The sequence below is a fragment of the Sphingobacterium sp. UBA6317 genome (assembly GCF_002440385.1).
Classification (GTDB): Bacteria; Bacteroidota; Bacteroidia; order Sphingobacteriales; family Sphingobacteriaceae; genus Sphingobacterium; species Sphingobacterium multivorum.
In genome coordinates this window covers 1-57,671 of the sequence record NZ_DJTD01000002.1, presented here as the reverse complement: position 1 = coordinate 57,671, position 57,671 = coordinate 1, and the positions used below count along the sequence as shown (strand labels likewise).

General features: G+C 39.0%; 52 protein-coding genes and 1 pseudogene (1 of these 53 running past the window's edge). 49 read left to right on the top strand and 4 right to left on the bottom strand.

Annotation, left to right across the window (positions count from 1 at the left end):
• Positions 1-710, bottom strand: the 5' portion of a protein-coding gene (locus B3E92_RS00305; RefSeq protein WP_286754139.1) for a universal stress protein. 121 nt of this gene lie to the left of the window's left edge; the window shows 710 of its 831 coding nt (coding positions 1-710); it begins with the start codon at positions 708-710; the stop codon falls past the left edge of the window.
• 236 nt (positions 711-946) lie between these two features.
• On the opposite strand from B3E92_RS00305, the gene B3E92_RS00300 reads away from it, so the two are divergent.
• Positions 947-1,354 carry a DoxX family protein gene (locus B3E92_RS00300; protein WP_286894816.1) on the top strand — a complete coding sequence of 136 codons (408 nt, stop codon included), beginning with the start codon at positions 947-949 and terminating at the stop codon, positions 1,352-1,354.
• A gap of 88 nt (positions 1,355-1,442) precedes the next feature.
• On the opposite strand, the gene B3E92_RS00295 is transcribed toward B3E92_RS00300, so the two are convergent.
• The 3 genes from B3E92_RS00295 to B3E92_RS00285 all read right to left on the bottom strand — a co-directional run bounded on the left by B3E92_RS00295 (position 1,443) and on the right by B3E92_RS00285 (position 5,902).
• Complete coding sequence (locus B3E92_RS00295) at positions 1,443-2,273, bottom strand: universal stress protein (protein ID WP_286894815.1); 831 nt, start codon at positions 2,271-2,273, stop codon at positions 1,443-1,445.
• Positions 2,274-2,536: 263 nt separating this feature from the next.
• Entirely contained in the window at positions 2,537-4,663 is a 2,127-nt protein-coding gene (locus tag B3E92_RS00290; protein WP_286894813.1) for a carboxy terminal-processing peptidase, read from the bottom strand.
• Positions 4,664-4,870: 207 nt separating this feature from the next.
• On the bottom strand, positions 4,871-5,902 hold the full coding sequence (locus B3E92_RS00285) for a tetratricopeptide repeat protein (protein WP_159332628.1): 1,032 nt from the start codon (positions 5,900-5,902) through the stop codon (positions 4,871-4,873).
• A 388-nt stretch (positions 5,903-6,290) separates the two neighbouring features.
• Here B3E92_RS00285 and B3E92_RS00280 point away from each other — a divergent pair, with 388 nt between their 5' ends.
• The 48 genes and pseudogenes from B3E92_RS00280 to B3E92_RS00050 form a co-directional block, all read left to right on the top strand.
• A complete protein-coding gene (locus tag B3E92_RS00280) occupies positions 6,291-7,571 on the top strand; it encodes a replication-associated recombination protein A (RefSeq protein ID WP_286894810.1) in 1,281 nt (426 codons plus the stop codon).
• A gap of 191 nt (positions 7,572-7,762) precedes the next feature.
• The gene (locus B3E92_RS00275; protein ID WP_286894808.1) at positions 7,763-9,262 is read left to right on the top strand and encodes a S41 family peptidase; all 1,500 of its coding nucleotides are present in this window, start codon (positions 7,763-7,765) and stop codon (positions 9,260-9,262) included.
• 385 nt (positions 9,263-9,647) lie between these two features.
• Complete coding sequence (locus B3E92_RS00270; protein WP_286767955.1) at positions 9,648-11,030, top strand: nucleotide sugar dehydrogenase; 1,383 nt, start codon at positions 9,648-9,650, stop codon at positions 11,028-11,030.
• 79 nt (positions 11,031-11,109) lie between these two features.
• Positions 11,110-11,628, top strand: a complete 519-nt coding sequence (locus tag B3E92_RS00265) for a 3'-5' exonuclease (protein ID WP_115045928.1) — start codon at positions 11,110-11,112, stop codon at positions 11,626-11,628.
• A gap of 43 nt (positions 11,629-11,671) precedes the next feature.
• A complete protein-coding gene (locus tag B3E92_RS00260; protein WP_286894805.1) occupies positions 11,672-12,142 on the top strand; it encodes an adenylyltransferase/cytidyltransferase family protein in 471 nt (156 codons plus the stop codon).
• Between the two features lie 81 nt (positions 12,143-12,223).
• Positions 12,224-12,646: an adenylyltransferase/cytidyltransferase family protein gene (locus tag B3E92_RS00255; RefSeq protein ID WP_115045925.1), complete on the top strand. Its 423-nt coding sequence runs from the start codon at positions 12,224-12,226 to the stop codon at positions 12,644-12,646.
• Between the two features lies 1 nt (position 12,647).
• On the top strand, positions 12,648-13,646 hold the full coding sequence (locus B3E92_RS00250) for a mannose-1-phosphate guanylyltransferase (RefSeq protein WP_115049344.1): 999 nt from the start codon (positions 12,648-12,650) through the stop codon (positions 13,644-13,646).
• Between the two features lie 193 nt (positions 13,647-13,839).
• On the top strand, positions 13,840-14,367 hold the full coding sequence (locus B3E92_RS00245; protein WP_286894803.1) for a winged helix-turn-helix domain-containing protein: 528 nt from the start codon (positions 13,840-13,842) through the stop codon (positions 14,365-14,367).
• Between the two features lie 5 nt (positions 14,368-14,372).
• Complete coding sequence (gene rfbB, locus B3E92_RS00240; protein WP_115045921.1) at positions 14,373-15,422, top strand: dTDP-glucose 4,6-dehydratase; 1,050 nt, start codon at positions 14,373-14,375, stop codon at positions 15,420-15,422.
• A gap of 8 nt (positions 15,423-15,430) precedes the next feature.
• Positions 15,431-15,979: a dTDP-4-dehydrorhamnose 3,5-epimerase gene (gene rfbC / locus B3E92_RS00235; RefSeq protein ID WP_286894800.1), complete on the top strand. Its 549-nt coding sequence runs from the start codon at positions 15,431-15,433 to the stop codon at positions 15,977-15,979.
• Entirely contained in the window at positions 15,976-16,824 is an 849-nt protein-coding gene (gene rfbD / locus B3E92_RS00230) for a dTDP-4-dehydrorhamnose reductase (protein ID WP_286894799.1), read from the top strand. Before rfbC ends, rfbD begins: the two co-directional genes overlap by 4 nt.
• A 13-nt stretch (positions 16,825-16,837) precedes the next feature.
• Positions 16,838-17,698 carry a glucose-1-phosphate thymidylyltransferase RfbA gene (gene rfbA / locus B3E92_RS00225; protein WP_286894798.1) on the top strand — a complete coding sequence of 287 codons (861 nt, stop codon included), beginning with the start codon at positions 16,838-16,840 and terminating at the stop codon, positions 17,696-17,698.
• 4 nt (positions 17,699-17,702) lie between these two features.
• Complete coding sequence (gene wecB / locus B3E92_RS00220) at positions 17,703-18,830, top strand: non-hydrolyzing UDP-N-acetylglucosamine 2-epimerase (protein WP_286894797.1); 1,128 nt, start codon at positions 17,703-17,705, stop codon at positions 18,828-18,830.
• Complete coding sequence (locus B3E92_RS00215) at positions 18,791-20,131, top strand: oligosaccharide flippase family protein (protein ID WP_286894796.1); 1,341 nt, start codon at positions 18,791-18,793, stop codon at positions 20,129-20,131. The genes wecB and B3E92_RS00215 overlap by 40 nt, the downstream gene beginning before the upstream one ends.
• A 3-nt stretch (positions 20,132-20,134) precedes the next feature.
• Entirely contained in the window at positions 20,135-21,169 is a 1,035-nt protein-coding gene (locus B3E92_RS00210) for a hypothetical protein (RefSeq protein WP_286894794.1), read from the top strand.
• Positions 21,170-21,184: 15 nt separating this feature from the next.
• Positions 21,185-22,252: an EpsG family protein gene (locus B3E92_RS24295; RefSeq protein WP_376781293.1), complete on the top strand. Its 1,068-nt coding sequence runs from the start codon at positions 21,185-21,187 to the stop codon at positions 22,250-22,252.
• 1 nt (position 22,253) lies between these two features.
• Positions 22,254-23,150 (top strand): glycosyltransferase family 2 protein, encoded by an 897-nt coding sequence (locus tag B3E92_RS00205; RefSeq protein WP_286894792.1) that lies wholly within the window; start codon positions 22,254-22,256, stop codon positions 23,148-23,150.
• A gap of 3 nt (positions 23,151-23,153) precedes the next feature.
• On the top strand, positions 23,154-24,053 hold the full coding sequence (locus B3E92_RS00200; protein WP_286894790.1) for a glycosyltransferase family 2 protein: 900 nt from the start codon (positions 23,154-23,156) through the stop codon (positions 24,051-24,053).
• Positions 24,050-25,309: a right-handed parallel beta-helix repeat-containing protein gene (locus B3E92_RS00195; protein ID WP_286894788.1), complete on the top strand. Its 1,260-nt coding sequence runs from the start codon at positions 24,050-24,052 to the stop codon at positions 25,307-25,309. The genes B3E92_RS00200 and B3E92_RS00195 overlap by 4 nt, the downstream gene beginning before the upstream one ends.
• Positions 25,306-26,382: a glycosyltransferase gene (locus B3E92_RS00190; RefSeq protein WP_286894787.1), complete on the top strand. Its 1,077-nt coding sequence runs from the start codon at positions 25,306-25,308 to the stop codon at positions 26,380-26,382. Before B3E92_RS00195 ends, B3E92_RS00190 begins: the two co-directional genes overlap by 4 nt.
• A 156-nt stretch (positions 26,383-26,538) precedes the next feature.
• Positions 26,539-27,675, top strand: a complete 1,137-nt coding sequence (locus B3E92_RS00185; protein WP_286894786.1) for a glycosyltransferase family 4 protein — start codon at positions 26,539-26,541, stop codon at positions 27,673-27,675.
• Positions 27,676-27,681: 6 nt separating this feature from the next.
• Positions 27,682-28,287 carry a sugar transferase gene (locus B3E92_RS00180; protein WP_286894784.1) on the top strand — a complete coding sequence of 202 codons (606 nt, stop codon included), beginning with the start codon at positions 27,682-27,684 and terminating at the stop codon, positions 28,285-28,287.
• A gap of 1 nt (position 28,288) precedes the next feature.
• The gene (locus tag B3E92_RS00175; protein WP_286894782.1) at positions 28,289-29,260 is read left to right on the top strand and encodes an ATP-grasp domain-containing protein; all 972 of its coding nucleotides are present in this window, start codon (positions 28,289-28,291) and stop codon (positions 29,258-29,260) included.
• On the top strand, positions 29,250-29,894 hold the full coding sequence (locus B3E92_RS00170) for an HAD family hydrolase (protein WP_286894781.1): 645 nt from the start codon (positions 29,250-29,252) through the stop codon (positions 29,892-29,894). Before B3E92_RS00175 ends, B3E92_RS00170 begins: the two co-directional genes overlap by 11 nt.
• Before the next feature lie 22 nt (positions 29,895-29,916).
• Entirely contained in the window at positions 29,917-31,050 is a 1,134-nt protein-coding gene (locus B3E92_RS00165; RefSeq protein WP_286894780.1) for a DegT/DnrJ/EryC1/StrS family aminotransferase, read from the top strand.
• 200 nt (positions 31,051-31,250) lie between these two features.
• Positions 31,251-33,170, top strand: coding sequence for a polysaccharide biosynthesis protein (locus B3E92_RS00160; protein ID WP_286894779.1), 1,920 nt, complete (start codon positions 31,251-31,253; stop codon positions 33,168-33,170).
• Positions 33,171-33,848: 678 nt separating this feature from the next.
• Positions 33,849-35,264: an exopolysaccharide biosynthesis polyprenyl glycosylphosphotransferase gene (locus B3E92_RS00155; protein WP_286894778.1), complete on the top strand. Its 1,416-nt coding sequence runs from the start codon at positions 33,849-33,851 to the stop codon at positions 35,262-35,264.
• Between the two features lie 168 nt (positions 35,265-35,432).
• Positions 35,433-36,023 carry a hypothetical protein gene (locus tag B3E92_RS00150; RefSeq protein WP_286767968.1) on the top strand — a complete coding sequence of 197 codons (591 nt, stop codon included), beginning with the start codon at positions 35,433-35,435 and terminating at the stop codon, positions 36,021-36,023.
• A gap of 24 nt (positions 36,024-36,047) precedes the next feature.
• Positions 36,048-37,673, top strand: coding sequence for a hypothetical protein (locus B3E92_RS00145; protein ID WP_286894774.1), 1,626 nt, complete (start codon positions 36,048-36,050; stop codon positions 37,671-37,673).
• A 120-nt stretch (positions 37,674-37,793) separates the two neighbouring features.
• A complete protein-coding gene (locus tag B3E92_RS00140; RefSeq protein WP_286778610.1) occupies positions 37,794-38,546 on the top strand; it encodes a tyrosine-protein phosphatase in 753 nt (250 codons plus the stop codon).
• Positions 38,531-39,403, top strand: a complete 873-nt coding sequence (locus B3E92_RS00135; RefSeq protein WP_286894772.1) for a polysaccharide biosynthesis/export family protein — start codon at positions 38,531-38,533, stop codon at positions 39,401-39,403. The genes B3E92_RS00140 and B3E92_RS00135 overlap by 16 nt, the downstream gene beginning before the upstream one ends.
• A 96-nt stretch (positions 39,404-39,499) precedes the next feature.
• Positions 39,500-41,887 carry a GumC family protein gene (locus tag B3E92_RS00130; protein ID WP_286894769.1) on the top strand — a complete coding sequence of 796 codons (2,388 nt, stop codon included), beginning with the start codon at positions 39,500-39,502 and terminating at the stop codon, positions 41,885-41,887.
• A gap of 50 nt (positions 41,888-41,937) precedes the next feature.
• Positions 41,938-43,482: an aldolase catalytic domain-containing protein gene (locus tag B3E92_RS00125; protein WP_286767973.1), complete on the top strand. Its 1,545-nt coding sequence runs from the start codon at positions 41,938-41,940 to the stop codon at positions 43,480-43,482.
• Positions 43,472-44,161, top strand: coding sequence for a cytidylyltransferase domain-containing protein (locus tag B3E92_RS00120; RefSeq protein ID WP_286767974.1), 690 nt, complete (start codon positions 43,472-43,474; stop codon positions 44,159-44,161). The genes B3E92_RS00125 and B3E92_RS00120 overlap by 11 nt, the downstream gene beginning before the upstream one ends.
• Positions 44,145-44,768 carry an HAD family hydrolase gene (locus B3E92_RS00115; RefSeq protein WP_286767975.1) on the top strand — a complete coding sequence of 208 codons (624 nt, stop codon included), beginning with the start codon at positions 44,145-44,147 and terminating at the stop codon, positions 44,766-44,768. Before B3E92_RS00120 ends, B3E92_RS00115 begins: the two co-directional genes overlap by 17 nt.
• Before the next feature lie 14 nt (positions 44,769-44,782).
• The gene (locus tag B3E92_RS00110) at positions 44,783-46,315 is read left to right on the top strand and encodes an MATE family efflux transporter (RefSeq protein WP_286767976.1); all 1,533 of its coding nucleotides are present in this window, start codon (positions 44,783-44,785) and stop codon (positions 46,313-46,315) included.
• A 226-nt stretch (positions 46,316-46,541) separates the two neighbouring features.
• Positions 46,542-47,573: a hypothetical protein gene (locus tag B3E92_RS00105; RefSeq protein ID WP_286767977.1), complete on the top strand. Its 1,032-nt coding sequence runs from the start codon at positions 46,542-46,544 to the stop codon at positions 47,571-47,573.
• The gene (locus B3E92_RS00100) at positions 47,506-48,342 is read left to right on the top strand and encodes a 6-hydroxymethylpterin diphosphokinase MptE-like protein (protein WP_286767978.1); all 837 of its coding nucleotides are present in this window, start codon (positions 47,506-47,508) and stop codon (positions 48,340-48,342) included. The genes B3E92_RS00105 and B3E92_RS00100 overlap by 68 nt, the downstream gene beginning before the upstream one ends.
• A gap of 44 nt (positions 48,343-48,386) precedes the next feature.
• Positions 48,387-49,649: a glycosyltransferase gene (locus B3E92_RS00095; protein WP_286767979.1), complete on the top strand. Its 1,263-nt coding sequence runs from the start codon at positions 48,387-48,389 to the stop codon at positions 49,647-49,649.
• Complete coding sequence (locus B3E92_RS00090; protein ID WP_286767980.1) at positions 49,612-50,721, top strand: DUF1972 domain-containing protein; 1,110 nt, start codon at positions 49,612-49,614, stop codon at positions 50,719-50,721. The genes B3E92_RS00095 and B3E92_RS00090 overlap by 38 nt, the downstream gene beginning before the upstream one ends.
• 122 nt (positions 50,722-50,843) lie before the next feature.
• A complete protein-coding gene (locus B3E92_RS00085) occupies positions 50,844-52,310 on the top strand; it encodes a capsule assembly Wzi family protein (protein WP_286894765.1) in 1,467 nt (488 codons plus the stop codon).
• A 111-nt stretch (positions 52,311-52,421) separates the two neighbouring features.
• Positions 52,422-53,621, top strand: coding sequence for a DUF1800 domain-containing protein (locus tag B3E92_RS00080; protein ID WP_286894762.1), 1,200 nt, complete (start codon positions 52,422-52,424; stop codon positions 53,619-53,621).
• On the top strand, positions 53,622-53,795 hold the full coding sequence (locus B3E92_RS00075) for a hypothetical protein (RefSeq protein ID WP_172462357.1): 174 nt from the start codon (positions 53,622-53,624) through the stop codon (positions 53,793-53,795).
• A gap of 19 nt (positions 53,796-53,814) precedes the next feature.
• Positions 53,815-55,002 (top strand): DUF1501 domain-containing protein, encoded by a 1,188-nt coding sequence (locus B3E92_RS00070; protein ID WP_286767983.1) that lies wholly within the window; start codon positions 53,815-53,817, stop codon positions 55,000-55,002.
• Between the two features lie 526 nt (positions 55,003-55,528).
• Complete coding sequence (locus B3E92_RS00065; protein ID WP_286768009.1) at positions 55,529-56,467, top strand: hypothetical protein; 939 nt, start codon at positions 55,529-55,531, stop codon at positions 56,465-56,467.
• A complete protein-coding gene (locus B3E92_RS00060; RefSeq protein ID WP_286768010.1) occupies positions 56,464-56,988 on the top strand; it encodes a hypothetical protein in 525 nt (174 codons plus the stop codon). The genes B3E92_RS00065 and B3E92_RS00060 overlap by 4 nt, the downstream gene beginning before the upstream one ends.
• Positions 56,989-57,037: 49 nt before the next feature.
• Positions 57,038-57,277 carry a hypothetical protein gene (locus B3E92_RS00055; protein ID WP_286768011.1) on the top strand — a complete coding sequence of 80 codons (240 nt, stop codon included), beginning with the start codon at positions 57,038-57,040 and terminating at the stop codon, positions 57,275-57,277.
• A 47-nt stretch (positions 57,278-57,324) separates the two neighbouring features.
• Positions 57,325-57,671, top strand: a pseudogene (locus B3E92_RS00050) (SIR2 family protein); the annotation flags it as partial.

Here is a 57,671-nt window from a genome sequence, read left to right as displayed (position 1 = left end):
ATGTCGATATGGTTTTCATTGATGTATTGGTTGATCCCTGAAGCAATGTCCGCATGGAGGATATAGCTATAGATGGGATGATAAGGAGCCAATAAGTCCTGCATGATCGTTATTTCGGCATTTACCGCTTTATTTGCAGGATCTTCTTTAGTCACATGTACGACATAGACCTCACTTTTACGTAATACTTCCGACGCATTCACCAGGAGACGGTTTAATTTTAGTTTGACTTCTTTGAGATTGGTGGCGATCAACATCTTTTTGGGTACCCTAAACTCTGCCCGTGCGGGGACCACCAGTAATGGTGTGTGACAATTTTCGATCAGCTTGAGGGTATTACTTCCAAGAAGCAGTTTCTTTAAGCCACTTTTACCTGCAGTTCCGACGATGACAAGGTCAATGTCCTCCTCAGCACAGGTACGGTTTACACCATAGCTAAGTTCATATTCTTCAAGAACGGACTTCCAGGCAATACCCTCAGGGAAAAGCAACATTAGTTCCTGCTGCCAGGTATTGAGGTCCTTTTGTTTTTCTTCCAGGATTTCCGAATTGCTTATGACAACAGGTTCAGTACCTACGGTAGGGATTACTTCGTATGTGTGGTATAGGACAACCTTTTCAATGCCCCAAAGTGGAGCTAATTGTGCGGCATATCGAGCAGCAGCATAGGCATTGTCCGAAAAGTCTGTTAACAAGAGTAGGTTTTTCATCCTTTAGTTATTTGTTTATCCATAATCCGCGGCTAGGTATTGTACAAGCCTTAGACGGTATTGTTGATGCTTATTTCAGCGCTTTATAATCGGGTCTATAGCCTTAAATTACACATTAAGTATCATAAATCCAATAGTTTTATGAACATAACAGATGCTTTGAGGCGCTCAATCTAAATAATTTCATTAATTTAGGGAGATTGGTAATTTAAGTCTTAATAATTTAACCGTTTTTTATGGCAATTTGGAATTCATTGGGTAAATATAGGGATACAGGATTGTTGATCTTACGTATTGGACTGGGGGTGATGATGATCATGCACGGTCTTCCTAAGTTACAGGGCGGCCCTGAGCTCTGGGCAGGGGTTGGTAAATCAATGGGTAATATCGGTATTCATTTTATGCCTACTTTTTGGGGCTTTATGGCTGCTGCGACCGAAACTGTTGGTGGCCTATTTTTACTGCTGGGACTCTTTTTCAGACCAGCGGCATTATTGCTCGCATTTACGATGGTCATTGCTGGATTAATGCATCTTTCTAAAGGAGATGGTATCTCTGGTGCTTCACATGCGATTGAGCTTTGCTTTGTGTTTTTAGGACTTATCCTTATTGGACCGGGTAAACATTCGGTTGATAAGAAATAATAGAATCCCGGAGGAAAGACTTCCCGGGGGAAGAACTATACGGCAAAAGCCGCAATCTATCATAGATTGCGGCTTTGCTATTTTTCTCCTATGACCTCTCCATGGGGATAACAAGCAAGTTCGCGGCGCCATTCCAGGCTATTTTTTTCGATATGCTAGCCTTAAAGAGGCTGGCCAATAGTCCTTGCTTTTTATGGAATGAAAGGATGAGATCGATATGTTTCTCTTTGGCATATTCGGCTATACCTTCTGTAATATCATCATGGCTGATATAGTCGTAAATAGGATGGTATTTGTCTAAGCGCTCGTGCAGATGCTTTAGTTCCTGTGCCAGGTCTGCCGCTGAACCTTCTTTTTTAGCGACATTCAAAACATACAATTGTGCATTGAAGGTGTCCAGCACCCGATCCAGGTTGAATAAATCCAATTTTCGGTCCACCTCTTTCAGATCGGTTGTCGCCAATACATTTTTGGGAACGGCAGGATTTACCTTGTGAGAAACAATAAGCATGGGCTTATTGCAGATGTCCATCAGCGTAATGGCATTACTTCCGACCAGGATCTTAGCAAAACCCGTTTGTCCGGTGATACCCAATGCGACAAGGTCAATGTCGTGCGATTTGCACATGTCATTGACTCCCATGGGTAAATCAATATCTTCCATCTGATGGGATAATTCCACTTGTGGTGGGAACAACAATCTAATTTGGTCAAACCACTGTGTCAGTTCCTTCTCTTTGGCCTCTTTCACCTCATCATTGACAATGACAATCGGTTCGTTATTGACAAGGGTAACGCTATTGTAAGTATGGTAGACAATAACTTTTTCAGTTTTCCAGGCCTCTGTACACAGCGCAACTTGTTTTGCTGCCAGAAGAGCATTTTCTGAAAAGTCAGTTAACAGGAGGATACGTTTCATGATGTTCTTTTTTATACGTTTAACTTCTATAACCTGGTTGGTGCATTCTGTCCTGCCAAATCTTTAGCGTATGAGCTAAGGGAATCATTCGGACTTCAAGCAGTACCGGTATATTACTAAAACAATGAATGTAGCGATAAGTTACAAAGAAAACGTGAATTTAATGTTAAACTCTCCCTATTGTGATGAGTGTCATAAAAAAAGGCAACCGTGATTACGGTTGCCTTTCCTTAGCTCAATGATCGCTTCTGTTACTAGTGAAATTATAAAGGTTTTTTTGTTCCAAAGTTGATGATATAATCGGTCATCACTTTGGCGCTTTCATCTTTCACAAAATCCAGGTCAATTTTAGGTTGGGATTTTCCTTCCTCCCAAGCCGGTTTGCCCTGCAATTTCAATAAAGCGTTGATGCGGTCTCTATTTTTCTTGAGGTTGTCATCTTTCTCTTTCTTGAATTTGTTCAGCTCCAATGGAATTTTAACATCCTCATCTTTTTGAGCTTCTTCAATATCCTCTTTCAGATACTTATATTCCAATGAGTTTTTAATGCGTGCCTCGTGCATTGTTTCTAATTTCTTGTCAACGCCACTTAGGTCAGCTACTTTTTTGAAGTTGCTCGATTGGATTTGATCCCAAGGAAGTGCTGATTTTTCTGAGCTCTCTCCAAATTTCTCTGCAGAAAACTGAGAAGGGAATACGATATCCGGTGTAACCCCCTTATGTTGTGTACTACTACCGTTTACACGATAGAATTTGCCCAGCGTGATATTGATCTGCCCATATTGAGGAGCACCTTCTGGGGTGTCCGGATCTTTTTCACCTGAGGCTTTTAGGAGTAAGCGGCTAGTCGGGCTAATGACACGTGACATATCGATTGCCGATTGCACTGTTCCTTTACCATAACTTTGAGAGCCTAATATAATTCCTCTGCCATAATCCTGGATAGCTCCGGCAAAGATTTCAGAAGCCGAAGCTGAGAAACGGTTGATCATGATGCCCAATGGACCATCCCAGGACACACCGGCATTTTTATCTTCTTCGACATCGATATTATTTTTTGTATCCCTTACTTGTACAACTGGACCTTTATCAATAAATAAACCTGTCAAATCAATTGCCTCCGGTAATGATCCGCCGCCATTGAATCGCAAGTCGATAACCACAGCATCAACTTTTTCTTGCTTCAAGGTGTCTAGGATTAACCTGACGTCTCTCGTTGTGCTCTTATAGTTTGGATCGCGTCTTCTGTAAGCGTCAAAATCCATGTAGAATTTAGGAATGTTGATGATACCTATCTTATACATCTTTCCGTCTGCACCTTTCACGTTCATGATCTCTTTCTTTGCAGACTCTTCTTCAACGACGATTTTCTCACGTACTAAAGAAACAATGCGCGGATGAGAGTTCATTGGCTGACCTGCAGGTATAATTTTTAGGCGAACAATAGTTCCTTTTGGCCCTTTGATTTTTGCTACAGCAGCATCGAGTCTCCAGCCAATAATGTCTTCAAATTCACCATCTTTTCCTTGGGCAACTGCAATGATCTTGTCGTTGACATGAATGCTTTTGTCTTTGAATATTGGTCCACCCGGGATAATTTCGTTGATACTTATGGCTTCATTGTCTATCATGAGCCGAGCGCCAATTCCTTCAAACGTATTGGCCATTCCTTCATTGAATGCCTGTGCAAAGGATGGATTAAAATAAGAGGTATGCGGGTCAACAGCATCTGTCAATGCTTGCATGACCACCTGAAAGGCATCGTTTGCATTTGTTTTCTTAGCCTGCGAAATCAAATTAATGTAGCGTTTCTTTAGTGTTTCCACCTGTTTGGTCTTCGCACTGTCGGTAGACTTGCCACTCGCGGTTTCCAAGTTGAGCAGATCGTATTTTACGCGTTTGCGCCATTGGTCGTTGGCCTCGTTTGCGGTTTTGAACCAGCCTAGTTTTTCACGGTTAGGTTGATAATACTCATCCTTGGTAAAATCCTGTTTCTTATCGATTTCTGAAAGCGCATATTGCATTCTGTCCAGGTATCTCTTGGAATAGACATTAAAAATATGGAATGCCGCAGAAAGATCTCCATTTTTGATATCCTGTGCAAGATTGCTTCTGTACGCTTGAAATGCATCAATATCCGATTGAAGCAAGTAATTTTTTCCCTGATCCAGACTTTTGATTAGATTATCGTATATGATACCCGATATCGAATCATTCATTTTGACCTTTTTGTAGCTCGCATTTTCCAATAATCCAGAGACTTCCTTCGCGATGATCTGATGTTGTGTACTTGGCTTAAGTCCCCCATCTTCAGGCAACGCTACCCGTGGTTTTGAACCACAAGAAACAATGGATACAACAAAAAGTGCAAATATGAGTTTCCTAAACATATTTTCGACGGTTTTAATAATCATTCTTTTTAAAAAATATTCAGCTCTTATTGATAAGCGTGCTAAATTTAGTGAAATTCGTAGCACATTACCGCAGAATCTAAAAATTTATTTGATTTATCCTTTAATATTTACAAAAGGCTTAAAATCGCTTTGTAGACTGCTCTTTCAACAGACCAATGGAAGAGGCAGATTGTTTTAACTGTTTCAATTATACAGTTCATTTTTTAACTGCGTATAGGCCTTGTAGGTCTGATCAGCAGATGGATAGTCTTTTAACACAAGATACACCTCACCGAGTTTGTCCAATATCGCGAGTGAGAGCTGTTTGTTATTTTCATCCGAAGCCAGTTCAGCAGCTTGCACAAATTCTTTGATCGCTACCTTATAATTACCATCTTTTTGCTTGGATGAGGCCAGCAGGTATTCAATCTCAGCGAGCTCGCTACTTAGTTTTTTGGCATTGGCCAAATCGCGGGCCTGTAGCAGAAACCACTGTGCCTCGGTAAATTTATTTTGCTTAAAATAAATCTCGGCAAGCATTTCCCAGGCAAAAATTTTCCCTTCATAGGCTTTGGCCTTATTGAATAGGGGGATTGCACTACGGATAATATTATTTTCCGCCGCTTTATAATTTCCCTGACCGGCTCGAGCCATGGCAATTAACAGCCAGGCATTGGCTTGCTCCGCATAGCTTTTGCTCGTCATCGCATAGGTATGATAATTTTGTGCGCTCTCCTCGGCGCGTACAAAGTCGCCACGATACAGCTGGAAATTGCTGATGTTCATATTGATGGTGGCTATGTCATCCTTGTTATCGGTACGATTTGCCAAAGAAAGTGCCTGATATAAAAACTTTGACGCATTGCTGCTATCGTTATTTTTAATTGAAAATAAGGCGGCTTCATTCGATAAGGCATAGCTTGAGATCCAATTTTGAGCGTTCTTTTGTGCCTCAATCGCGTCATTCCAGGTATTCGCTGTAGCTGGCATCGGATTCATTAAATATTGAAAATGCCCCAGGTTATTGGTGCTCCGCAGTTGCAATAACAGTCGCTGTAGCAGGAGTTGCCTTGCAATTTCTTTGCTGAACGATTTCTTGTCCGCATAATTCTCTGCCAGTATTTCATTGGCGGATTTTGGTGGCGGTAAAAAATAAACCTCGGGACCAATCCCCTTAAATGAAGCATCGTATTTTTTTATTGCGCCGGTATAATCCTTGTCTGCGCTTTGCGCCATAACCTGACTAGGTATATTTATGTACATTGCCAGGATGGTAAATATAGAAATCCAGTATTTTGTCATTCTCATAAAATATTACGTTATCATTAACGTCTACATAAATTTAGCTAAAGGGCATATTTGAGCAATCTACTCCTTGATTCGATAAACCTGTACGTTCGGTTATGCTCTGCCAAAAGCAATTTACATATATAATAGAGCAAATATGACTAAAAATTGTGTGAAAAAATGTTAAAGTACTATCGGGCGGCGAATGCTGACCTTTAAAATTATGCTTGTGAAAGCCTGAAGCTTATCGCTTTACTGTACTCTTCGTCGAAAGAGCCTGGATGAATAAAGCTAAAATATTTAGCCGTTGTGCTGTTTTAATGTTTAACTTTGTGTTATGGCAACACGAATTCCATTAGCAGAACGACTTAGACCGCGGCAATTGAGCGATTATGTGGGACAACAGCATATTGTTGGGCCAGATGCAGTACTCTATCATGCCATCCAGCAAAAGAATATTCCTTCCATGATACTATGGGGGCCTCCAGGGGTCGGAAAAACAAGTTTGGCCTTGCTGATCGCAAGAGAACTCGACAGGCCGTTCTTTTCATTAAGTGCAATTCAGGCCGGGGTGAAAGATATTCGTGAAGTGATTGAAAAAGCTGAACGGCTGATGAATTTCAATCAAGATCAACCCATTTTGTTTATTGATGAGATTCACCGTTTTTCCAAGTCGCAGCAAGATTCACTTTTAGGGGCTGTTGAACGTGGGCTGGTGACACTTATTGGTGCAACAACAGAAAACCCCTCGTTTGAAGTTATCTCCGCATTGCTCTCGCGTTGCCAAGTCTATGTATTGGAACATCTTTCGGAAGTAGATCTTATTGGATTGATCCAAAAAGCATTACATGAAGACGAATATTTACAGCAACAGGCAATTGTTGTCGAAGAATATGAGGCCTTGTTGCGGCTGTCTGGTGGCGACGCACGTAAATTGTTAAATGTGCTCGAGCTGGTTGTCAATGCGGCAGTATTGCACAAAGAGCCAATTACAAACGCCTTTGTCCTGAAACAGGTACAGCAAAATATGGCTATTTATGACAAGGCGGGGGAGCAACATTACGATATTATATCCGCTTTTATCAAATCCATCCGTGGGTCAGATCCGAATGCTGCGGTATATTGGCTTGCACGGATGATTGAAGGCGGAGAGGATCCGTCCTTTATTGCACGGCGGCTGCTGATTTTGGCTTCTGAAGACATTGGCAATGCAAATCCCAATGCCTTACTGTTGGCCAACAACTGTTTTCAGGCAGTGAATGTGATTGGATGGCCCGAATCACGTATTATTCTCTCGCAGACAGTGATCTATCTGGCTACCTCGGTCAAAAGTAATGCATCCTACGAGGCCATCAATAAGGCACAGGCCTTGGTGAAGCAAACAGGAGATCTGTCTGTACCGCTGCATATCCGTAATGCACCGACCAAATTGATGAAAGACCTAAATTTTGGCGCCGAATACAAGTACGCACATGCCTATCCGGGGAATTTTGTCGTTCAGGAATTTCTGCCCAAAGAAATTAGTGGTGTCAAATTGTATGAGCCCGGGCAAAATCCGCAGGAGGAAAAACTAAGACAAAGTTTACGGGACAAATGGAAGGAAAAATATAAGTATTAAATCAATATGTTATGAAAAAGGAGGCTTGGCGGGTATTTTTTAATTTTTTTTAAAACTATCTCGTACCTTTGCTTGTTATCATAACGTTTTTCAATAGGTAGTAAACACGCTGGCACTCCCCATGGTCAGCGTGTTTTTTTTATTGCGGATCAACTTAAATTATTTATGTTTGTTTTACAAATGTTTCAACTATGAACTTAGCGCCTTTAAAACAAACAGGACGTTTGACTATTCTAGCACTAACTGGACTTTTAGTCTTCTCCTGTCAAAAGGATACTCCTCAACCAGAGCCCGAACCCGAACCGGTCGAGCGTACCGAAGCGCAGCTGATCAAGGATGATATCTATAAGTATTATAAGCTATATTCACTTTGGGACAAATCCATCCCTGATTATACGAAAGATCCTTCCCAATTTACGGATAAATATGGTTCGGCAGATTTGGTGCTCGATGCGCTGAAGAAAATGACACCGGCACATGCGGCTTATCCAAACGGGGTCTTTGACCGATTTTCCTATATGGAGGGTCTCGACGGCTATAACACCGGAGCTACTGCTTCTGGCAGGCTCAAGATGGATACCAACGAAGGTTATGGGATCTATGTGCAGCTCGGAACAGAAGACGAAAAAACGGCACAGCCCATTATCTATTTTGTCGAGGGGGGATCCCCAGCCCAAAAGGCAGGTTTCAAACGGTCTGATTTTATTACGGCTGTCAACGGTGATTCCGATTACTCGATCGCTGTCACCTGTACGGCTAGCGGTTGTACCATCAATGATGCAAGTGCGCGGGACAAGATGATGAACAAACTGAATGCTGCCCTGGACGCTGGTACACTTAAGTTGCAGGTGAAACATCAGGACGGGACAACAACGACCAAAGATCTTACTTATGCCAATGGCTATACCATTGACCCGATTTATAAAGATTCCGTCTATACCTATAATGGAAACAACGTAGGTTATCTTGCCTTATCATCTTTTGAAGAGATTGAAAATAATAATGTCAATCAACAAAAGATCGATGCCGCTTTTGAAAAATTCCAAACTCAGCAGATTAAAAGTTTAATTGTTGATTTACGCTACAATGGAGGGGGATATGTAGATGCGTCTGCTTATGTCGCCGATAAAATTGGTGGAGCCATTACCAAAGGAAAGCTGATGCTCACCTATGAGGTGAACGATTATATCAAAGCGACGCCGAGCATCAATAAGATGTTTCAGGATACAAAATTTGAAGGCAAGAGCAATTTGAACTTGAATAAAGTCTATTTTCTGGTGAGCGACCGCACGGCATCGGCTGCTGAAATGCTGATCAATGTGCTTAAACCCTATCTGCAAGTACAGATTATAGCCTCTGGTACACGTACATACGGCAAGCCAGTAGGTTTCTTTGAGCAGGTTGTGCAAAATAAAGTTTCTTTCTGGCCAGTGTCCTTTCTATTGAAAAATTCGGCGGATTTTTCCGGCTATTGGGATGGTTTTGTCCCCGATAAAAGCAATATAACGGATTATGTATTTGTTGATGTGGGTGACAAGAAAGAAACGATGTTGGCGACAGCCTTGAACGATGCTGCACCGGGTATTACCACCAAAGCTTCTATCAATGCCGTAAGCCGAAAAGGCTATCGTACGCTTAACAAAAGCGAGGTCAATATGCGTCCGGACCGCGGCATGATCAAGAAACGTTAATTACGCAGCTGCAAGTAATTCCTCATTTGTCGGCGAGACTTTTCGGGGATCTTATTATGGTTTTATTCGCCTTGTGTTCGTACCACCTTCGGGCTCGAACAGATCTTGTACAGATCCCGTACAGTCTTTGAACAGAAAATTCCTGTTCAAAGACTGTAGAAGGTTCGTTACCAATTGGGCCATTGTCTGGCCACGGGCGAAGCAAGTCCGAAGCAGGTCCGAATCTTATTGGTCAGCAGCAACCTCCTTTTGTTATCATCGCTACTGTTGACTGCGAAATCAAGAAGGTTTTGTTTGTGGGAAAGGAACATGTTAAGTAAGTTTGTAGATTCAACTATATCATTGAAATCGTTAAGTCTTTATGGCATTAAAATATTTCATTTAAATGAGAAAAATAACAAAAGTAGCTTGCATTGGAGCGGGATATGTAGGAGGCCCTACCATGTCTGTTATAGCAAATAAAAATCCATCCATAACGGTGACTGTTGTGGATATGAATGCCGAGCGTATAAAAGCATGGAATGCCTCGGATCTCAGTCAGTTGCCTATCTACGAGCCAGGTTTGGCAGATGTGGTGGGTGAATGCCGGGGAAGGAATTTGTTTTTTTCGACAGAAGTCGATCGTGCAATTGATGAAGCCGATATGATATTTATCTCTGTCAATACACCTACCAAATCCTATGGAAAAGGAAAAGGGCAGGCGGCAGATTTAAAATATATCGAACTTTGCGCGAGACAAATTGCGGCGGTATCCAAAAATGATAAAATTATTGTGGAAAAGTCCACCTTACCGGTGCGGACGGCGTCAGCGCTTAAAAGTATATTAGACAATACCGGAAACGGAGTTAATTTTCAAATTCTTTCCAATCCCGAATTTTTGGCCGAAGGAACAGCAATAGCCGATCTAAATGAGCCTGACCGTGTTCTCATTGGAGGTGACCATGAATCTGCTATAGCTGCACTTGTAAGCCTATATGAATCTTGGGTTCCTCGCGAGCGTATTATCACGACAAATTTGTGGTCCTCAGAGCTTTCCAAGCTGGTGGCTAATGCATTTCTGGCGCAGCGGGTTTCATCTATAAATGCAATATCTGAGTTATGTGAAGTCACGGGAGCCAGTGTGCATGAGGTGGCGGCCGCAGTCGGGCGGGATAGCCGTATAGGGAACAAATTTCTAAAAGCCTCCGTAGGGTTTGGTGGATCTTGTTTTCAGAAAGATATTTTAAATTTAGTGTATATAGCACGAAGTTACAACTTGCATGCTGTGGCTGATTATTGGGAACAAGTCATCATCTTAAATGACCATCAGAAGTCCCGATTTGCGGATAAAATAGTTCAGTGGATGTACAATACCGTGAATGGTAAAAAGATCGCCTTTCTCGGCTGGGCATTTAAAAAGGAAACAAATGACACCAGGGAATCTGCTGCCATCTATGTGGGCGATCAGTTGCTCAGCGAGGAGGCGGCGATTACAGTCTATGATCCCAAAGTTCCGGCATCACAGATCTATAAGGACCTAGATGCATTGGGGACACGGAATCCAGCTGATAACCGCTCATGGGTAACGGTGGCAACAGACCCCTATGAGGCTATAAAAGGAGCTCATGCTATAGCGATATTGACCGAGTGGGATGAATTTAAAGATTATGATTGGGAGAAGATCAAATCCAGTATGAATAAGCCATCTTTTATTTTTGATGGACGTAAGCTATTGGATAGAAAGCAGCTGGAATCGTTAGGATTTATTTATTATGGCATTGGCGAATAAGAAATAACCTTCGTCAGCTTGTATAAACCCGCGCAAGAGTGAAACAAATGTATTATATCAAAGTTTTAGTTAATAATAAATGGTAGAGGGGTTAAGTTTTACAGCTATAGATTTTGAAACAGCGACAGCCAATCAGAACTCGGCATGTGCCATTGGGCTCGTTGTTGTTGAGCATGGTCTTATTGTGGATGAGTTTCATTCCCTGATTCGACCGCCCGGAAATCAATATATGTGGCAGACTACGCGCGTACACGGCATCAAACCACGTGATACATTCGACTCGCCGACTTTTGAAGAACTTTATTTTAAAATTAAGCCCCTTATCGCCAATCGCATGATGGTGGCCCATAATGAACTGTTTGATCGCAATGTACTGCGCAAGACGATGCTGCATTATAGTTTGCCCTATGAAAGCCTTGGCCTGTCCAATCAGTGGGAGTGTACATTTAAAATTTATCAAAGCAAAGGTTTTAAGCCTGCACGTCTCAATGCGTGCTGTGAAGTAATGGGGATCGACTTAAATCATCATGAAGCACTTTCCGATGCCCGGGCTTGTGCGGAGCTTTTTTTGATGCATAAGCTTGAACATAAAAAATAAGTCAGTATATTTAGGTGCCAGTTGTTTTAGGCATACACTTTGTTTGCAACTAATACACATTATTAATCATCATATGATAAAAACACCATTAAAAGAAGCACGGGTCGGCATTACATTTAGTGCTTTTGACCTGTTGCACGCCGGTCACATCAAGATGCTCGAGGATGCCAAGCGGCAGTGCGATTATCTGATCTGCGGCCTGCAGACCGATCCGACCCTGGATCGTCCCGAGAAAAACAAACCTGTACAGACTGTTGTTGAGCGGTATATACAGCTTAAAGGGTGCAAGTATGTCGATCAGATTGTTCCCTATGCGACGGAGCAGGACTTAGAAGATGTATTGCGGTCTTTTAAGATCGATGTGCGCATCGTAGGCGATGAATATCGCGAGCGCGAATTTACCGGGCGTCAGTACTGTGAAGAACAAGGCATAGATCTCTATTTTAATAGCCGTGACCATCGGTTCTCAAGTTCAGGTTTACGCCGAATTGTTGCCGAAAAGTCGGAGCAATAATTCTAATTGACAATTACAAATAGACATAGCGGTATTTTCTTACAGAAGACTGCTGATTATTAAACTGATAAATCCTTTCAAATGAAAATAGGCATTACATTTGGCGTATTTGATTTGCTGCATGCCGGTCATATTATGATGCTGGAAGAAGCCAAGCGTCACTGCGATTATTTAATTGTCGGATTGAATACCGATCCTTCAGAAGTTTCTCCCGAAAAAGCAAAGCCCACACAGACTATCGTAGAACGCTATATTCAACTGGAAGGCTGCCGATATGTTGACGAGATTATTCCTTATGAGACAGAGCAAGATTTGATCGATATGATCAAAGCCTTACCTATCAATCTTCGTATTATTGGCGAAGAATATCGCGATGCTGATTTTACAGGCAAGAAATACTGCGTTGAGGAAGGCATAGATATCTATTACAATAAGCGTACACACCGATTTTCAAGTGCCCAGCTGCGCAGAGTCGTCTATGAAAAAGAAACCACAAAGAAATAAGATGAATAAAGTTATACATGTCGTCCTGACGGGCGGCGTAGGGAGCCGTTTATGGCCCCTTTCGCGAAAAAGCTACCCTAAGCAATATCTTTCACTGTTTAAAGAAGGTTCGTTATTCGAGATGACCGTTAAGCGCAATCAGCCCCTTTGCGGACAGGTTATTGTGGTCGGCAACCGGGACAATCACTTGCTGAGCAGAGAGGTGATGGAAACCCAAGGTATCGCTTATCTCGATATTATCGAAGCTACGCCCCGCAATACGGCTGCTGCTATTGCTTTTGCTGCCTTTGCTGCTCAGCCCGATGATATTTTGATCGTAACACCTTCGGATCATGTTATAGTTGGTGATGAGGCATATCAGGATGCAATCAGTGAAGGAATCGAAAAAGCAAATAAAGGCTATATCGTGACCTTCGGTATCAAGCCCACCCGTCCCGAGACAGGCTATGGCTATATCGAATATAAAGATGATCATGTTCTTTCCTTTCGCGAAAAGCCCAATCAGGATACTGCCGAAGATTTTATCGAACGTGGCAATTTCCTGTGGAACTCTGGGATGTTTTGTTTTCGCGCAGATACTTTTCTTTCTGAACTGCAGACCTTTGAGCCCAAAGTTTACGCGACAGCACTTGCTGCCTGGCAGCATCGCCGCGATGGGGAACTCGATGTTGATCTGTCCAAAGAGGTTCCATCTATATCAGTAGACTATGCCGTTATGGAACGTTCAAAAAAAATTCGTGTTGTTGCTACTGCTTTTGATTGGTCTGATCTCGGCTCTTTCGAGTCCATGTATGATTATCTCAAATCAACCGGGCACCCTGTCGATGAAAATGGTAACATGGTCATAGGTACCGATACCTATACTGCATTTGTAGGTCTGAAAAATGCAATCCTAGTCTATACCAAAGATGCTGTTTTGGTTTTGCAAAAGGAAAAATCACAGGACGTTAAAAAGATTTACAATACATTAGAGCGACATCAGTCAAAATTGATCGATTAATACCAAAGGTGCATTGTATTCCTAAGCCTTACGTCTACACTTTCATCTTACTGAAGATATAAAACAACATTTTTCCAACAGTATTGGTCGTCGATTTTTTAAGATAAAATAATATAAAGTTAAAACTAATTCACTATACGGATTTGATAATTTAAATCCGTATGAGTACTTTTGTTGCTCAATAAGCTATCCAATGCTAGAAACTCTGATTACTTCAAAGACACGGCTGAAATTGCTGATCAAATTTTTTGTGTCAGCAACAAACAGGGCACATCTGCGAGGCTTGGCAGAGGAGTTTCAGGAATCTACCAATGCCATTCGTAAGGAACTAAATCAACTTTCAGAAGCTGGTTACCTCGAACGTAAAACTGAAAAGAATAAGATCGTATATAGTGCCAATACGAAGCATTCGTTATTTAGGCCTATCCAAAATTTGATCCATACGTTTTTGGGTATCGACCAGCTGGTGGAGCAAGTGCTTGACCAAGCGGGTCATATTCAGGAGGTGAGTCTATTGGGCGATTATGCTAAGGGCTTGGACACCGGAACAATCGAGGTCCTTATTTTAGGGGATGATATAAATGAGGCATACTTATTGCTGTTAGCGGACAAGATTGGGGAACATTTAGGTAAAAAGGTATGTCTTTATTTTAATAAAGTTTCAGGCGAGCAAAAGATTAAACTTTATTTGAATGACGATCAGTACATTAAAAGATATTAAGCTATATGAATAAAACAATTATCATTACCGGCGGAGCCGGATTTATAGGTTCCCATGTGGTGCGTGAATTTGTTAATAAATACCCCGAATATCATATTATCAATCTGGATGCTTTGACGTATGCGGGTAATTTAGAAAATCTAAAGGACATTGAAAATAAACCCAATTATCAATTTATAAAGGCGGATATTACCGATGCCAGTTTGATTTTTGATATTTTTCGTCAGCACCAGCCGGATGGTGTTATTCATTTGGCTGCCGAATCCCATGTAGACCGATCCATTACAGACCCCACAGCCTTTGTGATGACCAATGTCATTGGTACAGTTAACCTGCTAAACGCTGCGAAAGAGATCTGGAAGGAAAATTATCAAGGGAAGCGTTTTCATCATGTTTCTACCGATGAGGTTTTTGGCGCATTAGGAGCGACAGGATTGTTTACTGAAGAGACTAAGTACGATCCACATTCGCCTTATTCTGCGTCAAAGGCATCTTCCGACCATTTCGTACGTGCCTATCACGATACCTATGGCCTTCCAATTGTGCTGACCAATTGCTCGAATAACTATGGACCAAATCATTTCCCGGAAAAGTTAATTCCCCTGTGTATCCACAATATATTAAATAATAAGCCATTGCCTATTTATGGTGATGGGAAATATACACGGGATTGGCTGTTTGTTATTGATCATGCCAAAGCGATCGATCTGGTTTACCATAATGGTCAAAACGGCGGCTCCTATAACGTTGGCGGATTCAATGAATGGCAGAATATAGATTTGGTGAAGGAATTATGTAAGCAAGTCGATGAAAAATTGGGGCGTCCGGCTGGTACTGCTGCGGAGCTTATTACTTTTGTGAAAGATCGGCCAGGCCATGATTTACGTTATGCCATTGATGCCAGTAAGATCAACCAAGAGTTAGGTTATGAACCCTCGGTCACATTTGAGCAGGGGCTTTCCATCACCATCGATTGGTTTTTAAACAATCAGGAATGGTTGGATCGTGTTACTTCAGGCGATTACCAAAATTATTACGCAAATCAATATAACTAATTTCTTCGATGCAAGTTACAGAAACAAAGTTAAAAGGCTGTTTTATTTTGGAGCCGGCCAAATATGGTGATTCAAGGGGGTATTTTATGGAAAGTTTTAATGAAAAAACCTTCAATGACCTCACTAGTACAAATACTCATTTTGTGCAGGATAATCAGTCCTATTCAACGCGGGGTGTTTTGAGGGGGCTGCATGCACAAGCAGGTGAACATGCTCAAGCAAAATTGGTACGCGTTCTCCAAGGAGAAGTGATTGATGTTGCGGTAGATGCCCGGCCAGATTCAGCTACTTTTGGGCAATATGTAGCCGTTAACTTATCGGCGGACAATAACTTACAGCTATTTGTTCCACGTGGATTTTTACATGGTTTTGTCGTATTGAGCGAAACAGCGACCTTCTTTTATAAGTGCGACAATTTTTACAACAAGCAGTCTGAGTGTGGGGTGCATCCCTTGGATGCAGATTTGGCTGTAGACTGGCAGATACCCACAGCAGAGATGTTATTGTCCGAAAAAGATCAAACTGCACCCAGTTTCAAGGAGGTCTTCGGGGTATGAGGGTAGTTATTACAGGAGCTAATGGACAGCTTGGGTCTGAGTTAAAAGACCTGTTGTCTCCACAAACGGATAAAGACTGTTTTTTCTTGGACCGCCAGGAACTTCCTTTGGAGCATACGCAGATTATACAGGATATTTTAGGGCAGTATCAGCCCGATATCATTATTCATGCTGCGGCCTATACCGCTGTAGATAAGGCCGAATCAGAGGCCGAATTGGCTGATCGGATCAATCATTTAGCCACAGAAGAAATCGCGCAATATTGCCGTCTTCATGGCTCAAAATTGATTGCTATTTCTACAGACTATGTATTTGATGGGAACTCAGCTATCGCACTGACTGAAGATGCGCCAGTTGATCCAGTGAATGTTTATGGGCTCACCAAACTAAAGGGTGAGCAAGCTATTCAAAAATGGCTTCCAGAGGGTATCATTATTCGGACTTCCTGGGTCCATTCGACCTATGGCAATAATTTTGTGAAAACCATGATCCGTTTAATGGGGGAGCGCGAAGAGATTTCTGTTATAAACGATCAGATTGGTTCTCCAACCTATGCAAAAGATTTAGCTGAGGCTATTCTGACTATTATGGGTTCAGGTGTATGGGAAGGTGGGATCTATCATTTTAGCAACGAAGGTGAGATTTCATGGTATGACTTTGCTGTTGCGATTCGGGATTTAAAAGGATTGGATTGTCAGATCCATCCCATTCCTACGACCCAGTATCCTACTCCTGCAAGACGTCCAAAATATTCATTATTGGATAAAACAAAGATAAAAACCACGTTCAACCTGTCGGTACCATGTTGGCATGATAGTTTGAAAGCAATGTTAAATAAGTTATAATCAATCGCTAATTATGAAAGGAATTATATTAGCCGGGGGCTCTGGCACACGTTTACATCCATTGACTTTAGCTGTGTCTAAACAATTGATGCCCGTGTATGATAAACCCATGATTTATTATCCGTTGTCCACCTTAATGTTGGCAGGGATCAACGAAATTTTAATTATTTCCACGCCGCAGGACCTGCCCAATTTCCAGAAGCTATTGGGCGATGGATCACAAATCGGCTGTAAGTTTTCGTACAAAGAGCAACCCAGTCCGGATGGTCTGGCACAAGCCTTTATTTTGGGTGAGGAGTTTATTGGAGACGATAAAGTTGCATTGATTCTTGGAGACAATATATTTTACGCATCAGGGATGTCCAAGTTGTTGCAAGACTCATCGGATCCAGATGGTGGCGTGGTATTTGCTTATCAGGTTTCTGATCCCGAGCGATATGGTGTTGTGGAGTTTGATCAGGACAATAGGGTTGTTTCTATAGAAGAAAAGCCGAAGGAACCGAAATCAAAGTATGCCGTACCAGGCTTATATTTCTATGACAATGACGTTGTTGAGATTGCCAAGAATATTAAGCCTTCGCCGCGTGGAGAACTGGAGATCACGGATATTAATGCGGAGTATTTGAAACGCGAAAAATTAAAGGTGGGGGTTTTTGATCGGGGAACGGCTTGGTTAGATACAGGCACAATCAATTCACTGATGCAGGCCGGACAGTTTGTCCAGGTAATTGAGGAGCGCCAAGGGATGAAGATCGCCGCTATTGAGGAGGTTGCTTATCGTATGGGCTATATTGGTAGAGAGCAGCTGATTAAAATTGCAGAGCCTTTGAGGAAAAGTGGGTATGGGGAGTATTTGATGAAAGTTTGCAAATAGAAATATGAACAGAAAAAAAAATTTAATAATATTTGGAACGCGACCGGAAGCTATTAAAATGGCTCCTTTAGTTCTTGCGTTTAAGGAGAACAGCCAAGATTTTGATACTAGAGTTTGTGTAACGGCCCAACATCGGGAAATGCTTGACCAGGTGTTAGAATTTTTTCAAATAACACCAGATTATGACCTCGATATCATGAAGCCAAATCAAAATTTATATGGTTTAACGGCTGATATTATAACACAATTAAAACCGGTTTTGGAAGATTTTTCACCTGATTTTGTTTATGTCCATGGTGATACAACTACGACGATGGCAGCAAGTATAGCATCTTTCTACGCTGGAGCGAAAGTTTGTCATATTGAGGCTGGATTACGTACCCATGATAAACGTTCGCCTTTTCCAGAAGAAATCAATAGACAAGTGACTGGACGTATTGCAGACTACCATTTTGCGCCAACGGAACAATCAAAAGAGAATTTACTCCGTGAAAATATTTCCAACGATTCAATATTGGTTACGGGAAACACGGTTATTGACGCCTTGTTGGATAGTTCAGTTAAGGTTAAAGATATAGAGAGTCCCGAAATTAATGCTTTACGAAAACTTGTTGATCCCACCAAAAAGCTTATTTTAGTTACGGGTCATCGTCGTGAAAACCATGGGCAGGGATTTATTAATATTTGTGAAGCTTTACGTGATATAGCCATCCATAATCAAAATGTTCAGATTATTTATCCGGTTCATTTAAATCCAAATGTTAAGGGGCCGGTTTATGAAATTTTATCAGGTATTGAAAATATAGATTTGATCGAACCATTAGCTTATCCGGCTTTTGTGTGGCTGATGTCGAATTCTTATCTCATTATTACGGATTCGGGCGGCGTACAAGAAGAAGCTCCGAGTCTGGGAAAACCAGTGTTAGTGATGCGTGATACTACAGAAAGGCCAGAAGCGGTAGAAGCGGGAACGGTTATATTAGTTGGTACTGACAAAAAGAAAATAGTTGAGGAGGCTAGTGCTCTTCTTTCAAAAGATACACTTTACAAAAAGATGAGCGAACTCCATAACCCATATGGCGATGGTAAGGCATGTGCTCGTATCATAAACTTTATTTTACAGCAACGTTGATAAATTCTATTAAAAATAAAATAGGAGGCTTACTTTCTTCCGATTTAAACAAAAGGCTTTTTAACCATAGTTTTTGGATTTTAGTCGGAAATATAGTGTCAAAATTCTCGTTATTGATTGCTACTGTAGTAATGACGAGGTTTATGGTAAAGGAAGAATATGGACAATTTGGAATTATAAAGTCTACGATTTTGATGTTCGCAGTTTTTGCCGGATTAGAATTGGGAATGACTGCCACAAAATATATATCTGAATTTAGGTCTATTGATAGGGGGAAAGTAGAACGAATTATTGGACTTTCCAATTTTTTTGCCATATTGTTAAGTTTGTCTATAGGATTATTCATTTATTGTTTTGCGGCGCAAATAGCGAATCAAATTGCTGCTCCCAATCTAGCGAAAGAAATCAGGATTTCATCATTTATCCTATTCTTCTCCTCTTTAAATGGAGTTCAGGCGGGTATTCTTAATGGGATTGAACGTTTCAAAGAATCTTCGATAAATAACGCTACGGCGGGGGTATTATCTTCTTTATTACTTGTTATCACTTCTATTTATGGCAATTTAGATTCGGTAGTACTTGCCTTTGGATTTAACTTTGTCATACTTTACGCACTAAATTACATATCCATAAAAAAATATTTCTATGTTGATTTCAGTATTCAGATTTTAAAACGAGAGAACTTTAAAGAGATCGGTGTTTTGTGGAAATTCAGTTTGCCGGCAATATTAGCCGGTTTAATGATAGGACCTGTAATTTGGCTTTGTAATTATTTTTTAGTTAACCAGCCTGGAGGCTATCAGGAGATGGCAGTTTTTGATATTGCAAATCAATGGCGTACAACAATCCTTTTTATCCCCGCGGCTTTATCCCAGATCGTATTGCCTTTATTAGCATCTTCTGTTAATGATAAAGCTGCATATAGAATGTATTTCTATAAAAACTTAAAAATTAATATATATGTAGGGCTGCTTTTTGTAATTGTTTTGGTACTATTAACGCCCGTTATTGTTTGGTTTTATGGAGGAAATTACATCAATGCAACATATCCGATGCTTATTATGTTTATTACAACGGCTTTTATAGCGGCAAATAACGTTATCGGTCAGGCAATTGCTAGCCAAGGTAGAATGTGGTTAGGTTTCTTTGTGAATTTAATGTGGGCACTTGTTCTGATCTTTTCCACGTATATTTTAGTGGTTCAAAATAGTTTTGGAGCTACTGGTCTTGCTTTAGCATATCTTATCAGTTATATTTTTCATAGTTTTGTTCAATTTGTATTTGTAAGGAAATTTTTATAGTATATGATTTTATTTTTGGCAGATTATCCGCTAGGCGAAGTAGTAAAGGAAGGAATGTCCCAGCGAATCTTAAATATTGATAGCTTTCATTCGGATCAAGAACGCGTTTATCTATGCGTTTCGCCCTTTCGCTATCGAAAGTTACACAAGCAAAATATTTCAGATAAGATAACGCTATATCATTGTAATAGTATTATTCATTTATGGACCATAATTGGATTGTTCAAAAGGGCAAGCAAAGTATACATACATTCTGTTTATAATGTGCTACCCAGCTTTCCATATATAGCTACGTTTAGCAAGAAATATGTGCTTGATCTACACGGGGTCGTTCCAGAAGAAAATGAGCTAATTGGAGCAAGTTTTAGAAGGTCAGTTTTTAATAAATGTGAACGATTAATTTTTTCAAGGAAAAATACTACTGTTATAACTGTCACAGATTCAATGCGGGAATATTACAAAAAGAAATATCCCTGGAGCAAAGTTAGATTCATAAAGTATACTATATTTCCAAACAACCTTAATCATTTTGCTTACGATGCAGAATCAAAAGATACTAAGGTTCATATTGTTTACTCGGGCAATTTGCAAAAATGGCAGAATATCGAATTGATGCTAGAAGCTGTGGAAAAGATGATGGAGAATGCGAATTATGTATTTCACCTACTTACCGGTGAACCGCTAGAATTAAAACGGCTTGTATCCCAAAAGATAGGTGATTCTGAGCAGATAAGCGTTCGAAGCCTACACCCTTCTCAATTGGGTGAAGTATATAGTCAATGCCATTATGGATTTGTATTACGTGATGATATTGTTGTTAATAATGTAGCATGTCCAACTAAAATTATTGAATACATGAATTATGGTATTGTTCCTATTGTATTAAGTGATCATATAGGCGATTTCAGATCGTATGGTTATGAGCGTGTCACACTTCAGCAAGTTAGTAGTTTAGTGCCCAAAAAAAGCGCTCACAATGTAAATATTATCCAACGTATGAAGTCCGAAAATGTACTTGTTGATATAAGGAATCTTTAATCGAATTTTCGTTTTATGGAATTTTACTATTCGATTTTTATTATTAGCTTTCTATTGTGCTTTTTTGACTTCGTAGATATTAAGGGGGTCAAAAATGCATTGTATTTCCTTTTTAGTGCATTTTTAATAATCATTGTTGGATTTCGATCAATTGGGATAGATAATGATAGCAGAGCTTATGAAGCTATGTATAACTTTTATGGTAAAGCGTCTGTGCCACAGATAATAAAAGGTGGTTTTGGATATGTAGAAAAAGGTTATGTATTTTTGAACCATTACCTATATAAATTAGGCTTCACATTTCGCTCTTTTCTCCTACTTATATCTGTCGCTACCGGATATCTGAATTTCAGATATTATCAAAAGAAATCTACTTATATATTTCTATCCCTGCTTTTTCATCTTAGCTTCTTTTATCTTTACAGAGATTTTACACAAATCCGATATGGCTTTGCCTGTTCAATGATCTTTTGGAGCGTTGAAGCATATCTAAATAGGTCTTACAAATGGGCATTGCTGATTTTTTTAGCCGCATTATCTGTTCATAATGCCTCTATTGTTTTAATTCCTGCTCTATTATTTTTACGGTATGTGGATAATAAATACATCTATCTTTTACTACCGTTCCCCAGTCTAATTCTGGGCAAGGTCTTAAATGTGTTTAGCTATTTGACGAATTCCGGCTTATCGACAGATCATATGGCGATTTACCAAAATGACCAAAGTGGTGGTAGCCTTTCGATTTCTATCATTGGTTATGTCCTAGTTTTGCTATACATAATAGCAAATTTTAGAAATCGGGCTATGGTACATGAAAAATCGAGTTATTTCTATTGGAAACTAGTGGCCTTGAGTGTTTCTCTTAACTTTTTAGTTATAGATATATCGATATTCCAGCGTTTTTCCTTTATTCTTTTTCAGTTTTCTGTTATTTTATTACCCTATATCGTGGACGATTTTCGACTTAATTTCCGAAGAAAAGATCATTTTTTGATGTTATATTTTCTTTATAGTCTGCTGCTCCTCCTCTATGGATTACGTATGATAGATATCAACTTGATTAGACCTTACACAACTTTTTAATATGATAGATATTTTAATGGCGACGTATAATGGTGGATTATACATTGAAAACCAAATACTTTCGCTTTTGGCACAAACTTTTAGCGATTGGCGGGTATTAGTTCACGATGACGGATCAACAGATGATACAATGGCAATAGTCCGCAAATATGCGGTTCTAGATTCTCGTGTTACGATTGTTGATGACGGGATTAAACTGGGAAATGCAGGTTTAAATTTTTTACATCTGCTTTCTTATGCAGATAGCGAATATATTATTTTCTGTGATCAGGATGATATATGGTTTGAGTCGAAGTTGACCATATTAGTGGAAGAACTCCAGAAGTGTTCGGGTCCAAGTGCAGTGTACTGTAATGCTTACGGTTACAATGGCCGTGTAATAACTGCCGCCAAAGTTTCGCTAATTGAGCGGAACGATCTTTCGAATAGTTTATTTTTGAATAGTGGTGTACAAGGATGTTCTTTAATGTTCAATAAAAAGTTAAGAGATCTTATTCTTGATTTACCAGACTATATCTGCATGCACGACCATTATGTCACTATGTCTGCAATATGTTTTGGTGAATTAAGATATGTTGACAGCTCCTTGATGCTTTATAGGCAGCACGATCGCAATGTTACAGGGAATGTTTCAATTTCTTTACTTGATCGTTTGCGTACTTTCTTAAATCGTAATAATTCTATTATTGACGAGAAGCACTTTCGCGCGAACGAAAGCTTCTTTATGAAATTCAAAACAAGATTGAATTCTGAGCAGCAGAAAACTTTTCAGGCCTATCTCGATTTCCCATTGATGAGTTTAACCCGTAAGATATGCAGTGTAATTCGTTATCGTTTTAGAATTGGTAAAAGTCGAATACTATTGATTATTAAGATTCTTTTTAAAAAAACAATTTAAGCAATGTTTCTAACTATAATAACTGCAACCTATAATAGAGCTTATTGTCTTCCCAATATTTATAACTCCCTGTTATATAATGTCCGACAAGATTTTGAATGGATTATTGTAGATGATGGATCCATAGATGAAACAGAGAAACTTGTGACAGGATGGATTATTGAAGATAAAATCAATATCAGATATGTCAAGCAAATCAACGGAGGAAAAACTAAGGCGGTCATGAATGGTTTTTCACAAGTTATTCATGGAAGGTTTTCTGTCGTGCTAGATTCTGACGATTATCTTATGGAAGGTATTATTGCAGATTTGAAGGGCGAAGCGGAAAATCTCGCGGACAATTGTATAGGGCTTGTGGGCTTAAAATCTGATCTCGAAGGGAAGATTATTGGAACTAAATTCACAAAATCATCCTCCACGTATTTAGAAATGTATTTTGGCAGTAAGCCGGTGAAAGGAGATAAATTGTTTTTTATAAAAAGCATCTTTTACAAAAAATCTTTTATAGAGCCCTATAATGGCGAGAAATTTGTTCCAGATAATATTCCATATATTATTACAAATAAATATGGTTATTTTAAATGTCTAAACAAGATTGTATACAAGGGCGAGTACCTGATTGATGGAATGACAGCCAACGTTGTTAAGATGGCGGCAAATAATATCAGAGGATTTATATTAGAGAAGAAAATGCTTCAAAGTGAGAGCCTCGATTTAAAAGAGCGGTTAAAAAATGAGATTAAATATGTCTACTACAGCCGTGGAGCTGGTTTAACATTTTTAGATATTTTTTCAAAATCAAAGCGCAAATTTTATACTGCTTTGTTATACTATCCCGTTTCACTATTTCTTCGTTCAAGAATTAATGAATTACGTAAACTAAATACTAAGCGAAAAAAATGAAATATATAAAGCTACTTGCACTTTTTTTGAATTTGTTTGTATTCCTCTCCTGTATTGGGGCGGAGTCAATTTTAAATGTAAAGGATTTTGGTGCGGTTCCTAATGATAAGAAAGATGATATAAAGGCATTTCAGTCTTGTATAAATGCGGCAGTAAAAATAAAAGGTAAGGTTCTTATTCGTGTTCCAGCTGGTACTTATGATTTATCAAAAGAATTGACTTTTGACTTTTTAGATGGCGATATTTCTTTCATCGGAGAAGTTAAAAATGGTGTAAAGCCAACGTTGCAATCTACATCTCCTACCCATATAATCTGGGTCAAAGGTTTTCTTTTTAGTCCATCAAAAGGGAGTTTTACCATTAAAAATCTAAATATAGTTGGGTTTAATACACCTTATACGCCAACTCATCCCAAGATCAATAAAGACAAGTGGTACGCGGCATTATTAATTACAGATAAATCGAGGGCAACCGTTGATCAAGTTTCAATAAGCAATTTCTACGGTCAGGGTATACATATCTCCACAACAGCAACAGAACCTGCTTATCGAACAGGTGCCTTTTCATCCGTCAGCATATCAAATTGCCGAATCACTGATGTATGGGGCTTTAATCCAAAAAAGGATGATTATGGTGATGGTATTTACTTAGCCAATGTAGCATCTGGTAATTTGGAGAATAATATTATCGCTAATAGAGTTAGATCTACCAAGCAGCTTGGACGCGCCGGTATCGTTTTAGAATATATGTGCCAGAATATTAGTGTCAAGTCTAACAGCGTTAATATGGGGTATGATCGAGCAATCCATATCGAAAATACATATGGAGGGCATAAAATAACCCACAATTCATTTAAGGGGAGTGATCTTTGCATGATCATTGCAGAAAGTGGGAAAGGGGAGTATCTTCCAGTAATAATTGATAATAATACGTTTACAAATGAAAATCTTCCAAAAACAAATACCCTGATAAAAACATATGCAGCGAACAGCTTTGGTGATCGGGCATTAATATACATAATAACCTCCAGCAATTTTAATACTGAAAAATTTGTCTTTCAAAATAATAATCTAATTGTGGACCACAATTTTCAATACGGATCTAATGCGTTGATTAATAATCGAACAAAGGATGTCCGGTTTGAAAGAAATAAATTTGAGGCCAAGGTCGGCGGCAAAAATTTGTCTATATTCAATTATGGTAAAGGTAAATTGCTTAATAATCAAATGATAGGAGACTTAAACGTAAAGGAATGAGAATTTTGCAAATTATAGGCGGGCTGGAAACGGGTGGTGCAGAAAAACTGCTTGTCGATATTGTTCCTCTACTCGCTGATGAAGGACATACTGTGGATGTGGTTTTATTGAATGGCAAAATCACACCGTTTTACAAACAATTGGAAGCTTTCCACGCATGTAACATTTACGTATTAGGTCAGTCATTTTACACGCCGAGCCATATTTTTAAAATGATGCGTTATCTAAAAAAATATGATATAGTTCATGTGCATCTATTCCCAGCACAATATTTTGCTGCACTAGCCAAAATATTGTCTTTTTGTGGGACACCTATGCTATTTACAGAGCATAGTACAGGCAATTCGCGTATGGATAACCCTCTATTTCGCAAACTTGAGCGTGTAATTTATGCAAATTATCGGGCAGTAATCTGTATTACAGAAAGTGTTAAACTTTCGCTGATGGATAAATTAGGTTTGGAAGAAAAACGGTTACATGTAATTGAAAATGGAATTGACTTAACTGGCATACAAAAAATAGAAGCTATTGATAGGAGTTCACTTGGATTTTCAGAAAAAGACACATTGCTAATTATGATAGCTGGGTTCAGGGAGCAGAAAGACCAAGATACGGTAATTAAAGCTATGAAGCAATTGCCTGACGACTATAAACTATTGCTTGTTGGTGATGGAAAAAGACGAGATAAGCTGTGGCAATTGATCAGTGAGCTTTCCCTACAAGATAGAATAATGCTTTTGGGGGTGCGTACAGATGCTTACGCACTGCTAAAAATGAGCGATATTTCGATAATGAGTTCACATTGGGAGGGGTTTGGTTTAGCGGCCGTGGAAGCCATGGCATGCGGCAGGCCAGTCGTTGCGTCGAGCGTACCTGGGTTATCCGATGTTGTGGGTAAAGCGGGTCTATTATTTGAAAATGGAAACATAAGTGATCTTTGTTCGAAAATATTGAGCCTGAGAGATCAGAAATCGTATGCGTTCTATCAAAGCGCAGGACTTGAGCGTGCTCAAGATTTTAAATTAGAGACAATGGTAAATAAGTTAATTTCTCTTTATCGAAAACATGTTTAAAATCTTTCGGAAAACTGCTATAGTTAAAAAAACGTTAATCGTGTAACCAGCGGTAATAGGTAATAAAAGAGAGGAATAGATACAATTATATTTAATTAATCATAAGATAAATTAAAACTTGTCATTGTGCAACGATTTATGAATAAACTAATTAGAGTGTCAACAGTTCCGTCGTCATTAAATATTCTGTTAAAAGGGCAGCTTGAATTCTTAAGTCATGAATTTGAAATTATAGGCGTTTCCTCGCATGGTGATGATCTGACCGAGACACAATTGAGAGAGGGTATAAAAGTTATTCCAATAAATATGGAGAGAGGTATTAGTCCTTTAAAGGACTTGATATCGTTATTTAAACTTTATCTTCTCTTTAAAAGAGAGAAACCGCAAATCATACATTCTATTACTCCTAAGGCAGGTCTTTTATCGATGCTAGCAGGGAAATTAGCTTCAGTTCCTATTAGGATGCATACATTTACTGGGTTGGTTTTTCCTACAAAGAATGGGATTATAAAAAAAATACTAATCATCATGGATAGATTATTATGTTGGGCGGCTACAAACGTCTATCCGGAAGGAAATGGTGTCAAGAATGATTTAATAGCTTATAGAATAACATGTAAACCCTTACATGTTCTTGCAAACGGAAATGTTAATGGCATAGATTTAGTGCATTATTCCAAGATGGGGTGTGAATCATTAAATATATGTGGTTTAAAAGCCGAGTTAGGAATCGACAAAGGAGACTTTGTTTTCGTGTTCGTTGGTCGTTTAGTTGGTGATAAAGGAGTTAATGAACTAGTTAGTGCATTTAAATCGCTAAATAATGCAGCATGCAAGCTTTTGCTTGTCGGATCTTTTGAAGGACATCTCGATCCTCTACTTGAAAATACAGTGGTTGAAATTGCTAACAACCCTAATATATTATCGGTAGGTTTTCAGAAAGATGTTAGACCATATTTAACCATTTCAGATGTACTAATCTTGCCCAGTTATCGAGAAGGTTTTCCCAACGTCGTGTTACAGGCTGGTGCCATGCAATTACCATGTATTGTAACAGATATCAATGGTAGCAATGAGATAATTAAAAACGATGTAAACGGAATTATTATTCCAAAAGAAGATAGTGATTCAATTTTGAAAGCAATGGGTAAAATGATGCATGATAGAAACTATTATAATTTTTTAAGACATAATTCTCGCTCGATGATTGAATCCCGTTATGAGCAGTCATTAGTCTGGATAGCTCTTAAGGATGAATATGACCGATTATTGAAAGGTATTGAAATCAAGTAAAACGATATGTACAAATTTTTTTTAAAAAGACTATTCGATTTTTTAATAGCATTAATAGGTCTAATTTGTCTTGCGCCAGTTTTTGTTGTGGTGATGATTTGTCTTTACTTTGCTAATCAGGGGAAGCCATTTTTCTTTCAGTCGCGGCCCGGCTTGGATGAAAAGATTTTCAAGATCATCAAGTTTAAGACCATGAATGATAAAAAAGATCAGAACGGAAACTTATTGCCTGATGGAGATCGTTTAACTCCAGTTGGAGCATTTGTTCGCAGAACTTCATTGGATGAAATACCACAATTGATCAATGTGCTAAAGGGAGATATGGCCATCATCGGGCCACGACCGTTATTGCCTCAGTATCTTCCACTGTACAATGAAGAGCAAAAGAGAAGACATCAGGTCCGGCCCGGTATCACAGGCTGGGCGCAAGTGAATGGTCGTAACGCAATATCCTGGAGCAGGAAATTTGAATTGGATGTTTGGTATGTTGATCATTTGTCTTTTTTATTAGATATTAAGATCTTTTTCTTGACTATAAAAAAAGTATTTGTAAGAGAAGGCATATCCCAGGAAGGGCAAGCAACAATGGAAATTTTTAAGGGAAATAATTGAGATGAATCAAAATATTTTAGTCACATCAGCAGGGCAACGTGTCTCTCTGGTCAAGGCATTTCAAAAGGAGATAAAATCTTTAAACGAAAATAATAAGGTGTATACGGTCGATCTTAATCCAATTTTGGCGCCGGCCTGCCATGTTTCGGATGGTTATCGGACGGTAAAAAGGGTGACCGATCCAAATTATATTTCAGAACTTTTGCTGATATGTAAGGAGCTTAATGTCAAATTAATCATTCCAACCATCGATACAGAATTGCTCATTCTAGCCGAGCATAAAGATCTATTTCTCAGCCAAGGAATCATTCCCGTCGTATCTGATTTGGAATTTGTTCAAGCTTGCCGAGACAAGCGGATTATAAATGTTTTTTTTGAAAAGCATAATATAGAAATTCCAAAAAATTTAGATAAAGAAAATTTATCATTCCCACTATTTATAAAACCATATGATGGGTCTCTTAGTAAGGATACTTTTTTAATTGAAAATGAGTCGGAACTAACTGAATATCATTTTCAAAATGAAAAGTTGATGTTTATGGAGTATATCGATCATGCAAAACATGATGAATATACAGTAGATACCTATTATGATAGATCGGGTGATGTAAAATGCATTGTTCCACGTAAAAGAATATTTGTTCGGGCCGGAGAGATCAATAAGGGCGTTACGCATAAAAATGAAATCGTAAATTATTTGAAAAGTAGGCTTTCGCATATAGAAGGCGCAGTTGGCTGTTTGACGATGCAATTCTTTTTTAACCGCGAAACGAAAAGGATCATTGGTATTGAGATCAACCCGAGATTTGGGGGAGGATATCCTTTGAGCTATTTGGCAGGTGCAAATTATCCAAAATTTCTAATCGAGGAATATATATTAGACCGCGAGCTTGATTATGTTGAGGACTGGGAGGAAAATCTGCTGATGTTGAGATACGATGATGAAGTTTTAGTCCATCACTATGAAAAGTAAGTACATTATATTTGATTTGGATGATACGTTGGCATATGAGGTGGACTTTTTAAGATCAGCCTATATAGAAATTGCTGAACGCTTAGATCATCAGCATTGTACTGAACTTGCCAACAAAATGTATGATTGGTATATTCATGGTTTTAATGTTTTTGAAAAATTGACACAAAGTTATGATCGCGTAACAAAGGAAGAATTATTAGGTATATATAGAAATCATAAACCTACTATTCAGTTGATAGAAGGAGGGAAAGAACTTTTAGATTTCTGTAAAAATAAAGGTTATAAACTAGGTTTAATTACAGATGGAAGGTCTGTTACGCAAAGGAATAAAATAGCAGCTTTGGGTATAGCTGATTATTTTGACAAAATTATTGTTTCCGAAGAGTTTGGAACAACAAAGCCAAATCGAAACAATTTTGAAATATTTAAGGATCCCAGCGTTGAATCCTATTATTATATCGCAGACAATGTATCTAAAGATTTTGTGACACCAAATTTATTGGCTTGGAAGACTATATGCTTGTTAGACAAAGGATTTAATATTCATAAGCAGGATTTTGAAAAGGACTTATCTTTTCTGCCTATGCACAAAGTTTCTGGATTAGAGGAGATTATAAAAATTGTTGAATAATTTGAATTTAAAAATAGATATTATGTCAGATAAAATATGGCTTTCTTCGCCACACATGGGCGGAAGTGAATTAAAATACATTCACGAAGCATTCGATCAGAATTGGGTCGCACCTCTAGGTCCGAATGTTAATGGATTTGAAGAAGATCTAGAGCAGTTCTTACATGCAGATGTTAAAGTCGCTGCACTATCCGCTGGAACAGCCGCATTGCATCTTGCATTGATCCAATGCGGTGTGGGCCATGGAGACGAAGTCATTTGTCAATCCATGACTTTTTCAGCTTCTGCTAATCCGATTGCCTATTGTGGAGCCACTCCTGTTTTTGTGGATTCGGAACCCGAAACATGGAATATCTGTCCAAAAGCACTTGAACTGGCTATCCAGGATCGGATCTCTAAGGGAAAAACTCCAAAGGCAATTATCGCTGTCCACTTGTATGGTATGCCCTATAAAGTGGAAGAAGTGAAGGCAATTTCCGAAAAATATCATATCCCTGTTATCGAAGATGCTGCGGAGGCTCTAGGGTCGACTTTTAAAGGTCAGGCTGCAGGAACTTTCGGCAAGTTTGGTGTATTATCATTTAATGGTAATAAAATCATCACTACCTCCGGTGGGGGAGCGCTGGTGTGTCATCATCAGGAAGACAAGGACAAGGCGGTTTTCCTTTCAACGCAGGCGCGCGACAATGCTCCGCATTATGAGCATTCACATATAGGGTACAATTATCGAATGAGCAACATAGTGGCCGGTATTGGTCGGGGTCAGATGGAAATTTTGGTCGACCGTGTAGCTGCTCGTCGACAAATGCACAATTTTTACATCGATCTTTTTAAGGATATTGAGGGGGTTACTGTATTTTCTGAACCTAATTCTGATTATTATTCCAATCATTGGCTTTCGGCCATTACAATAGATCCTCTGAAGGCTAAACTAACTAGAGAAGACCTTAGATTGGCATTTTTGGAAGACAATATTGAGTCAAGACCATTATGGAAACCAATGCATTTGCAGCCAATATTTGCGCAGGCACCCTATTATGGCGGAAAAGTTGCCGAAGAACTGTTTGAAAATGGTCTTTGTTTGCCTTCCGGTTCGAGCCTGACAGATCAAGACCGTGATCGTATCGCTTCGAAAGTGAAATCGGTATTTGTATAGATAGGATCGAGCGATCTATATAACAAAAAGACTTAGGCTGCAACTTGCGGACTAAGCCTTTTTGTTATATGTATTCCGAAATTCGGCATATTATTTGAGTATATGGATCCGGAAATAGAAAGGGATTTCCTCGTTTCATATTCTATCCTGTAGAGCGGATATTATATGCCTTTTATAACATAATTAACTTGCGTATTTAAATGATTAATTTCTGGAGAGAAGGGATGCTTTTTGATAAACCCCGCTGGATGATCCTTTTGTTGGACATGCTGATTGTTGTACTGGGTTTTGGTATCAGTTATTTCTTGATCTTCAAACATCGGGGTACTGTTGATTTTGATAAATTGTGCATGCAGGCAGTCGTTATCTCAGCAGTATATTTCGCCTGTTTTCTATTGTTGGGCACATTTAGGGCAGTGATGCACAAGACAGGTATCCGGGATCTTCAGCAGCTTGTTTTTGCGGTTGTCGTCGCATTTATTGTGGCCGAAATGTTGAGCAAAGTCATCGAGTTTGTTGCTCCACTGGGCTCTTTCCTCTCAGGTATGCTTCCTTTTTCAGATACACAGCTGCTATTTCATGCTTTGATTTCAGGATTTGTACTGACATTTACCCGCGTGCTGTACCGGGCTATCTATCACGAACTTGTCTGGAACCAAAAGGACAACCGTATTCCGGTTATTCTTTTTGGAGCGGGTACAATGGGCAATACAACCTTTCACTTTATTCACACCACATCCCGCAATAAATACCGTATTGTCGCTATTATGGACGACAAGCCCAGCCGTATCGGCAAGCGTATTCAGGGATTTAAAGTTCACGATATCCAAAACTTGGATAAAGAATTTGTAAAGCGGCATGGGAATGCACACGAATTGATTATTGCTGTCGACGACCATACACCAAGTAGGTTGCAGCGCGTATTTAAATTGGCCGAACCAATCCCTCTAATTGTAAAAATTATCCCAGATACAGCACGTTTGCTTGCCGGTGAAGTTGCCACGCGTCAGATCAGGAGTTTGCGTGTAGAAGATCTGCTCGGGCGTAAAACGATCGATATGGACAATCCAGCTATTGCTGATGAAATGAATGGGCAGGTTGTTTTGGTCACTGGTGGGGCAGGCTCTATTGGAAGTGAGCTGGTCCGCCAGCTAGCGCGTACCAGCGTCAAAAAGCTGATCGTATTGGATCAGGCCGAGTCGGCGTTATATGAGATTCAGCAGGAACTGCGGTCAAGCCCCAATTTTGAATCCTTTAGCTTTGTTGTCGGTGATATCCGCAACGAGTCTTTTATGGATGCTGTTTTTCAGGCCTTTTTGCCGACCTATGTCTTTCACGCAGCAGCCTACAAACATGTTCCGTTGATGGAAGCCAATCCCTACGAATCGGTTCTGACCAATGTGTGCGGATCTTATTCGCTGGCCCAACTGGCCGATAAATACCAGGTCATCAAATTTGTAATGGTCTCCACAGACAAAGCCGTCAATCCGACCAACGTGATGGGGGCGACAAAGCGTGTCGCCGAAATTGCCGTATCGACCGTCAATGCGAGCTCCAGGACCAATTTTATCATTACCCGATTTGGGAATGTGCTGGGGTCGAATGGCTCAGTCATACCCCTATTTGAAAAGCAGATGCTCTACGGCGGTCCTTTGACGATTACGGACGCCAACATTACTCGTTATTTTATGACTATACCCGAAGCCTGCCAACTGGTCCAGGAAGCAGGAGTAATGGGCAAGGGCGGTGAAATATTTGTCTTTGATATGGGACAGCCTGTCAAGATAATGGATCTTGCCAAGCAGATGATTCGGCTCAAGGGATATCAATATCCCGAGGATATTGATATCAAAATTGTCGGGTTACGGCCTGGGGAGAAAATTTTTGAGGAGCTGCTTGCAAACGGAGAAAATACAGAAAAAACATACCATAAAAAAATTATGATCGCTAAGGTCAATAGTACCGATCTGCCATTTCAGAAGGCTAGGGTAGCGCAGCTTTGCGAATTTGTGAAGAATGCCAATCCTTCCGCCGATAAAATGGAATTGGTCAGGATGATCAAAGCGATTGTGCCAGAATATAGATCACAGAATTCTATCTTTCAGACCTTAGATAACTAGCGCTGTCTATTTCACCCATCGAAATCCTTAGCTGGTCCAATCTACGACCGGCTTCCCCCTTTTGACCCAAGTTTCCAAGTTGAAGAAGTTTTTTTAATTTGGCAGATTCTCCTGGTCATAATTTTGTGACAATTTCCTAATTTTTTTATTCTCCGTAAATTTTAAAGGTTTTCTTCCTGATTTCGAGGAAATAAGTGCATTTTCTCGTGCAAATTACGGTCTAAATAAGCTCAATTTTTAAAGGAATTGCGAAGTAATTGTGAAATTTTGATAAAAACATTAAAAAAGATAAAGATTATTAAATTTTGTTGTCTATATTTGTCATACTACAATCTACAATTATTAAAACACGAGAGTATTTGACTGCATGATTATCCAAGCGGATGATGCAATTTGTGCGGAAAAATCCAGTCAACTAAATTCTGAAGAGAAGCCTTATTATTTAAAAAAACAATTATTGAGATCTGATCATAAACAGATAGAACTGACATAGAAAAAGTGAATTTATTGCTCTTTGGCTTCATGGGGAAGCCAATTTGAGCTATAGTTTTCTCAATTATAGGTATTTACCTGTACGGGTACTTTGCGCCGCTTATGTTTCTTGTTAGGAAAAATGTTTAAAATTAGGTTTTTTAATTTTTTATTAACTATTTGAATATTTAACTAATAAAGATTATTATGCATAAGTATGTTCAAAATCGCGTTTTAGCTTATTTAAAAATGCTGCTCGCTTTGACAGATGCAGTGTCTTTGAATATCCTATTTGTGCTTGCCTACTCTGTCGTAGCCAACAATGGTTGGATGGATGTGGGGCAGGAAGTGCCGGCTAGTTTTTACTCATTGTGGACGACTTTTAATCTTGTTGCTATCATTTCGTCGCTCTATATGCGGCTTTATGCTGATGCGACCATCGAGCGGCTTGAGAATGTATTCCGTATCACGTTGCGTACGGCACTGTTGCTGGTTGCAATTTTTGCGGGCTGTATCCTGATCGGCCATCATCTTAAGGGAGTTTGGGTTTTCTTTGTCGTGGTGGCAGCAGGTATGTTTATCTACCTTGCTCTGTCCCGTTTTGTGTTGACCTATGTCTATACGGTATTGCCGCGGCGCTTAGGTTGGAGCAAGCAAGTAGCCTTGATCGGCCACAACGATTACATGGCTGGTGTGGCAGGGATCCTTGCCAAGGAGCATCCATTTTATCATGTCAACACAATCGCTTACCGCGACGATCCTGGTTTGCCGAGCAAAGATGATACTTTGACTAGGTTCAGACGTTATTTTGAGGAGGTCGCCAGTTTGGGGATCTTTGATGTGTTTGTCGTCAATTCCCCCGATATTTCGAGCTGCAGCAGAGAATTGATCATGGCAGCTGACAGCAAATGTGTGCATCTCAATTTTGTGACTGCTCCGGCTGAAATGATGCCGTATTCCAGCAAAGATGGCGTGCTGACGGTGGAATTGCCCGTGCTTCGCTCGCATGACGAATCGCTTTCGACGATGGAAAACCGCATCAAGAAGCGCATTGTTGATCTTGTCATTTCTACTTTCGTGATCGTATTCATTTTATCCTGGTTGATTCCTATTATCGGTTTGATTATCAAGATCCAGAGTCCAGGTCCGATTTTTTTCAAGCAGCCGCGTTCCGGACGTAATAATCAGACTTTTGATTGCTATAAGTTTCGGAGTATGGTTGTCAATACGGAGTCCAATGCAAAGCAAGCCGTCAAAGGCGATAAGCGTATTACGGCAATAGGTCAGTTTCTAAGAAAGACAAATCTGGACGAATTTCCGCAGTTTATCAATGTGTTTCTGGGGCAGATGAGTGTGGTCGGTCCACGTCCGCATATGCTTGCTCATACCGAACATTATAGCCAGCTGATCCAGCATTATATGGTGCGTCAGTTTGTAAAGCCCGGAATTACGGGCTGGGCACAGGTCAATGGCTGCCGCGGGGAGACTAAGGATCCTGGAGCAATGGCCAAACGGGTAGAATATGACCTGGATTATATGAATAACTGGTCGGCCATGCTCGACTTTAAAATTGTGTGCATGACCGTTTTGAACATGCTGCAAGGAGAGAAAAATGCTTATTAACGTTAATATTAAAACTGACAGATTATGAACAAAAAAGTTACCAGATTAACCGTCCTATTGCTCGGCATGTTTATGCTGTTCAATATCTCAGTATCGCGGGCTAATAGTGATGAGCGGGATAGCATACCCGAGACAGCCTACTCTTTCGGCTACCCCTTGGGGCTTGGGGTGCATTTTGGGTCCACAGGTTTTGGGGCTCAATTTTATTATCCGCTGGGCCAACAGTTTGGCATGCGCCTCGGTGTAAGCTATATGCCGTTCAGCACAAACATTGAGGGTACGTATAGTAACCGTGCGACACGGAGTGAGGCCAAGGCCAAATCATCCAATGCCTCTGCTATTTTCGGTTGGACACCCTTCGTGAATAATCGGGGCTTTTTCCGCAGTTTCAACGTGCAGGTGGGCGGCGCCTATTTCTTTAAGCTCGATGGAACCCTGACCACCCGTTTGGCGGATCCCTACCGTTATGGTGATATTGCCGTTGATCCAGAAATGGTCGGTACGATAAAGACCAATGTGGCCTGGAAGAAAACCGTTAATCCCTATGCGGGTATCGGCTGGAGCAATATCCTGATCGACAGCCGCTTTTCAATGCATGTGGACTTGGGCTGCTATTACCTTTCTAAGCCTTCTGTGACGATGGAAGCAACAGGTCTATTGGAAGAAAATGTCAATAATGCCGCCACCATCGAGAATAACATCAAGAACTACCGCTATTTGCCCCGTATCGAAGCAGGCATCAGTTATCGGTTTAAATAGGTAAATATATAAAACAGAGTCATTATGAAAATCAAAAAAATCGCGATATATAGTGCCTTAGCTTTCTCATTGTTGGGCGGGGTATCTTCCTGTGAGAGTCCGTTGAAGGATTTCAACCTGCAGGTAAGTACAGAAGTTATTCAAAATTATGCTACCCTGAAGGTGGTAGATATTGATGGTAAGACAATCAGCGGGGTGACAGTCACACTGAGTTCTGGAGACACTCAGGACATTTACAACATGAATGGCTATAAAGATTTTAAGCTGACAGATAACCTGATCACTTTTGGTCTTGATCCTAAGCGGACGGCCAGTGCTGCAAATCCGATCCGTTTTCGGGTGCAGCTTGCAGCTTCGGGCTACACGACACAGGAAGTACCTGTTGCCATCACAGATGCATCGAGTGGTATACAGACGATCGTGCTGACAAAACCGACAGTTGTTCCGGACGGTGCGAAGGAAACGGTCGCCAATGTTGACCTCAGTTCCAATGGGTCCACAACAGCCGCAACGACAGTTACCGTACCCTCCGCTGTAGGCGGCGGCAATATGGAAGTGACGATTCCGACCGGTACCCAGTTTAAAGATGCCAATGGCAACGTCATTACAGGCGGCAGCACTGTTCAGATTATTTTGACCAGCATCGATGCCGACAATAAGGATGCTGTCGAATTACTCCCGGGCGGGGATGTCAAAAGCGACAAAGTCGTATTGGCCAACGGCAGTACCGTTGCAGGTACGTTCAGCCCGGCAGCCGTTGCTGAAATCAGCATGTTGGTGAATGGTATAGCGGTGAAACAATTCAGTCAGCCACTTACGGTGAGTATGCCTGTTGACGCAGGTTATGTGAGCCCGATATCCGGTGCATCCATTGCAGCGGGGCAGGTATTTCAGATCTTTTCCAATAGCACCGATGGCATCTGGCGTTACGAACAAAACAGTACAGTTACAGGCTCGGCTGCTGCCGGATTTAAAGTAAGTTTTCAGGTTCAGCACTTGTCATTCTATATGGCTGGTGAATTTGGTGAGGCCTGTCCTTCGGCACGCGTTATCACGTTCTCGGGCGACTGGATGACGAATGGGTCGACCTATCCGATTATTGTAGAAGCCATCTGGGGCGGCAAAGTGATTGCCACAGGTGAATATTCGATCAATAAGAATAATCCAAGTATCAGTTTGGTTGATGTGCCGTCAAGCGGTACAAGTATTGTGGTGCGCAACAGTGCCGGTAATATATTGGAGCAAAGTCCATTGGCAGCCTGTGGTCAGGTGACAGCGATGACATTGCCAAATCCGGGAGATGCTACGGGAACTACGTCGACGCTGCAGCTGTATGTACGTTGTCCGGACAAAACAACGACCATTACCCTGTTGCCAACATTCCAGTTATTCTACCGGGTAAGCGGCACAGGAACGTATCAGTTCCTAGGTACAGTGGACAATGGATTCTTGCGTACGACACTTTTAAAAACAGACGGTACCAAATATGATTTCAAAGCGATCTGGGGCCAACGTGTGAAAGAAGTCAACGCGAAAACTATTGCAGTAGACAATACAGCCACAGTAGGCATACAGCCGGGTGACATTATCGGAACCAAAGCAGGAGCGACCAATCTGGCTATCCTGACCGAAGAGTGCGGCAAATTATAAAAGCATTTAAGAACTCAAGTGTAAAAACTTGTGATTGTAGATTTGGGATATTCCGGCCGGGCGAGCTGGCCGGATATTCCTTTATAGACGAAACACTATCAATTATTATCTGCCAAAGAGATGTTAACAATTTTTAACCGAAAAAAGCGGAATTACGATTTAAGCTGGATGGATACGGATATGCATTCGCATCTCTTGCCGGGTATTGACGATGGTTGTACGGACGAGGCTGAGAGCATGGACCTATTGGGCCGTCTAGTCGATTTGAAATTGCAACACTTTTATTTTACACCACATATTTTTCAAGAGATGTACCCGAATACGCGAGAGCGTATCGGGGCATCATTTGACCAAGTCAAGGGCAAGGGTTTTGATAAAAAATTAGGTGGCTACGCGGCCGAATATATGCTCGATTCTAATTTTGAGCAGCTTCTGCGTCAGCCCGATCCTCAATTTCTTGTCCTTCCGAATAACCATATCCTGATTGAGATGTCATACATTCAGGAAAATAAGCAGATCGAAAAATTGATTTTTGATCTGTTGATAGCGGGATATTACCCGATACTGGCACATCCCGAACGCTATATTTTTTATCATACCGATATGCAGAAGATAAGCCGGCTAAGGGAGATCGGCTGTTTATTGCAGGTGAATTTGCTGTCCATTATCGGTTATTACGGCACGCATGAAAAGCGTGTCGCCAAGTATCTTGCTGGCGCAGGTCTTGTTGACCTTGTCGGTACAGATGCCCATCATGAGCGTCATGTGAAAGCCCTGGAGCATGGGCTGCAACGTGAAGATCTCAAAAATTATTTTAAACGATGCGAATTACTGAACCCTAATCTTTTTGATCCATCATGGACATCGGGTTAGCCGGACCATATAAAATAAAAAAAACTACAATTTACAAGTATATCACAATGAAAACACACTACAAAAAGCAAGCAGGGCACCATCGCGTATGGCTGTATTTCTTGCTGATGCTATTGACACTGAGCAGTTGCTCGGTCAAGAAAATCGTTTATTTCAACGATCTGCAGGCAGATTCTCTCCGGGTATTGAAAGAAGCTGCGGCCTTTACCGAGCCTACCATCCATCCCGATGATATCCTCAGTGTCACCGTACAGACGTTGGATCCCACGACTAGTTCTGTGGCCAATCAAGCCGAAGTCATTCAGGCCATTGGTGCCAGCTCGGCTGCCATGGTTGGCAATCAGGTGATCAGCGGTTTTTTGGTCGACAAAGATGGGTTTATTCAGATGACTTTATTGGGCAAGATCAAAGTCGGCGGGCTTACGACCTATCAGGTCCGGGACAAGATCACGGAGCTTGCCTCGCAATATTATAAAAACCCCACGGTTCAGGTCCGTTTTGCCAATTTTAAGATCACGGTATTGGGCGAGGTGACTCGGCCAGCGACTTATACGGTCCCCAATGAAAAGGTGACCGTGCTGGATGCACTTGGGCTGGCCGGCGACCTGACGATCTATGGAAAGCGTGAAAATGTATTGCTGGTAAGGGATCAACAGGGACAAAAGGAGCTGGTGCGGCTCAATCTGAATGACAGCGAAGTCTTCAGATCACCCTATTTCTATCTGCGGCAGAATGACGTGCTGTATGTGGAGCCGGGCAAGGCCAAAGCAGCGGCCAACAATGCGGCACGTACCCAGACTTTTGCCATTATCGGTTCGTTGTTGTCGGTGCTGATTGTTGCAATCTCACGTTGGTAATCTTTGCAGGTTAAATAGCCTTTTTAGCAAGGTGCCCGTGTTCATTGTCATTAGTCGACAGCTGCACAGGGCATCTCCATAAAAATATTGAATAGTATGAGTAAAAAAAATATAGACTGGGAAGAGGAGTTTGATTTTGAGACTGAAAAGTCCGATAACAAAGACCTGTTGCGTTTTTTTGGACGCATAATGGCCAATTGGTACTGGTTTGCCCTTTGCGGTTTTTTGGGCCTATTTTCTGCTTTCTTTTATCTGCGCTATAGCATTCCCAATTATAAGGTCCATGCCAAGCTATTGGTGTCCGACGATAAAAAGGGAGGTGGCATGCTTTCCTCTTCTGCACTGGGCGATCTATCCAGCCTGATGGGCACCAAGAACTCCGTTGATAATGAAGTGGAAGTCTTAAAAACGGCAGATCTGATGCGTGAGATGGTGCTGGCCGAAAAGGCCTACCTCCGTTACTTCAAGGCCGGCAGGGTACATAATGTGCCTGTGGGCAACGCTCCCTATATTTTGGAGCTGCTGAGCGAAGTAGATTCGGTTAGTGAGCCTTATAGTTTCAAGATCCACCCGCTGAATGCCAATGAACTTGAACTGAGCAATTCCGATACCAGCTTTCGTGTGCGTATGGGACAAACCTTTAGCCTGGCGCCGCAATGCAAGCTCAAGGCTGTTGCCAACCCGGCTTTTGACCAGTCCAGGGAGGATGATTATGGCTTTGTGCTGAGTCCTGTCCGGGATGTGGTGGACGATCTGGGCAAAGCCCTTCTGGTAGAGGTGACCAATAAAAATGTATCCACCATTGATCTGACACTTGAAAGTACCTTGCCCAAGTATGGAGAGCAGCTGCTGACCACGCTAATCCAAAAATATGTGGAGCTGAATCTGCACGATAAAAATGTCATTGCCGATTCGACACTGTCCTTTATCAATGCCCGGCTGTCGAAGATCACCGATGAACTGGCCGGTGTAGAAGACCGGATTTCGGGTTACAAAAAGAGAAATCAGCTGGCCGATATATCCGAGCAGGGCAAGGTATTGATTGCCAGTTCGGCAGATTTTACCGTTAAGCTTGCGGAAGTTGAAACCCAGCTGGCCGCTTTGGATGCTGTGGCAGGTTATCTCAACGATACGAAGCATCCGCGGGTAGTGCCTTCGGCCGTTATTCCGCAGGACATTGGGTTCAATGCCCTAATTCAGCGCTACAATGAGCTGGTCTTGCAGCGTGAACGCCTGCTTCTGGCCAATACCGAGGATAATCCACTTGTACAGAATATTACAACCCAGATTGCCGGTGTGCGGCAAGACATGATAGCCAATGTGGCTTCCACGCGTAAGCAGCTGGCACTGGCCAAACAAAGCCAGCAGGCGCTGGCCAATCAGGTGACCTCGCAGATCCATCAGGTACCCACGATTGAGCGGGGCTATATAGATCTATCGCGTTTGCAGCAGATCAAACAGGCACAGTATATCTTTTTGCAGGAAAAATGGGAAGAGACCGCCATCGGCCGGACCGCCAATGTGTCCAATTCCAAGGTGATCGATTCGCCAAAGGCTGAAAAGAAGCCTTTTTCACCCAAGGGAAAGATGATCTATATCTTAGGTTTGCTGTTTGGCTTGGCCATTCCATTGGCTGTGATCTACCTGAAGGGTCTATTTAACCTGCGTATACAGGGGATGGACGATATTGAAGCTGTTAATAAGCTTCCTATCCTAGGCATGATTGCCCATTCCGATGATACGGAACAGGTCGTTGTTACCAAAACCTCGCGTTCACCTATAGCCGAGCAGTTTAGGGCGATGCGGACCAATCTGGAGTTTGCCCTCAACGGCGGAAAGCGTATTCTTTTTACTTCATCGATGTCAGGTGAGGGTAAGTCGTATGTGGCTTTAAATCTTGCCGTTACTTTGGCTTTATTGGACAAAAAGGTTCTGTTGATGGAGCTGGATTTGCGGAAACCATCCATTACCTCCAAGCTAGGGCTTCCGGCGGGCAAAGGATTTTCCCACTATATTGTACGGCCCGATATGCGGCTGGATGAAATCATTATGGCTTCGGGGGCCCATGAAAATGTACATTTGATTCAGGCGGGTGCTATACCGCCCAATCCTGCGGAGCTGCTGGTTCATCCACGCACACAGGAGCTGATGGACGAATTGGCCAAGCGCTACGATTATATATTGATGGATGCGCCGCCTGTGGGGATGGTGACCGATGCTCAGTTGCTGTCGCGCTATGCCGACTGCTGTCTGTATCTAGTGCGCCAGGGATTTACCCTCAAAGAGCAGCTGCGTATTCCGAATGATTTGGTTGCTAGCCATAAGATTAAGCCTATCCAGTTGATTGTCAATGATATTAAGGCCAAGGGTGGGTATTACAATAATTACGGTTATGGCTATGGCTATGGTTACGGTTATGGCTATGGAGACTACGGTCAGTCAACCAAAGGGAGGAAATGGTGGATGTTTTGGAGAAAAAGATAGACGTGAAATATAAAATTGGTTTTATTGTTCTTTATTAAAATTATCTTATTATGATCAAGATATTAGATTGTACGTTACGTGATGGTGGTTACTATACCAATTGGGATTTTAGTGATGAGGTTGTCGATAATTATATAAAATATACGAATAATTTACCAATAGAATATTTGGAGGTAGGTTATAGAAGTACACCTATAAAAGGCTATTTGGGTAGATATTTTTATTTGCCGATTTATGAACTCGAAAAGATTAAATCGTTGTCTCAAAAGAAACTTGTGATTATTCTAAACGAGAAAGATACTAGATTAGAAGATTTAAAGGAGTTATTGCAACCTTTGCAAGGGATCGTATCCATGATTCGAATTGCACTTGACCCTCAAAATCTCTTGAGAGCAATTAAGCTTGCAGAAGGCATAAAAGTCTATGGATTCGAAGTCGGTTTCAATGTAATGTACATGTCCAAATGGAAAAGTTATTTGGACTTCCAGAGTAATCTTTCTAAGGTTTCTGGAGTAGCCGATTATTTTTATATGGTTGATTCTTATGGAGGTGTATTTCCCCAAGATGTTATCGATACTATTGCTTTGGTAAAATCGCACTTAAATGTTAAGTTGGGTTTCCATGGTCATAATAATCTAGAGCTGGCTTTGATCAATACTCTTACCGCTATTGATCACGGCGTAGAGATAGTGGATTCAACGGTGACTGGAATGGGTAGAGGTGCGGGAAATCTGAAGACAGAGCTGTTGTTGACAGCTTTCAATAACAGATTTAACTTTGACGTTGATTTTAACTCTTTGGGAGACCTTGTTAATACTTTCTCCGGTCTACATCAGAAATATGAATGGGGCACAAATTTGCCGTACATGATTTCAGGTGCTAATTCCTTGCCACAAAAAGATGTGATGGACTGGGTCACTACACGGTTTTATTCATTTAATAGTATTATTCAAGCCCTTCAAAATCAAAAACAAAATGTAAAGGATAATGAACAATTGCCAGTTTTTAAACCTAGCCTATCTACGAATCGTGTAGTTATTATTGGGGGCGGTAAAAGTGCTTGTGAGCATGTTGATGCTGTAAAGGAGTTTATTTCAGCAGATCCTGATTTAACTATTGTATATGCAAGTTCCAAAAATGCATTTTCATATCAAGGACTTAAGAATAGACAGATATTCTGTCTAGTAGGTAATGAAGGCCATCGGATGGAGAAAGTATTCAATGATTTAGACAGTTTCAAAGGACAAACAGTTCTGCCTCCGTTTCCGAGAAAAATGGGAACCTATATACCTTCTTGTGTGAAAAGTAACAGTTTTGAATTAGAAAAAGTAGTCTTTACAGATAAGTATCAGGATTCTCATACTGCTTTAGCATTGCAAATCACTCACGAGTTAGGCGCTGATGAAATTTATCTCGTAGGTTATGATGGCTATAATGACTTCCCCATTACTGAAAAGGAGAGGCAATTAACATCTGAGAATGAATTTTTGTTTAATCGTTTTGCCGATTTTAATAAAAGCCATGTAATAGCTATCACGCCTACACGTTATGAAATTCCGGTTAAATCAGTCTATAGTTTGATTTATGACAAATAAAGTTAGTTTTTTTCTACCTACTCGGAAAGGAAGCCAACGGGTAATAAATAAAAATACCAGGCCTTTTGCCGGTAAAGATGGTGGTTTATTGCTGCATAAGCTTCGTCAACTTTTGACCATGAAAATGGTAGAGGAAGTTGTGTTGTCTACAAATGATGAAAGTTGTATAGAAATTGCCGAAAGTATTAAAGATGATTTCGGAAAGTTAGTGATTGATCATAGACCTGATCATCTATGTTTGGACAGTACTAATTTGAGTGATCTTATTGCTTATGTTCCGAATGTCGTATCTGGTGAGCATATAGTTTGGGGGCATGTTACCACTCCTTTTGCAGATGCTACTATCTATGATAGAGGAATAAATTCTTATCTAAATGGTTTATCCCAAGGATTCGACTCTTTAGTGAGTGTGCAGAAATTTCAAAATTTTTTATTAAATAATAGGGGTGAAGTTGTTAATAATGCGAGTACCCTTGCATGGCCGCGGACTCAGGACTTAGAAGTATTGTATGAGATAAATCATGTAATGTTTATAGCGAGTAAAGATATTTATGTTCGAGACAAAAATAGGTTAGGTAGTAAGCCATATCTTCTTGAAATGGATAAAATTGAATCTTTTGATGTTGATTGGGAAGAGGATTTTAAAATTGCAGAATTAATGTATGGATATACTAAGTAAATATAAAGTGATCCTTTGGGATTTTGATGGCGTAATCATGGATTCAATGCCTACCCGTTCTTTGGGATTTGCAAGAACACTAGTTGATTTTCCCAAGGATCAAGTTGATCAGTTGTTGGAATTTCATAATCTAAATGGAGGTCTTTCGCGATATGTAAAATTTAGGTATTTTTTCGAAGAGATCCGAAAAGAATCTGTGTCTGAATCTAAGATATCGGAATTAGCAAGGGAATTTTCTGCGATTATGTTAGGATTATTGATTGATGAAAAGCTTTTAATAGAAGATAGTGTGTCTTTTATAAAGGAAAACTATAGAAATTTTTCTTTTCATATAGTTTCTGGCTCCGATGGAACAGAACTAAATATAATTTGTAAGGAATTAGGATTATCAAAATATTTTCAGACTATAAATGGATCCCCTACCGCTAAAGTTGAACTGGTTTCAAAGTTATTAAAAGCTTATAATTATAATTATAATGAGGTGGTACTAATTGGGGATTCAATTAATGATTTAGATGCATCAAAAATGAATAATATACAATTTATAGGATATAATAACAGTAATTTGTCTGAATATAATTATATAAAGTCTTTTAGCAATAAATAAGATATTTAATAGTTATGATAGGCAGTAAGGAAAACAACAATAGTTCTGTAGCAAAAGGTACTTTATTTTTGTATATTAGGATGGTTATCCTTATGATAGTCACTTTATATACTTCCAGAGTGATTTTGGCTACTTTAGGAGTCCAAGATTTTGGTATATGGAATCTAGTAGCAAGTTTTATAGTATTATTTTCTTTTATTCAAAATGCTATGGCTACTTCAATTCAGCGTTTTATTTCAGCTGAGATTTCTAGTAATAACTATGAGAAAATTAACAGAATAATCTATAATAGCAATTTAATTTATTTGCTTGTAGGACTGCTGTTATTTATTCTAGCAGAATTTTTTGGTAATTATTTTTTAAACTATGTGTTAAATATACCTGAAGATAGGTTATCGAGTGCTTTCATTGTATTTCAATTTGTGATTTTAGATACTTTTATAAAAATTTTAAGATTACCATTTGATTCATTAATCTTGGCTTATGAGAGGATGAAATTTTATGCTATTGTTAGCTTAGTAGAAGCGTTCTTGTCTTTAATGATTATCTTCTTTCTTAAGTTTGTAAGATTCGATGATAAACTTATTTTATATTCAATTTTGCTTTGTATAACCTCGCTAATGATAAATTTCTGTTTCTATACATTTTGTTATAAAAACTGGAAAGTGAAGTTTTATAATATTTCGTATGACAGAGATTTATTTCGCTCGATCTTTTTCTTTGGAGGGTGGAATATGTTAGGTGGTGGAGCCACTTTGCTATCTACCCAAGGAGTCAATGTTGTGGTGAACGTTTTCTTTGGGGTTTTGGTCAATGCAGCATTGGGTATTGCAAATCAGGCTAGCGGAGCGGTTAATAAATTTATATATAATTTCCAATTAGCATACATTCCCCGAATTATGAGGTTATACTCCTCAAATCTGGATGATGATTTAGATAAATTGATAATCCAATCGGCTAAATTCTCCTTTCTTTTATGTTGGCTGTTAGCCTTTCCATTGATATTGAATATGCCTTTTGTTTTAAAAATATGGTTAAATAATGTACCAGAATATTCTGTGATTTTCTGTCGTCTGATATTGCTAACATATTTACTAGAGTGTATATCAACTCCGCTGTGGATAACAATTCAAGCGTCGGGCAATATTAGAAAATACCAATTGGTTTATAGTAGTGTAATGCTGTCTAATATAGTGTTATCGTATTTGGCTTTAAGATGGGGTGCCGAAGTTTATTTCGTAATGGTTGTTAAATTCTTTGTCGCGCTATTATGTAGTTCTGTGAGATTATATTATTTTTCAAAGATGCAGAGGTTTAGTGTTAATTTTTTCCTTAACCAAGTGTTGTTTAAATGTATAGCAATCGCGGTTATTTCGGGAGCCATTTCTACTATCGTTTATTTTCAACTTTCATCTGAGTTAAACAGGCTGTTATATACATCTATTCTGTTCTTAATAGTTGTCACCTATTCTTCGTTTAAATTATTCTTAAATAAAGAAGAGAGCATGTTGGTTATTAGTTTTTTAAGAAAAACCTTTAAAATTTAGTATTGTGCTAAAATTAAGATTGTTAGAGTCGAGTTTGAATCGTTTTTTAACCTGCGCTTTAGTCATGTTCCCGATAGCATCTTTTTTTGATATATCTTTTTATGACGAAGCATTTGTTGCTATATGTCTTTTGTTGTTTTTGATAAAGAGGCCTCAACTAAGTAGAATTGACAAAACATTTATTATTTTACTATTTATATCGTATATCATAGGTTTTATTTCAAATATGAAAAGTGGTATAATAAACAATTGGAATGCTATAGTTTTAGATGCTTTTGCCATTTACAAACCTTTTGTAGCATTTTTTACTATAAGATATTTGGTAAATAGTTTCAATAAATATGGCGTTGTTTATTTATTGACTAGTCTTTCCAAAATATGGATTATTGTAGTGTTTTTCCTCGCATTCGTTTCTCAATTTCTAAATATTGGTATGACAGAAGGACAAAGGTATGGTATTAAAGCCTTCACTTTTGTCTATGATAATCCTAGTATTTTTGGTATTACAACTATAATTGCTTTAATCAATATAGCAACAACACAAAAAAGGAATAATATTTTATTGTTTTATTTTTTAATGGCTTGTTTATCATTGCTTTTAACTACTAAAGGCATTTTTATCTCTTTTATAATCTTTACTATACTTATATATTTTTTTAATAGAGAAGGAAAGTTAAAATTCAGAAATATTATTCTTCTTGGGTTTGGATTATTACTTGTAAGCAGTTATCAAATTGAAACATATTTAAAAAACTCCGAATCTCCGCGTATGGTTTTTTTATATAACGGGGTTAAAGTTGCAAACGATTATTTTCCCATTGGATCTGGATTTGCAACATTTGGGAGTGAAGAAGCTAAGCGTGCGTATTCAAAGTTATATTATAAATATGGTTTTGATTCTTTATGGGGAATGAATGAGGAAGATGGCCAATTTCTTAATGACAACTACTGGGCTATGATTTTGGGACAATTAGGATATATAGGATTTGCTACCTTTTTCTGTCTTTTGTTCTGTTGTTTTAAGGTGATAAATGAATATAGAATAAAGAATAAAGTAGTTAAAAGCATGTTATTGTCTTCATTGCTAATGATGTATGTGACCAGTGTTGCCACTGGAGTCACAAAATCGCTGGCAGGAGTATACCTGTTTTCCTATCTAGGATTAATGATTCCAAATAAAAATTTTAAATATGCAAGAAACATTAAAAAAAGTAAAGATTATTTATTGGTTAGGAATACGATTAAAGATAGTGTATAATAACTACATTATTGATACCCTTGATTTGTTTAGATTGTATTTCCAAAAGAGTAATTTGTTATATCAATCAAAAAAATTTTTGAAAATTAGAGAATTTAAAAATATTCACAAAGGACAGAGATGCTTCATAGTTGGAACTGCCCCAAGTTTAACTATTTCTGATCTGGATCTAATTAAAGGAGAATTGTCTTTTAGCGTAAATTCTATAGTAAAAATATTAGATAAAACAGAATGGAGGCCGACCTATTATGGTATACAAGACATGCACGTTTATGAAAAGATTGAAAAAGATGTTATTAATGCTAATTTGCCATATTGTTTTGTGGGACATCGGCTTTATTCTAAGTTTAAATCAGCGCAAGGTTTTATTCCTTATTTTTTATATAATTGCCGGCATTCTTCACATGGTGAGCTAATGCCATTGTCATCTAACGTGTCTAATGATGTTTCTAAAGTTGTTTATGATGGATATTCAATTGTTCATTCATTAATTCAAATAGCAATATATATGGGATTTCATGAAATTTATATAATAGGTTGTGATTGTTCATATGATATAAATGGAAGTCATCACTTTGTGGAATCTGGTTTTTTTGATAAACAAGCGGCTACCGTGGGAGAAAGAATGATATATGCCCATAAAATTGCAAAGGAATATGCCGACAAGAATGGAGTTCAAATATTCAACTGTACTAGAGGGGGAATGCTGGAGGTTTACGAACGAGTCAATTTGGAGTCGTTATTTAATAGGGATAATTATACGAGTTAATAATTATCTAAATAACTTATTGTTTAATAGATTAGTTTAGTTTAATGAAAGTTTTACAGCTGAATGTTTATAATTTTAGGAAAGGTGGTTCTGAGGCAGTTTTCTTTAATACAATAGAATTGCTGGAAATGAATGGGCATAAAGTTTCGACATTTTCTCTTAAATGGAATAATAATTTGCAATCAAATTATTCTAGGTTTTTCCCAGACTCAAAAGAAACAAGAAAGGGTAAATTGAAACCGATAAAAGATATAATCAATTACTTTTATAATTTTGAATCTGCTCGTAAACTTGAGCAATTAATTTTAGAAGAAAAACCTGATATTGCTCATGTGCATTTGATATGGGGGCAGATATCGTCTTCTATTCTACCGGTTTTAAAACATCATTCTATACCAATTATATTTTCGATTCATGATTATAGAATTATATGTCCAGCTTATACATTTAAAAATGGGAATAATGAAATATGCGAAAAGTGCGAGGGGAATAAGTTCTATAATTGTATTAGTAATAAATGCACTAAAGATAGTTATATATTAAGTTCTATGATGGCTAGTGAGCAATATTTTAGAAATATATTTTTTAACCCCGCAAAATATATAGACGGATTCATATATGTGAGCTCTTTTGCTAAGAAGATGCATGAAAAATATATGCCTCAATTAAAGAATAAGGCAAATGTCGTATTATACAATTTTGCCGATGAAATAGTTTTATCTGAGAAAAAATCTAATGGTGATAAATTTTTTCTCTATTATGGCAGGCTTTCTCATGAAAAAGGATTAAAAACATTGATTGAGGCATTTGCTTTACTGGATACTTGTAAACTTAAGATTGTTGGTACAGGACCGCTTGAAGAAGAGTTGATTGATTTTGTTGAAAAAAGGGCGTTACGAAATATTGAGTTCTTAGGTTATAAATCTGGTTATGAACTGGAAAATATTGTCAAAAATGCTTATTTTATAATTGTCCCTTCGGAATGGTATGAAAATAATCCTATGACTATTGTGGAAGGATACTCAAATGCAACTCCAGTTATTGGTGCTTCTATAGGTGGAATCCCAGAAATAATTGAGGACAATAAAACGGGGTATTTGTTTAAGCCTAAGAATGTCCAAGAATTAGTAGAAGTAATTAAATTGGCCAATAATTTAGACCCTGAAGATTATCGATCTTTTAGTTTTAACGCTCTGCAGTTTGCTAAACGTTATTTTAATAAACAAATTTACTATCAAGAATTAATAAATTTCTATAAGAGATTAAAATATGAAAATAGCAATTGTAGGAACGAGAGGAATTCCTAATCATTATGGTGGATTTGAGCAGTGTGCTGAATTCTTGGCTTTGGGACTTGTAAACAGTGGACATGACGTCATAGTTTATAACTCACATAATCATCCCTATCAAGAAAAAAATTGGAATGGTGTTGTTATCGTTCATTGTTATGATCCAGAGGATAAAATTGGAACAGCGGGACAGTTTATCTATGACTTAAACTGCATACTTGATGTTAGAAAAAGAAATGTTGATATTGTTTTGCAGTTAGGATATACTAGTAGTTCTGTATGGGGATGGCTCATGCCCAAGCATGCTGTAATCACCACGAATATGGATGGATTGGAATGGAAAAGAACCAAATATTCTAACACAGTTCGCTCTTTTTTGCTTTGGGCGGAGAAGCTAGGGGTTAATTATAGTGATTATTTGATTTCTGACTCTGTTGGTATACAAGAATATTTGAGTCTAAAATATAATGTGGAATCTGATTTTATACCTTATGGAGCAGATGTTTTTAAAAATCCTAGTGCTCAAGTTCTCGACGAATTTAATCTAGATCTATATAATTATGATTTGTTAATTGCTCGGCTTGAACCTGAGAATAGTATTGAAATTATATTGGAAGGAGTAAATATGGCGAACCATAATAGACCCTTCCTAGTGATTGGAAAAAATGAGACGCCTTATGGAAAATATCTGAAATCAAAATTTGAGAGGAACGCTAATATTAGGTTTGTTGGTGGGATTTATAATATAGAAAAGTTAAATAATTTAAGATATTATTCAAATATTTATTTTCACGGACATACAGTCGGAGGAACTAATCCATCATTATTGGAAGCAATGGCGTCTAGCAGCCTTATATGTGCAAATTCTAATCCCTTTAATAAATATATTTTGGGGGAAGACGCTTTATATTTTAATACCGCTACAGAGGTCTGTGAGATTTTAGATTCTGTTAATAAGAAAGAGCATAAGAATATTTCAATGTTAAATGCTAACTTAGAGAAGATTGATAAAATGTATAATTGGGAAACAATTGTAGGACAGTACCTAAACCATTTTAATAATATTATTCATTTAGGTAAAAGAAAATAATATTTAGTCATTTATATGCTTTTTGTTGCATGAAAAATACTTTTTTTATCTGTTGTTATATTCTTTTATTGAGCATAATAGTTCTCGGTTGTAACATTAATCTATTTGCACAGACAGATACGATGAGGCAATACCTCCAGGTAACAGTAGATGCAGGATATTCTGGCAATAATGCAGTGCCCTTCTGGATGCGGTCCAACCAGTTTGGATCTATCCCGCTGAGTGGTGCTTCGGGTAGTGTAGTGCTGCGTGCTGCTCGCGATTACTCCCGCTTAGGTGAATGGACTGAAATAAAGGAAAGGGCTCCCGCTTGGGACTGGGGATACGGCCTGGAGGCCCGAGCAAATATGGGTTCCAAAATCCAGGGCCAACTGATTGATGCACATGCCAAATTGCGGTTTAAAATGTTTGAAGCCAAACTGGGCCGTACCAAAGATGTGATGGGGCTCAATGGGGATACCCTTCTTAGCTCAGGCAACTTTGCCGTATCAGGAAATGCCTTAGGAGTTCCTATGCTGGATATAAGGCTCTCCGAATATTATCGGCTCCCTTGGTTTGACGGCTTATTTTCCTTTAAAGGTAATTTTGCCAATGGCTATATGGGCAAGATGCTGATCGATCCTGGCCAGTTTAAAACACCGCCACGCGATAATAATATGCCCACATTGCTGCACCAGAAATCGTTGTATGGACGCATCGGTAAAAAGGACTGGCGCATCAATTTCTATGGTGGTATTAGTCATCAGGTGCAATGGGGGGCTGAAAAGAAGGTTTATGGAAGTAATTATACTTTAAATGATTTTCAGACATTATTGTATGTGATGTTTGGAAAGGCTTATGGAGCCCCAGGTGTGCCCAGATCAAAGCTAGGGAATCAGCAAGGCTCAATTGATATGGCCTTTTCCTACGATTGGGACAATTTGCAACTCATGGCTTATCGGCAAAATTTCTATGATGTAGGTGCTATTTCCAAATTGGCCAATATTGCAGATGGACTAAATGGCATCACCTTGATCAATAAACGATTTGGCCACTCGTTAAAAAATTGGGATTGGCACAAGGTTTTGGTCGAGTTCTTTTATTCCAAGGACCAGGCGGGATACCCTTGGTCAAAGCCAACGAAATCGGGTGATGAAGACTATTATAACAATTACTACTATACACAGGGCTGGTCTTACAAAAGCCAAGGCCTAGGTTCTCCATTGATAGTGACTGCACACAGCGCACGTGCTGGACAGGCAAATTTTCCCGGTGATTATTTTATCAGCAATCGTGTCGTGGCTGGCCATATCGGAACGAGGCTTCAGTTGTATGGCTGGAATGTGTTCAGCAAAATGACATTTGCAAGGCATTATGGTACTTTTGCCACCAGTATTTATGGTAAATCTACTGGAAAGATAAGACACGATATTTACGAGAAACAATTTGTCCCTGTATCTCAGTTCTCTGCAATTTTATCGGGTGAGCGGCAGCTCAAAAATAAAATGTACCTCGGGGTATCGCTCGCCTTGGATCAGGGGCAGCTGCTGGAGAATAGTTTCGGAGCACGTGTATCTTTACGAAAAGTGTACGGCATAGCTAAAAAATAAGTTATCTTTCATAGCACTATAATTTATTAGATTCAGTCAGCGTTAATATTGAAGAGCAAAGGCGATTAATCTTTTTTGCTGAAAGACAGTCTATTAAAAAAATGAAGTGGTATGGCAACGGACTTTATTAAAAATAAACATTTGGCCATTCGCGCAGGTTTCGGAATCAGCCTTGCGCAGGTCGAAAGATTAAACCATCTTCATCCAGAAGAGTTTTGGAAGGAACTTGCACAGAGCAGACCCTTTCGCCCAATTAATTTTACTCCCCTGAAGCTCGATTTCGATGATCTGCCAGCATCACAGCTCGATGCCGAACAGAAAAAACAGCTTCAGCGACGAAATCAGAAACAGATCAACGAAATTAACCTCAAATTCCTGCAGGAAATGGTCAGCTCTGAAGATCAGCTCCGCGAAAAAATGGCTTTCTTCTGGCACGGCCATTTTGCTTCAAGGAGCGGCAGCCCGCAGTTTAATGAGCTGTTGCTGAATAAAATCAGGGAAAATGCACTCGGCAACTTCAAAAGCCTCCTTTTGGCAGTTTCCACATCACCTGCAATGCTCAATTTTCTCAATAATCAGCAGAACAGCAAAGGACATCCCAATGAAAATTTTGCGCGTGAACTCATGGAGCTTTTTACAATGGGGAGGGGAAACTATACCGAACATGATGTTCGTGAGGCCGCAAGGGCATTTACTGGCTGGTCTTACAACAAGGATGCTGTTTTTATACAAAGGAAAAATATCCACGATGAAGGGATGAAAACTTTCCTTGGAAAAACGGGCAACTTTGATGGCAATGCTATCCTTGATATTATTCTGGAACAACCTGCTGCAGCTAAATTTATTGCAACTAAAATCTATCGTTTTTTTGTCAATGAAAAAGCAGATGACAAGCTCATTCATCGTTTAAGTGAAAAGTTGTATGCTACGGGTTATGAGATAATGCCCTTGCTCGAAGATATATTCACATCGCCCTGGTTTTTCAAAAAAGAACATATGGGTAGCAAGATTAAGTCGCCCATCGAATTAATGGTGGGCATGATGCGTATATTGGATATGAAAGTCGGTGTTCCCGAAAATTTGATTACTTACCAGAAGCTATTGGGCCAGATGCTACTCTATCCGCCAAATGTGGCTGGATGGCCATCAGGAAGATCCTGGATCGATAGCTCTACACTATTGCTCCGTATGCAGATGCCGCAAATATGGACTGGTCTGAGGCCGCTCGATCTGAAACCCCGGCCAGACGACGACCTCGAAATGGGACTTCCTCAAAAACAGAATCTAACAAGCACATTCAAAGACCCCTAGATGAGTATTGATTGGAGCAAGGTAGAAGCTTCTTTTGCCGGTAGAAATGTTTCCGAAATCATTTTACAAAAAAGCTGGGCCGAAGGTCATAAGGTATTCCAGCGATTCTCGGATGGTCGTGTCCGCACGGATATCATCGATGTCATGAGCACGCCCGAATATCAGCTTTGCTAACCTTTAAAAAAATATAGCTATGATTATTAAAAGGCGTGATTTTATAAAAACGAGCTCTCTGGCTACTGCTTCTTTGATGCTTCCCAATTTCTTGAAGGCGATGGCTCTGCCCGAAGCACTTGGAAAGGATAATAAAGTATTGGTGGTTTTGCAGCTCAACGGAGGGAATGATGGGCTTAATACAATTATTCCGGTACGAAACGATATCTATTTTCGTGAACGAAAGGTGATTGCGGTCCATGATGCTTTGCCTCTGACGGACGAAGCCGGTATAAACCCTGCTTTGAGCTTCTTTAAAGAACTTTTTGATAGTGGGGAGATCGCTGTGCTGAACAATGTTGGCTACCCTAATCCTGATAAATCTCATTTTCGGAGTATGGATATCTGGCAGAGTGCCAGTAGGAGCGATGAATATCTTGAAAGCGGTTGGATAGGCAGATATCTCGATGAGGCTTGTTACCAATGCGAACATCCCACACAAGCACTCGAAGTCGGTGATATGCTGAGCCTGGCGATGAAAGGGAACAAGTCCAAAGCCTTTGCATTTCAAGATCCCAAGAAAATGTATCAGACAAGTCGCGAAGAGTACTTTAAATTTATCCATCAAGCGCATCGTCATGATGACGAAACCGTAGAATATCTTTACCAGACGTTGGGGGCAACCATCAATAATGCAGCTTATATATTTGATAAAAGCAAAACCAAAGCAAATAAGATGCAATACCCCGATTCGGCCTTGGCAAAGGATTTTAAGACCATAGCTTCTCTTATCAAGTCAGATATCAATACCAAAGTTTATTATCTTCAGATCGGGAGCTTCGATACACATGTCAATCAAAAGCAGCAGCAGGAGAACCTGTTTAAGATTATTAATGATGCGGTGAGGGCGTTTGTACACGATCTAAAAGAAAATGGACTGTTTAACGATGTGCTGTTGATGACTTTTTCCGAATTTGGGCGGCGGGTTGCTCAGAACGCGAGTAACGGAACCGATCATGGAACTGCTAATCAGCTGTTTTTTATTTCAAGTGGTCTAAAGAAGAAGGGATTATTGAATGCACTGCCTGATCTGCAGCATCTTAAAGATGGCGATCTCATCTATACCGAAGACTTCCGTAAAGTCTATGCAACTGTATTGAAAAACTGGCTCAAGGCGGACGATAGGAGAATTCTGGGCTGGAAAAATGGTATCTATGACTTTATATGAGAGAACGGTGAGTCCAGTGAACAGATAAAATTTTTGATTAACCTATTTTGCAAAAAAACGACCTATTTAAAGGTGTAGTTATTTATTATGGGTGCAATCTTATATTCCAGCCAGCTCGGTTTTTGGAATTCTTTAGTTTTAGGTGTAGCTAGCTAAGGGAAGATTACACTTTTTTGTCTAAATATTTGGAATTTATAACAGTACCTTTTTTTTTATATCCGAAATATATTGTCAAAGCTACTTCTTACAACAAGATATTTTGATGAAATTTTTATGATAAAAATTCATTGTTCAGTACTTTTTATCGTATATCAGGATGTTTTTGTCAAAGATCAAATAAGCAAAATTAAACATTTAATTTTTAGTAATTTCACTGATATAAAAATTACAAACAACAAAATTGGCTTTCATAAGATTATTTTAGAGATTATCAATGAAACATTGGGGATAAAATACATGTCCGCAAACCTTAAATATCATAAAAAAGCTGTTGACATATTTAATCAAATACTATCGAAAAATCTAAATGAAACATTTTATTATCCTTTTGCTCCTAATCCCTAATTTTGTTCTATCACAAGAATTGATAGATACGGATATAAACCAAAAGCTACAGCATTTTCTAGCTAAAGAAAAAGAAATGGGAAATGCAATTTTTCTGCCAACTGCAAAAATTATGACAGTTGCCAGTTGGAATCAACCAATTATATTCCAAAGAGAGCAAAATACTATTCCTAATCTATTAGTTTTTTATACAACATTTAAAAAAGACTCTGCCCTCGCAGAAATACAATATGACTGGGATACCAGCAATTTTCAGACAGTTACTCAGAGCAATAAACCAAAAGAATTTATTTATGCAATGTGCTTAAAATATGAAAATCTAGTAAAAGAAATTACTGAAAGGCATGGAATTGGTAAACAAGAGGGCTATTATACACCCGACGATTTAAAAAAAGAATTTGTTAATATAATACAATCAAATTCATGGAAAGTAAATGATTCGATTTCGATTAAGTCATCTTTAAAACTGATAGATTTACCTCTAAATGTTGCAGCCAAAAAGCCATTTTATAAGATTAATGTATATTTAAGTAAGAGGAGATCTTGGCTTCTAAATAAAAATGAACTATTAGAGCTGGACTCAAACTTCAAAGAGTTCTATAAAAAAGTAAAAAATAATGAATTAGAAAATGTTTCCTACTACATTACCCAAAGATTAAATGGGAGAATTAATCAAAGTGATTGGCAAAATCTTTCTAAACAATTTAATCAAAGTGAAGACATGGTATTTATAAATCAGATTGAGAAATTAGCGACATACTCCGAAGATTATGTTTTTCTGAATTACAAATATCAAGGTGGCAGAAAAGGTATAGAAAAATTTAGTCTAGAGGTAGGATTTGACAAAAACAAAAGGATTAATAGCATAAGGTCAATAAAAAATAAAAATATTCAACCATGAAAAAAACGGATCTATTTGATATTTCAATAAAAATCCTAGGAATATTTCTAGTTTTATTTAGTATCAATTCAACTAAAGAATTATTGTTATATAATGCTGTATCAATTAACGGTACAAACATGAATGAACAGAATTCGGTTCTTCTTATTCTTTGGTCTAATTTGATTCTACAATTATTGATCGCCTTTGTTTTCCTACTAAAATCAGAAGTATTTGTACATTTTTTTATTAAAGATGATCCTACAGATGATAAAGCATTAGCTTGCAATAAATTTGAAGCATATAGATTTGGATTTATCTTAATTGGTATCACTTTGGTTATTTTATCATTACCAAGCTTTATAGTGAATCTGTTTAAATACATATATTTAGTTCAGAATGACGTTCTAAATAGAGGATTTGAATTTAGTAACCTTGTCACTCAAGGTATTAAATTACTATTATCCATTATAATTATATTTTACGCAACAAAAATCAGTGCATACTTTTCTAATTCAAAAGTGTACAAAGACAACCATTAGCTAAAAAAGAACATTTTAATGGATGTTTGAAGTTATTAAATTTTAGTATATGCAAACACTAAAATTGAAGTATAGGAGACGGAGCAAAATGGTATTAAACGGAGTAGATCCAAGTTTTGCTTTTAAAGTCACCCTTCTATTAAGAAGCTGTGAGAGTAAAGGTGTCGACTTTCTATTAACAGAAGGTTTAAGAGACCCTTATAAACAGGCAAACATTTGGAAAAATGGTCGTTCAGATATTGACATTGAAGAAAAAATCAATTTTTTAAGAGTCCAAAAGCCGTATTAACCAAAGATGATTATGAAACATACAATGATAAGAAAGAATTATTCTCAACGGCCTTAAGAGGAGATTTACTATCAAAAACGTTTTTGTTCATTGGGTTTAGCTTTGACGACCCAAATTTAGATTACATTTTGGGGAGAATCAAAATCTTACTTAAAGACAATACGCCAACTCATTATTGCTTCTTTAAGCTGGTTTCTGAAAAAGATTTTAATAGTCCTTATAAAACTCCTGAAGAAAACCAAGAGGACTATAGATATGCGAAAATAAAGCAAGAACTTAAAATAGAAGATTTGATTAGATATGGGATACATGCCATAATGATAAAAGAGTATTCAGATATTACTCAAATTCTTAATGAATATTCCGACAAAAGTGGTTCTTCGTCAATTTTGGT

Coding starts and splice junctions, on each gene's coding strand:
- B3E92_RS00300 (WP_286894816.1), top strand. CDS start 947: ATGGCAATTTGGAATTCATTGGGTAAATATAGGGATACAGGATTGTTG.
- B3E92_RS00295 (WP_286894815.1), bottom strand. CDS start 2,273: ATGAAACGTATCCTCCTGTTAACTGACTTTTCAGAAAATGCTCTTCTG.
- B3E92_RS00290 (WP_286894813.1), bottom strand. CDS start 4,663: ATGTTTAGGAAACTCATATTTGCACTTTTTGTTGTATCCATTGTTTCT.
- B3E92_RS00285 (WP_159332628.1), bottom strand. CDS start 5,902: ATGGCGCAAAGCGCAGACAAGGATTATACCGGCGCAATAAAAAAATAC.
- B3E92_RS00280 (WP_286894810.1), top strand. CDS start 6,291: ATGGCAACACGAATTCCATTAGCAGAACGACTTAGACCGCGGCAATTG.
- B3E92_RS00275 (WP_286894808.1), top strand. CDS start 7,763: ATGAACTTAGCGCCTTTAAAACAAACAGGACGTTTGACTATTCTAGCA.
- B3E92_RS00270 (WP_286767955.1), top strand. CDS start 9,648: ATGAGAAAAATAACAAAAGTAGCTTGCATTGGAGCGGGATATGTAGGA.
- B3E92_RS00265 (WP_115045928.1), top strand. CDS start 11,110: ATGGTAGAGGGGTTAAGTTTTACAGCTATAGATTTTGAAACAGCGACA.
- B3E92_RS00255 (WP_115045925.1), top strand. CDS start 12,224: ATGAAAATAGGCATTACATTTGGCGTATTTGATTTGCTGCATGCCGGT.
- B3E92_RS00250 (WP_115049344.1), top strand. CDS start 12,648: ATGAATAAAGTTATACATGTCGTCCTGACGGGCGGCGTAGGGAGCCGT.
- B3E92_RS00245 (WP_286894803.1), top strand. CDS start 13,840: ATGCTAGAAACTCTGATTACTTCAAAGACACGGCTGAAATTGCTGATC.
- rfbB (WP_115045921.1), top strand. CDS start 14,373: ATGAATAAAACAATTATCATTACCGGCGGAGCCGGATTTATAGGTTCC.
- rfbC (WP_286894800.1), top strand. CDS start 15,431: ATGCAAGTTACAGAAACAAAGTTAAAAGGCTGTTTTATTTTGGAGCCG.
- rfbD (WP_286894799.1), top strand. CDS start 15,976: ATGAGGGTAGTTATTACAGGAGCTAATGGACAGCTTGGGTCTGAGTTA.
- rfbA (WP_286894798.1), top strand. CDS start 16,838: ATGAAAGGAATTATATTAGCCGGGGGCTCTGGCACACGTTTACATCCA.
- wecB (WP_286894797.1), top strand. CDS start 17,703: ATGAACAGAAAAAAAAATTTAATAATATTTGGAACGCGACCGGAAGCT.
- B3E92_RS00215 (WP_286894796.1), top strand. CDS start 18,791: ATGTGCTCGTATCATAAACTTTATTTTACAGCAACGTTGATAAATTCT.
- B3E92_RS00210 (WP_286894794.1), top strand. CDS start 20,135: ATGATTTTATTTTTGGCAGATTATCCGCTAGGCGAAGTAGTAAAGGAA.
- B3E92_RS24295 (WP_376781293.1), top strand. CDS start 21,185: ATGGAATTTTACTATTCGATTTTTATTATTAGCTTTCTATTGTGCTTT.
- B3E92_RS00205 (WP_286894792.1), top strand. CDS start 22,254: ATGATAGATATTTTAATGGCGACGTATAATGGTGGATTATACATTGAA.
- B3E92_RS00200 (WP_286894790.1), top strand. CDS start 23,154: ATGTTTCTAACTATAATAACTGCAACCTATAATAGAGCTTATTGTCTT.
- B3E92_RS00195 (WP_286894788.1), top strand. CDS start 24,050: ATGAAATATATAAAGCTACTTGCACTTTTTTTGAATTTGTTTGTATTC.
- B3E92_RS00190 (WP_286894787.1), top strand. CDS start 25,306: ATGAGAATTTTGCAAATTATAGGCGGGCTGGAAACGGGTGGTGCAGAA.
- B3E92_RS00180 (WP_286894784.1), top strand. CDS start 27,682: ATGTACAAATTTTTTTTAAAAAGACTATTCGATTTTTTAATAGCATTA.
- B3E92_RS00175 (WP_286894782.1), top strand. CDS start 28,289: ATGAATCAAAATATTTTAGTCACATCAGCAGGGCAACGTGTCTCTCTG.
- B3E92_RS00170 (WP_286894781.1), top strand. CDS start 29,250: ATGAAAAGTAAGTACATTATATTTGATTTGGATGATACGTTGGCATAT.
- B3E92_RS00165 (WP_286894780.1), top strand. CDS start 29,917: ATGTCAGATAAAATATGGCTTTCTTCGCCACACATGGGCGGAAGTGAA.
- B3E92_RS00160 (WP_286894779.1), top strand. CDS start 31,251: ATGATTAATTTCTGGAGAGAAGGGATGCTTTTTGATAAACCCCGCTGG.
- B3E92_RS00155 (WP_286894778.1), top strand. CDS start 33,849: ATGCATAAGTATGTTCAAAATCGCGTTTTAGCTTATTTAAAAATGCTG.
- B3E92_RS00145 (WP_286894774.1), top strand. CDS start 36,048: ATGAAAATCAAAAAAATCGCGATATATAGTGCCTTAGCTTTCTCATTG.
- B3E92_RS00140 (WP_286778610.1), top strand. CDS start 37,794: ATGTTAACAATTTTTAACCGAAAAAAGCGGAATTACGATTTAAGCTGG.
- B3E92_RS00135 (WP_286894772.1), top strand. CDS start 38,531: ATGGACATCGGGTTAGCCGGACCATATAAAATAAAAAAAACTACAATT.
- B3E92_RS00130 (WP_286894769.1), top strand. CDS start 39,500: ATGAGTAAAAAAAATATAGACTGGGAAGAGGAGTTTGATTTTGAGACT.
- B3E92_RS00125 (WP_286767973.1), top strand. CDS start 41,938: ATGATCAAGATATTAGATTGTACGTTACGTGATGGTGGTTACTATACC.
- B3E92_RS00120 (WP_286767974.1), top strand. CDS start 43,472: ATGACAAATAAAGTTAGTTTTTTTCTACCTACTCGGAAAGGAAGCCAA.
- B3E92_RS00115 (WP_286767975.1), top strand. CDS start 44,145: ATGGATATACTAAGTAAATATAAAGTGATCCTTTGGGATTTTGATGGC.
- B3E92_RS00110 (WP_286767976.1), top strand. CDS start 44,783: ATGATAGGCAGTAAGGAAAACAACAATAGTTCTGTAGCAAAAGGTACT.
- B3E92_RS00105 (WP_286767977.1), top strand. CDS start 46,542: ATGAAAAGTGGTATAATAAACAATTGGAATGCTATAGTTTTAGATGCT.
- B3E92_RS00100 (WP_286767978.1), top strand. CDS start 47,506: ATGCAAGAAACATTAAAAAAAGTAAAGATTATTTATTGGTTAGGAATA.
- B3E92_RS00095 (WP_286767979.1), top strand. CDS start 48,387: ATGAAAGTTTTACAGCTGAATGTTTATAATTTTAGGAAAGGTGGTTCT.
- B3E92_RS00090 (WP_286767980.1), top strand. CDS start 49,612: ATGAAAATAGCAATTGTAGGAACGAGAGGAATTCCTAATCATTATGGT.
- B3E92_RS00085 (WP_286894765.1), top strand. CDS start 50,844: ATGAGGCAATACCTCCAGGTAACAGTAGATGCAGGATATTCTGGCAAT.
- B3E92_RS00080 (WP_286894762.1), top strand. CDS start 52,422: ATGGCAACGGACTTTATTAAAAATAAACATTTGGCCATTCGCGCAGGT.
- B3E92_RS00075 (WP_172462357.1), top strand. CDS start 53,622: ATGAGTATTGATTGGAGCAAGGTAGAAGCTTCTTTTGCCGGTAGAAAT.
- B3E92_RS00070 (WP_286767983.1), top strand. CDS start 53,815: ATGATTATTAAAAGGCGTGATTTTATAAAAACGAGCTCTCTGGCTACT.
- B3E92_RS00065 (WP_286768009.1), top strand. CDS start 55,529: ATGAAACATTTTATTATCCTTTTGCTCCTAATCCCTAATTTTGTTCTA.
- B3E92_RS00060 (WP_286768010.1), top strand. CDS start 56,464: ATGAAAAAAACGGATCTATTTGATATTTCAATAAAAATCCTAGGAATA.
- B3E92_RS00055 (WP_286768011.1), top strand. CDS start 57,038: ATGCAAACACTAAAATTGAAGTATAGGAGACGGAGCAAAATGGTATTA.